Genomic DNA, 43,649 nt, shown 5'->3' on the forward strand with positions numbered 1-43,649 from the left:
CGGAAATCAGTCTGCACATCGTACCCGACTCGAGCTTGCTCGGGGAAAGCCATCGCATCGAGGTGACGCCTCACCGCATCCGCATCGAGTCGGTCGACGAGCCGGGACTGCTGCGAGGCTTGCAATGGCTGGAGCGGCAGATGGACGAGCGGGGCGGTCCGTTTGTGCGGCTGGGTCGGACAGAACGCCTTACGAAGATCGATCTGCGGTACATCTATTCTTTTTTCGCCGTTTACGGCGATCCGCTGATCGACCCGGAGCTCGACCCGTACCCGGACGATCTGCTCGAGAGGTTGTCGGACATCGGCGTGAACGGAATATGGCTGCAAAGCGTGCTGTACAATCTCATTCCGTGGGAAGAAGCTCCCGAGCTGTCGGACGGCTGGGAGAAGCGGCTGGAAGGACTGCGCAAGCTGACGGAGCGCGCGGCGGATTACGGGATCGGCGTTTACTTGTACTACAATGAACCGCGGGCGATGCCTTTGCCGTTCTACGATACGAGGCCGGACTGGAAAGGCCATACGCATATGGGCCTAATGGCGTCGCGCTGCACTTCGCGGCCGGAAGTGCAGCAGTATCTCTGGGAGAGCACGGCGCGGTTGTTCCGTGAGGTGCCCGGACTCGCCGGGTTGTTCACGATTACGATGTCGGAAAATTTGACGAACTGCTACTCCCATGCGCCCGGCGGCAAGACGGAATGCCCGCGCTGCAGCCAGCGGCCGAGGGCGGAGGTGATTGCGGAGGTGAACCGCTGCATCGCCGAAGGCGCCTTCAGCGCGAAGCCGGATGCCCGCATCGTTTGCTGGACGTGGGGCTGGACCTGGTCCGAAGAAGAAGTGGCCCATGCGATATCGCTACTGCCGGACGGCGTTCGTCTCATGAGCAACAGCGAGGACCGGATGCCGACGAATGTGGCGGGCGTGCCCGGCTCCGTATCCGACTATTCGATCTCGATCGTCGGACCCGGCGAGCGGGCGCGTCATAACTGGAGTGCAGCGGCCGCTAGAGGTTTGGCGACGGCAGCCAAAGTGCAGCTGAACAACACGTGGGAATGCTCGGCGGTCCCGTTCCTGCCGGTCTTTGACCTGGTCGAGGAGCATTTGTCGAATCTGGAGCAATCTGGCATTAGCGGTTTGATGCTGAGCTGGACGCTCGGCGGTTATCCGTCGCTAAGTCTGGAGCTGGCTTCCGAATATTACTGGGATACGACTTCGGAAACCGCTGACGGGCAGCAGACTGCTCTGGAAAGGGGAAAGGCGCCCCGGCTTCGGGCCAAATTCGGTGAACATGCGGGAGGCGCGATTGCGGAGGCGACCAGCTTGTTCAGCCAGGCGTTCCGGGAATTTCCGTTTCAGATCGGCGTTGCCTATACGGCGCCGCAAAATTTCGGGCCGTCCAACCTGCTCTATTTGGAGCCAACCGGCTACCAGGCCACGATGATCGGGTTTCCGTACGACGATTTGAAGCGGTGGCGTTCGATCTACCCGGAGAATAAGTTCGCCGCCCAGTTCAGGAAGCTATCGCTCGGCTGGAAGAAAGGTATTGTCAAGCTCGGCAAGGCGCGCCGCCATGTGCCAGCCGGAGCGGAGCGGGCGTTTGAGGACCTCATGAACGCGGCAGAAGGCGCGTATTACCATTTTCGCAGCACGTATTTGCAGATCGCTTTCGTGCGTTGCCGCGACCGGATGCTGAAGGCGAAAAGCGCCGCCGTACGCGACAAGGAACGCCGGAGCTTGCTGGCGATAGTGGAAGAGGAGCTGGCAATCGCCAAATCGCTATTCGCGCTTATTCGACGCGATTCGCGCATTGGCTTCGAGGCGAGCAATCATTACTTTTATACGGCGCAGCAATTGCAGGAAAAGGTATGGAACTGCCTGTACGTTCGCGATCAGTTGCAAGCGGAAACGGCCGAGCCTATGGCCGCCAGGTAGATTTGAGGACACGTTTTTGGCTTAGCCCCGTCATCATGACGGGGTTTTGCTTTTGCTAACGAATGGAACGATCCCGATTGGCAATTAGGACGAAAGCCCCTTATGGCCAATTGTAACCTTATGGTAAAATCCACTAGCGGATAGGAGGAGAAACATATGAAAAAACGTAACAAATGGCTGCAAACGGGGGCGGTTGCCGTTCTAGCCGCAAGCCTGCTCGTGCTGGCCGCATGCGGCCAGAAACCGGAAGGCAGCGGCGCTGCGCCTGTATCGTCGCCTGTCGGCACGGAAACGGCCGTCAAGGCACCGGAGACGGCCAAGCCGGCCGATCAGCCGAAGAAGGCGAACGCCTCGGATGTCATCCAGAAGACGATGGAAGCGGCGTCCAAGCTGGATAGCTTCACGACGAATATGAATATGAAGCAAACGATGGAGCAAGCGGGGAACAAAACGGATATGCAGTCCGTCATCGCAATGGATGTTGTGATGAAGCCGCAGATGTCGTTCAAGCAAACGATGTCGATGAATATGCTTGGGCAGGATATCAAGATGGAGTCGTACATGACGAAGGACGGCTTTTTCATGAAGGAGCCGACGACGGGGCAATGGATGAAGCTGCCGAAGGAGCAGTCGGATCTGATGCTGAGCGCGGTGTCCAGCGACCAGCTCGACCCGTCCAAGCAATTGGAGAAGCTGAAGCCATTCCTCAACGATTTCGTTCTGACCGAAAGCGGCGACGATTACACGGTAAAGCTGACGGCCGGCGGCGACAAGTTCAATGAGTTTATCAAAAACGAAATGAAAAGCTATATGAACAGCAATCCGAATATGGAAAAATTGCTTGAACAAAATATGTCCGCGATCAAAATCACGAGCGTCGACTACACTTTCACGGTCGACAAGAAAACGCAGTACCCGAAAAGCATGAAAGTTAACATGGATCTCGAGATGGACATCCAAGGACAAAAAATGCGACTCGTGCAAAATATAGACGGCACGTACAGCAACCATAACGGCATTAAGGAAATCGCGCTGCCGAAAGAAGCGCTCGAAGCGAAAGCGGTCGGAGCTGCGAATTAAGCTCCGTCTTCGCTTGTTCCCCCTCTATGGACAAAAACCCCGATTGGCCGCGAATGGCCGCTCGGGGTTTTTTGGGATGCTTAGCGCTTCGGCTGGGAGAAGCCGTATTTGGCGAACACGTCGAGTGCTTCTTTTGAATGAAGGTAGGTATAAAGCGCCTCGGCTTCCTTGGGATGTTTGGTAGCTTTGACGACACCGAATGGATACTCAATGGGACTATACGATTTGGCATCGACGGCGAAGGCGATCTTGACCTTCTTCGACGTTAACGCGTCGGTTCGGTACACGAATCCGGCATCGGCGTTTCCGGTTTCGACGTATTGCAGCACTTGCCTGACGTCCTTGCCTTGCACCGTCTTCGTTTGCAGCGTATCCCACAGCTTGGCTGCGAGGAGCGATTCCTTGGCGTAGCTGCCGGCAGGCACGCTTTCGGGTATGCCGACGGCAACGCGCTTCACTTCCGCTTTCGTCAAGTCGTTCAGACCGGCTAGCGGAAGGTTTCCGTCCGCCGGGACGACGACGACCAGCTCGTTGCCGAGCACCGTGCGCTGTTTATTTGTGTCCACCAACTGCTTCTCCACAAGCGCATTCATATTTTTCGGTGCGGCGGACAAGAACAGATCGGCAGGGGCTCCTTGCTCGATTTGCTGCTGGAGCGACCCGGAGGCTCCATAGTTAAAATTCAGCTTGACTGCGGGCTGCTTTGCTCCGTATACCTTCTGGATTTCATTCAGCGCATCCGTCAGACTGGCGGCGGCCGAGACGGTTAATTCGATCGTCTGCCGGGCCGATTCGGCGGCCTGATTTTTCGTACATCCCGTTGTCAGAATTAGTACCAGAACAACGAACATGCAGGTGAAGTTGCGATTAAAACGTACAGACACCGGATTCACCTCTGAAGTTGCAGGATGGAAGGTCATTTTATTAAACTTTCTTATCCATTATAGGATAGCCTGACCTTGGTAGAATAGAGAAGCTCGATTTATGGTCTATTTAAAGCGCTTTCCATTATCCGGGTAATCTGCCAAAATGATAGTATCCAAACCCCTCACACCTTCGCTTAGCCAGCACATCCAGCTTCCGCTCCATATGCCCGCCGATGGGGAATGGACAAGCCCGCACCCAGACAAGCATAGTAACGTACCACTACAACGTAAAGGAGGAGAGTAATAAGAACCCGACCGGTTACTTCTCCGCAGCGTCGTTCCGTTCGTTTACGTGGATACGGCGGCTCGGGAAGACCCTTACGGATGGAGCAGGGGAATCGAATAGAACAAAGTCAGCAAAGCGAAGAGAAACCATCTGACCAATCCACGGTAAGGGACTGATGGGATGAATCGGCTTGCGCTTGGGCGACGGATGCGATCCGTAGCCATACTGATGACGATGGTGCTTTGCTTTAGCAGTCTGTTCGGTTTTGCGCCGGGTACGGCGAGAGCGGCAGAAGTGGATACGGAAGGAGGTCCGTTGGCGGAACCGGCTGCTTTGCTGCTGGACGATAATCCGCAGCTGCCGAACGGAGGTTTCGAGGAAATAACGAGCGGCAGACCGAAAGACTGGAGCTATGTAAGCGGCGGGGTCGAATCCACGACCGCGTTAGTTCGCAGCGGTACGAGCAGCGTCAAATTAACCGATACGAGCAGCACGTCCTCGACCGCGCTGCGCAGCGTCAAAATCCCGGTCACGGCCGGGCAAACGTACAGCGTATCCGTTTATTCGTACAACGTGCAGGGCGTTTCCGATCTGTATTTGGAATACTGGGACGCGGTAGGAGGCTACACCAAAATTTACACGGGGCAAAATACGACCTCGTCCACATGGAGCAAAATTACGGTGACGGGCGTAGCCCCGGAGGGTACCGTATACGCCAGCATGCGCTTGTATTTGCATCTGGCCAATGTCGGCAGCGCGTACTTCGACGACGCCACGTTCGAGCGTGTATTAGCGGGACCGCAGCCGCAGCTTCTGAACGGGAATGTAGAGGAGCTCGTTAACGGCAGTCCCAAATATTGGACGATGGCCGCCACCTCGCAAGCATCGACCGAACAGGTTCATTCCGGCTCGTACAGCATCAAGATCAACGATCCTAGCAGTACCGCAGGGGTAACGGTGCGAAGCAACCAGATCGCGGTTACGCCGGGGGAAAAGTACGAATCCACCGTATGGTCTTACAATCTCCAGGGAGTTTCCCAGCTATATCTGGAGTTCTGGGATGCAGGGGGCAACTATACGACGATCCTGACCGGCACGAACGATTCGCTTAACACATGGAAGCAGATTCAGGTTAAGGGCGTAGCGCCGGAAAACTCGGCCTATGTCACGGTTCGCTTTTATTTGCACGCGGCGAACGTAGGTACGGCCTACTTTGACGACGCCACGTTCCGTGTTACCCCGCCGGACCCGATCACGAATATGAACAACGGCAGCTTCGAACAGAGCGAAGCAGGCAAGCCGCTTTACTGGAGCGGAACGGACGGGATCGCGCTGACGAACGAGAAGGCGTCGCATGGCGCCAGCAGTGTCAAAATTGCTCCGTCGGGCGGGACGTCTCCCGGATTGACCAGTTTTCCGATCGCGGTATCGCCGGGACTCGCGTATGAAGCATCCGTCAGCACCTCGACGTATACACCGGCAGCCACTGCCGCGATCTATATGGAATTTATGGATGCTGGCGGCAGCTTACTCGGCTTTTCTCCGGCACAGGTTAACGCATCCGGCCCGTGGAGCAGTCTTTCTGTCACTGGAACGGCTCCGGCGGGTGCAGTGTCCGCCAGAGTGAGAATCGCCGCTTTGAGCGGAACGGCTTATTTCGACGACGCTACATTCAAGCGATCCGCCGCGGCGGTCGGCAGCAAGACGCGATCCACCTATTATACGCCTGCCAAGGTGACGGCCGCCCGTCAGAACGTACTGTTATACGATTGGGCGAAAAGCTCCAAGGACAGCGTCGTAACCAAAGCGAACAAGTATTTGGCCAAGGGGCAGGACTTTATATGGGAACTGGTTCCGGGGCCGAACCTGCCGCGAAGCTATGGGGTCAATCAGGTGCTCGGCAGTCCGATTACGGGCAGAGCGATCGATCAGTACGGCAACTATCCGTACAAGGCGGACCCGCTGAACGATCCGTGGAAAATCGTCGATCCGAGCAGCGGCTACAAATTTCCGACGAACGACTTCGGCGCCTACTACCGGAGCGGTCTGGACGAGCACGGTATCTTCCAGCCGAAGCTGGCGGACCGGAGCCTGCTGGTCAACACGCTGTACCCGGAAAAAGGGCCGACTTGGGGCGTAGACGACGGCTTCGGCTGGATGAACGAAAACGGCGATCGTTACACGTTCGTCGCCTATTACACGCATTGGTTTCTTTGGTATAGTACAGGTATGATTCAGGATTCGCTGAATGCGTTCCGCGACGCTTATCTGTACACCGGGGACGTGAAGTATGCAAGAGCAGGGATGGTGCTGCTCGACCGGATTGCCGACGTGTACCCGGATATGGACACGATGCTCCACGACAAAACGATATACCTGAATTCGCACGGGGGCACCGGGCTTGGCAAAGTGGTCGGCTCGATCTGGGAGACAGGACTCGTCAAAGATTTCATCTCCGCTTACGACGCCTTTTATCCGGCGCTGGGCGATACGCTGCTGGCGCAGTTTCTGGATGCGAAGTCGGCCCAATACCGGCTGACGAATCCGAAGAACAGCGGGGGAGCGATCGCGAGAAATATCGAGGACGGCATTCTGAAGCAGGTATATCCCGGGGTTAAGGCGGCCCGGATTCGGGGCAATGACGGCATGCACCAGAGCGCGCTCGCGCTGGCCGCGGTTGTCTACGATACATTGCCGCAGACCAAGGAATGGCTCGATTTCACGTTCCAGACGGGGGGCAATACGTCCAACCCGCCGGGCGTAACCGGAGGAAACATCCTGAACACGCTCATCAGCGTCGTCGACCGCGACGGGCACGGTAACGAGGCGTCGCCGGGTTACAATTCGCTGTGGCTGACTACCGATCAGTTGACCGCTGACGTGCTGGACGGGTACGATCTGTATCCGGAAGCGGATCTGTACGCGAATGTGAAGTTCCGTAAAATGTTCTCGGCCTATTACCCGCTCGTTCTTAGCGAAAAGTATTTGGCGAATATCGGCGACACCGGCTCGACCGGCAACCCCGGCATATCGACGGTGAAGCTGGCGGACGTCGTCAAGGCGTTCGACAAGTTCGGCGATCCGGTCTACGCCCAGCTTGCCTATTTTCTAAACGGTAACCGTGCCGACGGTATCCATAAGGATGTATTCTCAGTTAATCCGAACGAAATCTCGCAGCGCATTCGCGACGCCGTGGCGCTTCACGGAACGCTCGACCTGGGCAGCGACAACAGGACGGGATACGGCTTCGCCGCGCTTCGCGACGGGAAGAACGTGACGGACAGCTTTGGTCTCTCTTACGGGTTTCCGTCGATGGATATCGCTTACCGCAATACGGAGGTGAAGCTGTTCGAAGCGTCGGGAACGATGCAGCTCGAGGCGACGGCTCCGGGGGCTATCATCACGTACAGCTTTGAGGTATCCCATACCGACGACTACGAAATCGATCTGCTGCCGTTTCTCGCGCCGTCGTATGGGATTTATCGGATTTCGATCGATGGGCAGCCAGTGCGCGACATGGACTTCTACGGGTCGAATACGAATTTGTACGAGGTGCTTGGCCGGATGACGCTCACGGCGGGTATGCACCGGATTAGCTTCGAAGGGCTTGGCAAACGAGCCGAATCGACGAACTACAAGATGGGAGTCCGAAACCTCAATCTGCTCGACGCAAATGCCCGCGCGGTGCGTGACAACGCCGGACCGCAAGGCAATACGCTGCGCGATTTCTGGATGTATTACGGACGCAACACCGGTCACGGCCATAAAGATACGCTCAATCTGGGCATGCATGCGTTCGGGCTCGATCTATCGCCCGACCTCGGCTATCCGGAATTTGCCGACAGCGTAGATATGCACCGTGCGCAATGGGTCGTAAATACGATCAGCCACAACACCGTTATGGTTGATAAAAAGATGCAGGGCAACCAGTGGGTCGCCGATCCTAAGCATTTCGACGACAGCGGAATGGTGCAGCTGATCGACGTCGAGGCGCCGGACGTGTATCCGCAAACGGAGCTGTACAAACGGACGACGGCGATGATCCGAATCGACGGCGCTAATTCGTACGCGGTGGACTTTTTCCGGGTCAAAGGCGGCACCGATCATCATTTCAGCTTCCACGGGGCGGAGGGTGTCGCTACAGTCGAAGGGCTGACCATGACCGCGCAGTCGACCGGCACGTACGCCGGGCCGGGCGTTGAATACGGGCAGCGGGTTGATGACGTTGCCGGCTCCGGGTATAAAGGAAGCGGGTTCCACTATCTGAAAAATGTGTCGAGGGATATGAATCCGCAAGCGGCGTTTAGCATCGACTGGAAAGCGGTCGATACGTGGAAGGTACTGTCATCGCCCGCCGATATTCATTTGCGGCTGACGATGCTTGGTCCCATTGACGACGTAGCGCTGGCCGACGGCGTACCGCCGCAGAACAAGCCGGGTAATCCGAAGACACTGCGATATTTCGTCGCCCATCGCAGCGGCACGAATCTGGATAGCTTGTTCACCTCGGTGCTGGAGCCGTACAAGGATAACCGGACGATCGCCTCGATTGAGCCTGCTGTCGTCAAAGCGGGCGGAACGGTGGTAAGCGGCAACGACGTCAAGGCGGTCAAAGTTACGCTCGCAAACGGCAGAGTCGACTATATCGTAAACGCTCTGAATACGGAAACGTTGTATACGATCGACGACAAGCTTCAGTTCAAAGGGTTTATGGGCGTTTACTCCGAGAAAGATGGAGAAAACGTGTACCGGTACGTGCATGACGGCTCGTTCATCGCGCCGATCGGCGAAACAGCCGGGACCGATGCAGGAGCGCTGCAAGGGACAATTGCCAGTTTTACCGGAATTCCGTCCGTCCAAAACGAAATCGTCGTTAACATGAACCTGGCCGGGGCAACTCTGGACGATGTCGTGGGCGCTACGATCGTTGTGGCGAACGACGGGGTCCGCAATGCGGCTTACCGGATTATCGGGGCGGCCGACCTCGGCTCGGGACGGTACCGGCTCGACATCGGCGAAAGTACGCTGATTCGTTCCTTTGTCGATCCGAACGATTTCAGCAAAGGGTATGTGTACGACATCGCGCAAGGTGCCGCATTCCGCATTCCGCTCACGCGGGAGGCGTTCTCGCTCCAGACGGTTGCGCTAGTAACCGGTGACCTGCATCAGGGCTGGTATACATCGGATGCGACCGTAACGCTGCAAGTTTATGGCCAGTCAGGTGCTGTAGCCTCGACCGAATATCAGCTTGAAGCAGGAGCCGGCTGGGTTCCGTACACGGGCCCGATTACGCTGTCCGATAGCGGAACGCACGTTGTGAAGTATCGTTCCAAGGATGTAGCCGGCAACGCCGAGCCGGAGCAAGCCATTACGGTGCGCATCGATAAGCAGTCTCCGGTTTCGCAGCTGCAAGCGAGCGGAACGCCGGGAGACGGTGGTTGGTACCGCTCTCCAGTCACGGTGACGCTACAAGTGTATGATGCGCACTCCGGGGTGGAGCGAACGGAATATGCAATTACGGTTACGGCCAGCGCGTACGGCCAGCAAAGTCATGGCTTCATCCCTTATACCGGGCCGTTTACGCTGGATGAGGGGAGTTACGGAATCCAGTTCCGATCCGTTGATACGGCCGGGAATGAAGAAGCGGTACAAACGGCGGAGCTGAAGGTGGACCGGACCACGCCAAGCGTTGCTGTATACGCGAACGGAGTCCCGGCGACACCGGTGATACAGGTGGAAGATAGCGAGACGACCGTGTTGACTCTGCAAGCGAGCGATGCGTTGTCGGGCGTGGCAGCCCGATCGATTACGGTGAACGGAGCCGTGTACGGAGAAGGCACCCCCATCTCGTGGGCCGGCAGGCCTGGCGATCATGCGGTTCGCGTCACCGTGAGCGATCATGCGGGCAATATGACAGAACAAACGTATACGTTTCGCGTCACGACAAGTCCATCGTCGATTTTGGCGCTGCTTGGCAGATTCGTGCAAGCGAACGTGCTGGGCCAGCCGGTAGAGGCGAAGCTGACGAACTCGATGAGACAGGCCGATCATCACTTCGGCAGCGGGAGAAGGAGTCAGGCGCTTCATTTCCTTGACAAGTTTCTGGAAACGATTCAAGAGGAGGGAGGCGGCATATCCGCTTCAGCAAGGCTGGTGCTGGAGTCGGACGCCATGGAGCTTCAGCGGCGCTGGAGCGTAGGTCTGTAGAAGATTGGAACAAACCCGTGCTGCGATCTACTGTGGCACGGGTCTTTTGCGCTGATCGTGCGGCAGCGAGTCTGCGGCCGCTGCTTGGTGGCGGTAGAGCGGAAGCGGAAGTGGAAGTTCCGCTATAGCTGGCGGAGCGCTGCAATCTGGGGCGATAAAGGAATCGAAAGTTCCGTTATGGCCGAGAATCGCCCTGTAAAATAGGGCATCCGGGCTAATAAAGGAAGTGGCGCTTCCTCTAAGCCAGCTAGCGAGGCCCGCTAAGCGGTAATAACGGAACTCGCGGTTCCGCTTAAGCTGTGAAGCGCCGAGAAACCATTTGACGACCATCATCCGGCATTTTCCGGGTGGCCTTTTTACGAATGGACAACACAAAGCCCGTTATCCAGGGATAACGGGCCTTAGGTAGAGGGGCGACTACTTTTTCGCGGCCCCTTTCGTTTCCTCGATCTTCTTGTTCGTTGCTTCCGCGGCTTCGCGCAAGGCGGTATTGATGTCAACGCCCTTCGTGGCGATATTCGTCAGAGCAGCATTCAAGTTCGATGCGGCAACAACCTGGAACTCGGTAATGTTGGACATCTTGGCATGTTTCGGGAACAAAGCGGCCACGTTCTGCCCGTTGTACTTCGGAAAGTCTTTGCCGTATTCCAAATACATTTTCGGATTGTTGAGCGCCGTTGCCAAGCCTCTCGCGTTAAGCGATGCCTGGAATTCGTCCGATATAATAAATTTCATCACCTCGAAGGCGGCTTCGCGATGCTTGCTGGTGGAGCTCATATACCAGTAGTTCGGGAATGTTTGCGGACCTACGCCGCGAATGTCCGGGAAGTCGGGAATTTTGATAACGCCCCAATTTTTCACGCCGTCGCCAGGTGTAAATCCGCAGCAGCCGGTGTAGTTGGTTGCCATCGCCACGATGCCCTTCGTATTGAAGTTGGCGACGGTCGCCTGGCTGACGTCGACGCCGGGAATCATCATGAACCTCGTAAGCGTTTGCACGATCTTTTTCCAGGCGTCGGTCTCGAAGCTCGCCTTAAACGTTTTCGGATCGACGAGATCGAGCGAGTACTGATTGACCTGCAAGTAACTGAGGTTGTCGTTGGCGAAGCCGTAATATTGCGTATCGCCGTCCTTGCGCGTCAGCTTGACGGCCAGATCGTACAATTCGTCCCAGGTGATGCCTTCTTTCGGATACGGTACGGCGAACTTGTCGAACAAATCCTTGTTGTAGTAAAGGCCCGACGTGCCGATGAACGCCGGTATGCCGTATATGCCTCCGTTGGCCATCTGTCGCTGGAGCTCGACGACAGTAGGTTCGATCCGGTTCAGATCGAATTTGTCATTTTTGATCAGGTCGGATATATCGTTCTGCAAGTTCAGGTTGAGCATGGAAGTATGGAAAGCCGTATAGGCTCCGAATGCGATATCGAGCTGGCCTTTGCTGCCGATATAGTCGGTAATGCTCGATTCGGAAGGAAAGTGGACCTTGAACGTAATATTCGGAAACTTGGGATACAGGTATTTGCCGTACGTGTTATCGAACCAATCGATATTTTGTCCGCTCAGGCTGTACAGGTGAAGCTCGATCGGCTCCTTCGACTTTTGCTGCTGGGCCGTTTCGCCCTGCTTTCCGTCGCCTTTCGCACCGCCGTCTGCGGCTCCGCCTCCGCCGCAAGCCGTTGTTGCCACTGTTATAAAAGCCAGCATCAGACTCAAACATCCGTATAGTCGACCTTTTCTCATTGCGATTCCTCCAAGTAAGTTATTTGGATTGTTTCACGATGATGTACGAGGCACATGTTGTCGCTTACGTATTCAAAACCGTAAACCGTTTTTCTTCCCCCTTGCGATAATCGGAGAGGACCTTGATGGAAACGCTTGTATACTCCGCCGTTCGGGATCGCCGGTCGGCACGGAAGAAACCGATAAAGCGTTTACATGAATGTGGTGACATGCTCTCTTCTGGCCTGTCGTTTGCGATTCACCTCCCGGATGACCCGATTCTGAAGCTTACTTCCTGGCAGTGATTGGTCGGAATACAGGGCTGGTTGCAACATAAGATGTTGACCTTAATTATATTGGATTGGCACATTTTTACAAGACATTTACCTGTATATATTCTGACTAAAACTTGTCTGAAAATCAATAGTCGTCTGTAACCTGTATTATAAAATTTATTTTAAAAAACAATTGCTTTATCTGCTTTATATCATATATAACAAGGATGAATGCAAAAAATGCCAGAATAAAAACATACAAGGGATACGAACAGCCGAGCCTGGTGCCCAAGTGATGCAGGATAGGACGGAAACTGCCGGGAAACCCGGCGCATATAAGGGAGGTGACGGTCGGCAGAGCGCGAGTAACGCAGCTACTGGCGGAGCGACTTGCGATTGAGCCGAACCGATCGGGGATGAGCCGTAAAACGAGAACAACGTACTATACTGCCGGAAAAGTAGCAGCCGCGAGACTTAACGTGCAAACATACGAATGGGCTAAGCGGCTCTGCGCTGCGGCCGTATCCAAGGCCGATTCCTATTTGGCGGCCGGGTACGATTATTTGTGGGAAGCCGTTCCGGCGCAAACGCTTCCTCGCAGCTACGGGGTGAATCAAATACTCGGCAGCGCGGTAACCGGCAAAGCGATCGACCAGTACGGCAACTACCCGTACCTGGCGGACCCGCTTAACGAGCCGTGGAAAATCGTTGATCCGAGCTGCGGGCTCAAATTCCCGACCAACGACTTCGCAGCTTATTACCGCAGCGGCTTGGACGAGCGGGGCATCTTCCGTACCGAACGGGCCGACCGCAGCTTGCTCGTTAATACGTTGTACCCCGAAAAGGGACCGGACTGGGGCGTCGACGACGGCTTCGGCTGGGTGGACGACAGCGGGAATACATACACCTTTATCGCCTATTACGTGCACTGGTATATCTGGTACGGAAGCTCCGCCTTGATCGAAGACGCGCTGCGTACCTTCCGCGACGCGTTCCTGTATACAGGCGATCGCAAATACGCGGTAGCGGGAGTCATCGTGCTAGACCGGGTGGCCGACGTTTACCCGGATATGGACATTTCCGCGTACAACCGCGACGTTTTTCTGAACTCCGACGGCCGCAAAAATACCGGCAAAATTATCGGCTCGATCTGGGAAACTAGCCTCGTCAAGACGTTTATTAGTGCGTACGACGCCTTTTTCCCGGCTATGGACGATCCCGAAATCATAAGCTATTTATCTGAAAAATCGCTAAAGGCGGGTCTTGCGAATCCGAAGCGTTCCGGGGCGGACATTCGCTGCAACATCGAAGACGGGATTATCAAGCAAATCTTCCCGGCAGTCCAGAAGGCGCAAATATGCGGCAACGACGGTATGCATCAGAGCGCCCTTGTCATGGCGGCCGTCGTCTACGATACGATGCCGGAGACGAAACTGTGGCTGGATTTCGTCTTTCAAACCGGCGGTCTGGCTCGGGAGCCGTTCCGCGTGACGGGTGGCAACGTACTGAACTCGCTCGTTTCCCATGTCGACCGGGATGGTCACGGGAATGAAGCGTCGCCCGGCTATAACGGGATATGGCTAGCGTACCACCGGCTGACGGCGGATATTTTGGACGGCTACGACCTGTATCCGGAAGCCGATCTGTACACGAATGCCAAGTTTCGCAAAATGTTTTCGGCGTTTTATCCGCTAATTTTGAGCGGCAAGTATACGGTCAATGTGGGAGATACGGCCGCGGCTGGCAATCCTTACATGCAGGTGAAGCTGGACGATATGGTAAAAGCGTTCGACGCTTTTGGCGAGCCGATTTATGCCCGGATGGCGTTTTTTCTGAATCATAACCGTGCGGAAGGATTGCATCTCGATGTATTTTCGAGTGATCCGGAGCGCATAGCCGATCGAATCGCCGGCGTTATTGCCGAATATGGTCCACTGGAGATGGAAAGCGGCCATCTGAGCGGCTACGGCTTCGCGGCGCTTCGCGACGGCCGGGCTTCCGAGAAAACGATGCGCGACTGCTGGCTTTATTACGGACGCAATACGGGCCACGGGCATCGCGATACGCTGAATATCGGTCTTCATGCATTCGGGCTCGATCTGACACCCGATCTCGGATATCCGGAGTATGCCGATATTTTTGACATGCACCGGGCTCATTGGGTAATTAACACGATCAGCCACAATACGGTTGTTGTCGACAAACGCATGCAGGAGCCTTCATGGGTTGCGCTGCCGAAGCATTTCGACGATAGCCGTCATGTCAAATGGATCGATGTAGAGGCCTCTGGCGTATACCCGCAAACCGAGAGCTACAGACGGAAAACGACGATGATCCGTGTGGACGATACCGATTCTTATGTCGTGGATATGTTCCGGGTCCGAGGCGGAAACGATCATCACTTCAGCTTTCACGGGGCGGAAGGAACGGTAACGACGGAAGGTTTGACCCCGACCGTGCAGCAGTCGGGAACATATGCGGGAACGGACATTGCCTATGGGCAGCGAGCGGACAACGGGAGCGGGGGCTACGAGAAGAGCGGGTTCCATTACTTGAAAAATATCGAGCGCCACACGGAGCCCGTAAGCCGGTTCAGCGTCGAATGGAGCGTACAAGATACTTGGAACATTTACGGGCAAGGGGCCGCAGCCGAAACGGATGTGCACTTGCGGCTGACCATGCTCACGGATGTAAGCGATGTTGCGATTGCGGATGGCATACCGCCGCAAAACAAGCCGGGCAATCCGAAAACGCTGCGGTACATGATCGCCCATCGCGAAGGAACGAATCTGGACAGCTTGTTCGTTTCCGTACTCGAGCCTTACAAGGGCCGCCGTTTTATTGCATCAATCGAACGCGTCGACATATGGCTAGGCAATACCCTTGTTGCCGATAACGAAGCGGCGGCCGTCAAAGTTTCGCTGATAAGCGGACGGGTGGATTACATCATTCATGCGGCAAATCCGGATCTTGCGTATACGATCGACGGCAAGCTTGAATTCCAGGGATATTTCGGCGTGTATTCGGAGCAGGACGGGGTACGACAGTTTGCGTACATGCATGATGCCACCCGCTTGGGCTGCAAGGGCTCGGATGAGGATACAGCAGCGATAGCAATGAAAGCCGAAGCGCTTACCGGGACGATCGAATCGTTTACACGCGACCTGTCGGTAAAAAATGAGCTGATCGTCAACATGGATGCCGGCGAATCCCAGCCGTCCGATTGGGTCGGGAAGACAATCTTCGTGGACAACGACGGGAAGCGGAATGCCGTCTACCCGATTCAAGGCGCCGAGCGGCTGAAGGACGGACGTTATCGTTTGGACATCGGAGATATGACGCTGATTCGCGGGTTCGCAGCAGAAGACGATTTCGACCAAGGCTATAGGTACGATATCGAGGTCGGGGCGACTTTCCGTATTCCGCTTACGCTGGTTTTGGAGTAGAAATCGAATCGCAATAGCACGAAGAGGCTGCAAAGTTGATTTGGACTTTGCAAGCCTCTATTTTTGTTGGTTACCACTTTTTGGCTGTGGTGGTATAATTGGAGGGTAGTTAGTTTCGGAATATACATTGGGAGATTCGTACGTTGGAAAAAAGGAGCCCAACCCATGAACAAACCCGTTATTCAACTATACGAATACAACATATGGGCAAACGATCGTGTCGTCGACCATCTGCAATCGCTCCCGGATGAAGTTTTCGGCCAAGAAGTGAATATGGGCTTCAAATCCATCGCGGCTGTGCTGCGTCACCTCGTTTCCGCCGACGAGGTGTGGTTCGAGCGGATGAAGGAGGGGGCAGGGGGGCTGGCTCCGGTTGCCGGCGATCCATATGCTTCTGCCGAGGAAGCGCGTCTCGCTATGAGCGCCCTGCAATCCCGGATTCGCAAGTTTTTAATAGCAGCAACGGATTTGGACAAAATAGTAACGTATAAAAACGCGGCGGGACAACAATTTCAAAATTCGATCGCGGAAATCGTACAGCAGACTGTAAATCATGGCACTTATCATAGAGGCAACATAACAACCATACTTAGACATCTGGGGCATTCGGGCGCCCAGACGGATTACATCATCTATCTTAGGAGATGAACGGAGGGAGGAGTTCCGCATGCAAGTGAAACGAATCGTGACGAACATTCAATCGCAGGATGTTCAGAAAGCTAAATCGTTCTACGAAGAGGTATTGGGGCTCAACCTCCTGATGGATCATGGCTGGATTGCCACTTACGGCTCGGACGTGACGATGTCGGTCCAGATTAGCATCGCCTCGGAGGGCGGCTCCGGAACGCCGACTCCGGATGTATCGATCGAGGTGGACGACGTTGATGCGGCCTACGAACGAATGAAGGAAGCGGGCTTTGCGATCGAATACGGACCGGCGGACGAGCCGTGGGGCGTACGACGCTTTTATGTGCGCGACCCATTCGGGAAGCTGGTTAACATCCTTTCCCACCGGTAATGAGCGGCCTACATATCGATTGAAGTAACGAGTCTTGCTCGGACGCCTATGCCGCAAGGCTCTTTTTTCTTTTCCGAGGAGGCATAAAAAAGGCGTTGACATTGACGTTCCGTAAAGGTGTAGAGTGAAGAAGTCAGGAGGTGATCAGATGGAATACACGGTGCTAAAGCTCGGGAGAATGGCGGGGGTCAGCACGAGAACGCTGCGGTATTACGATGAGATCGGGATTCTGAAGCCGGCCAGAATCAACTCGTCGGGGTACCGCCTATACGGCCAGCCGGAAGTCGACAGGCTGCAGCAAATTATGTTTTACCGGGAGCTGGGCGTAAGCTTGGAGAGCATCAAGACGATCGTGACGTCCCCTTCGTTTGACGGAGCCAAAGCGCTGAAGGAACATCGCGAGAAGCTCCTGGAGAGGCGCAGCCAGCTGGATACGTTAATTGCCAATGTGGAAAAAACGATTGCTTTAACCGAAGGGAGAAAAACCATGACCGATCAAGAAAAATTCGAAGGCTTTAAACAAAAGCTGATCGACGATAATGAAAGCAAATACGGTATCGAAATACGCCAAAAATACGGCAGCGATGCCGTCGACAAGTCGAATGCGAAGGTGAAAAACATGACGCAGGAGCAGCATGAACAGGTGACGAAGCTCGCCGCCGATGTGCTAGCCGCTCTTGCGGAAGCTTACAAAACCGGCGATCCTGCAGGTGAGCTGGCCCAGAAGACCGCCGACCTGCACCGGCAATGGCTGACGTTCTACTGGAGCGAATACAGTAAGGAAGCCCATGCAGGACTCGCCCAAATGTATGTCGACGACGAACGGTTCAAGGCGTATTACGACGCGAACGAACCGGGATCGGCGGAATTTTTGCGGGATGCGATTCAGATCTACACCGGTATGAAGTCGTAAACCCGGCAAGCTTGCTGCCGTTGCCGCTCGCAGGAACCGGACTCCCTGTACAAGACCTCAGCCTTCGCTGACAAGCGGAGAATGAGGTCTTTTTGAGTTGAACGATACGACCAATCGTGCGAACGAAATGACAAATCGGAGGACAAAAAAAACGGTCGACTGCATAAAGCTTTCCCGTCGCGATCCCGTTATGATTACGTCGAAAGCGATTTCAGATGAAGGAGCGTTTTATGACGAAGGAGAGGAAGGATAACGGCGATCACAAGCAACAACCGATCAGCAGAAGGAAGCTGCTGACGTCCATCGGTGTCGCGGGAGCTGCGGCGGTACTTGGGGCTGCGGCGATAACGGTCAATCAAAGGGCGAATCATGGCGTTACGGCGGATGGGAAAAAGGGGAGCGCCCTAGGGGACGGGCTCGGCGTTGTTACAACGATAGAAGGGCTTAAAGCGATACCTTCGCCTAATCCTGCGCACGTTTATTATGTCACGGACCGCGGCAAGGAAGGACATTTCCGCTATGATCCCGATGACCTTCTATCCAGGGATAATACGGGAACGGCCGTCGCAGCCGCATCGGGAGCGCGGTTCAAGCGGGTTATGGAAACCGAGTATACGAGCGTAACGTGGTTCGGCGCCCAAGGAGATGGGAAATCCGACGACTTCGCCGCCATTCAAAGTGCGATCGACGCCGTTTCGGCAGCGGGCGGCGGTACGGTTTTTTTCCCAGCTGGCACGTATATCGTATCTCCTTCCTTGAACAAGTGGATCAGGCTGAGAAACAAGGTGAATGTGCTGGGCGAAGGAGCAAGCTCCGTCATTAAAGTGAGGGACAACGCCGGCGACTACTTTGCGATCTTCTACGGCAGCACCTCCGAACCGCTGCGCGACGTACGTATCAGCAATCTGAAGTTCGACCAAAATCCGCAAAACAATGCGACGTGCAACATCGATCTCGAACGGAAGGACACGAGCTATTATTACCAGTTTTGCATCATCTCCTACCGGTACGATAACGTTGTGGTCGACAACGTGCAATTTGATCCGACATGCGGCGTGAACTCGATTTCGCTCAACAGCGATACGGGCTCGATGGCGGCGGTTACGAATTGTTATTTCAACTTCGTGATGGCCAAAGGCAGCGGCACCTACGACAACTCCGCGGTTTATTTGAACGGCCGCAATCATCTGGTGGCAAACAATGTATTCTTCGCGGCTCCCGGACAGAAAGCAAGAGGAGCGATCGAGACGCACCTGGGCCAAAGCGTCGTTGCAAACAACGTCGTCGACGGTTACTACACCGGCGTTAATCTGCAGGCGGGCAGCGGCGAGGGCGACCGATGCGATATGACGATCACCGGCAATACGATCAGTAACGCCAACCAGGGCATCCAGATCGGTCCGTACAAAACGTTTCCGGTGCAAAACGTGACGATCACCGGCAATTCGATCAGTTTGGCGAACACGCTGCATAAACGGTACTTGACGACTGGCATCACGAATGCCGGATGGACGAACGATCCGACGTTTTTCGAGAACATCACCGTAACCGGGAATACGATCGTCTTTCAGGAAGAGCCCGAGTATCGCAGCGAGATGCCAAGTACCGCATGCGGGATCGGCTTTACGCACAATTCGGATCTGCATAACGTCGTGATCGGCGGCAATACAATCGTCAATCCGCCGATGACCGGCATTCATATCGGCAGCCTGCAGAAGGAACGGGCCGTAACGAATGTGCAGATCGTCGATAACATCATCGTCAATCCAGGTCATTATCCGTCGCCTTCGGAATCGCTTCGCGCCGGCATCCTTCTCCGTTCGGACGTGACCGGCGTCCGGATCGCCGGCAATCTGATCTCGGACCGGTACGACGCCGCCCGAGGCGTTCACTCGATTCGCGCAAGCGATGCCGACGGTACGTTCGCAGATGTCGAGGTAACCGGCAATCTGGTGCAGGTCAAGCAGGGAGGGCTGTGGATGCTGCTTAGTTCGTCGATACGAACGGACGAGGAGCAGAGCCGGACGAAGTACATCCCCCGCTTTCCGCCGGCCGAGGGCACGTTCGGCAAAGGCGACATCGTATGGGTGACCGGCGAGGGCGGCGAAGACGGAAAGCTGCCGGCGGGTTATAAAGTGACGGCGGCGGGTACGGCCGGCAAGTTAAGCGGCGTACAGGCAACCTTCGCTGCGGACACGTTCGTGCTGAGCGTAAACGACGCTTCGTCGCTGCGAACGGGACAGTGGATACGAACCGCTGCGGGCAACCAGATCCGTCAAATCGTGCGAATATCCGGCCAGGACGTTCGAGTAGCCGAAGCGCTGACCGCCGCAGCCTCCGAGCCTAGTCCGGTTACGTTTGTAGCCCCGCAGTGGAAGCCGTTCGGGCGGCTGGGCAGCCTCGGAGCGCTGGGCGATACGAGCGGCGCCACCCTGTCCGAGCTTGAGGGGGAGGTGAACCGGCTCAAGGAGGCGCTGCGCGAGTACGGCATCGTGAGCCGATAACGGCCTGCGTGGTAAGTCCGGTATCGTTTTTCAACTTTTTATTCATTCACATTCAAGGGGGAAAAGCAAAATGTTTAAAAAACGCACTGCGACTGTGCTCTCGCTATCGCTGCTGGCTGCCGTAACGGCAGGCTGCGGGGCGAAAGCAAACGACGGGGAAGGGAACGGAGCGGCTGCGGCCAAGCCGAGCGAGCCGGTCGAAATCGTATTTTACTCCTCGAACGGAGATCCGACGGAAAGCTTCGATTACCGGTTCGGCAATTCCATTCGCAAGAAGTTTCCGAACTACACGATCAAATATATTCAAAGCGCCAAGGGCAGCACGATGCCGGAGCTGCTGACGGCCGGTACGAAGTTCGACATCTTTTTCATCTCGACGGGCAATTACGAATCGATGATGTTCGAGAACGGACTGGAGATCGATATGGACGAGCTGGTGAAGAAGCATAAGGTTGATCTCAGCAAGCTGGAGCCGACGGTCGTCGAAGGCATCCGCCAGTCTTCGGGCGGCAAGCTGACCGGCATCCCGATTCATACGAACAATATGGTGCTGTACTTCAACAAAACGCTGTTTGACAAATTCGGCGTATCGTATCCGAAGGACGGCATGACGTGGGATCAGATGCTGGACATCGCCAAGAAAATGACGCGCAATGAGGGCGGGACGCAATATTTCGGCTTTACGACGTCGCCGAACCATATTATGCGGATGAATCCGTATTCGATTCCGAACATTGATCTGAAGACGCAAACGCCGACGATAGCTTCTAACGACAAATGGAAATCGTTCTTCCAAAACGTGTTCCTCGATCCTTTCACCGATGCCGGATACAAACAGTATTTGGATAAAGCGAATAAAGTGCCGGATATCAACTCATTCCTGAAAGACCAGAACGTCGCCATGTACGCCTATTTGTCCAGTCTCGTGTATGTCCTGCCGGACGACCTTCAGAAGGTGAATTGGGATATGGTGTCGCTGCCGACCTTCAAGGACCTGCCCGGCGTGGGTTCGCAGTCGTATCCGTTTTACTTCGGCATTACGAAGCTAAGCAAGCATCCGGACGAATCGATGGAAGTGCTGAAATATATGCTGTCGGACGACTTCCAGATGGAGCTGTCCCGCAAAGGGATCATGCCCGTCGTCAAAAACGAAGCGGTGCAAAACGCGCTCGGCCAAGATTCGCCGTTCAAAGATAAAAACTTCAAATCGGTGTTCTTCAACAAATTCGCGCCGATTCCGGCGAAAGCTCCGTACGATGCGAATATCGTCACCAACTATGCGAAATACGCGGATCAGGTTATCAAGCAAAAGCTCGATATCAATACGGCGTTCCGCCAGTCGGAGGAAGAAGCGGTCAAGTTCATAGCGGATTACAAGAAAAAATAGCGGTAAGGTTCGCGCAAGCGGCCGTTTTCGCCAGTCGGTTCGGCCGGAGTCCCCCATGCGGGATTCCGGCTTTTAGCTTTATCCGCTGCGGCTTCATACGCGCTTAAACAAATTTTTGTTCAAAATTTTCGAGTATTCGGACGGCGAGGCGCCCGTTATTTTTTTGAAATGTTTGGAGAAGTAATGCAGGCTGTTGTAACCCAGCAGCTCGGCGATTTCCGTTAAATTGTACACGTCCTCGCGAATGTACGCCTTCGCCTTGGCGATTTTCAGCTGACTGATATATTCGATGACGCTGCAGCCCGTCTTTTTTTTGAACAAAATGCTGAGCTGCGTTTTGCCGATTCCGAACGAATGGCAGATTTGCTCCAGCGTAATATCCTGGTTCAGATTCGCCTCCAGATAAGCGATGATTAGATCGGCGATATCGGAATCGGATTTATCTCCCGTAGAAGTGGGGAGCTTGGCCTTTACTTTCGTTTCCGTTTCGAGGCGAACGAGCCGGATCAGCAGCATCTCCAGCGTAAGAACGAACAGCTGCTCGCCGCCGACGGGAGCATCCTGCTTGCGTACGAGCCGTTTGCGCGGCGGTACGGAGTAGTCCGGGCCGAACGCGTTCTCGCCTTCCTCCATCAAAACGGCCAGCAGCTCGCGTTCCCGTTCTTCCAAACGGTACCAGAAGTGCTCCTTGAAAAACTGCATGCGGGGAGAGCGGCATTCGAACGAAACGATAAAAATGTTCGGGGCAATCGTGCCGTTGGCGCGGGTGGCGTGAAACAGATCGGGCTCCAAAAAGAGCAGCTCGCCTTGCCGGAGCAGGCGGCTTTCGCGGCCGGTCTCCACGATGAACTCGCCCTTGTCGACATAGAGGAATTCCCAGAAATCGTGGGATTCCCCGGCGAAGGCGTAGTTTTTGGCCAGCTCGAAATAATAACACGTAATCAGCTTATGGATGACGAACTCTTGCTTGATCCGGAATCGGGGGAATCTCATTTTCGTCCAATCCTTTCCAGAGTCGGGTGACAGCCGTGTTTGACCGTTATTGTGTTCTGCGCGGACCGGGTAAAATCCTTCGTCTTCCCGGGCAGGTTCAAAGCGCAGTGCCTCCGTCTCAGGTCGCGTTCAACGGATGGACCGCTTATGATATGATAGCTTGGGCGCGATGTCCCGCGAAATCGGCGGACACTTGCGCCGGACACTTGGAGATCAGACAAACAAAGGAGAGAAGGCCGCATGAGGCGCCTGTTATATATCGAAGACGATCGCGAGATCGGTTCCTGGGTCGCGCGCGATCTGGAGCAGCGGGGATTTGACGTGTTGTGGCTCCGGTCGGGAGATGATGCGCTGCTGTATGTGAAGGAGGCAGATCTGGTCGTGCTCGACGTTATGCTTCCTGGGCTGGACGGTTTTACGATCGGGCAAAGGCTGAAGAAGGAGCAGCCGGACGTTCCGATTCTGATGCTGTCGGCGCGCACGTCCGTCGACGACAAACTGCAAGGTTTGCAATTCGCCGACGACTATTTGACCAAGCCGTTCCATCCGGATGAGCTGGCCGCCCGCATTGAGGTGCTGCTTCGCCGGTTCGACCGGGCGGGAGCCGCGGAAATCGTGCTTGGCCATCTGACGGTTCAGCCGGAGACGAACCGGATCGTCGACAGCCGGACCGGGGAGGAGCTGCTGCTGACCGGGAAGCAGCATCAAATTTTTATGTATTTGCTCCGGCACCCGAACCGGATCATGACGAAGGAGCAAATATACGAGTCGGTATGGGGAGAGCCTTACATGGAAGGCGACAAGACGGTAATGGTCCATATCCGCTACCTGAGGGAGAAAATCGAGCTCGATCCTAGCTCGCCGGCCATCGTCGAGACGATTCGCGGCCTCGGGTACAGGGTGAAGCTGTGAGACTGAGGCATTCGCTGCTGTCTAAATATGTGCTCATCATCCTGCTCGCCATTGTGATCCTGCCGCTGTCGATGCCGGTCGTTTGGATGATCGTGGCTATTGCAATGCCTCCGGGCGATCGGGGCGCGGATTCCAAACCGAGCAGCAGCCAGCTGGAGCAGGCATGGCAGGAGGAGGCGAAGCGGCTCGCGGTTGCCTCCGGCGACCAGATCGAACAAGCGTTGACCGCTTTTCACGCGAAGTATGGCGATGTTTCGCTGTTTTGGGTGAACGCTTCGGGCAGCACCGTTTTCCGTCTCCCGGATCATCAGCAGCTTCCGCCGATCTGGACCTCGACCGAGGTGGTCCGGTTCATGAAAAGCAGCTATGGCGGGGACCCGTTCACAGTCGTGGCGTTTCTCGGCGAGAGTGAGGATAACGGCTTTATCGTGATGCAGATGCCGCGCGCGTCGATCGGGCCGGCCAGCGAGCAGCGGGGGCTTCGGTATACGTATTTCATCCTCGTTTTGACGTTTTTGATCGTTGGCCTGTTTGTTTTTATTTCGTATATCTTTTTTTACAAAATCCGCAAGCGACTGCTCCGGCTGCAGCAGGCGATGACGACCCCGGGAGAGAACGGCATTCCCGCCCCGATACGCGCCTTAAATGAGGACGAGGTCGGCCGGCTGGAGCTGGCGTTTAACGCGATGATCGGCCAATTGCAGGAAGGCAGGCTTCGCGAGGCGGAGGAGGAAGGGCTGAGAAGGCAGCTGATCGCGAGTTTGTCGCACGATTTGCGAACGCCGCTGACTACGATTCGCGGTCATGCGTTCAGCTTGAGACAGCAGGCGCTGGACGACAAGGGACGGGAATCGATCGATCTGATCGATCAGAAGATCGAGTATTTGGCCGCGCTGATCGATAACCTGCTGTCGTACACGCTGCTCACCTCCGGCAAATACCCGTACCGGCCGGTGCAAACCGATATCGTCCGCCTTGTACGGGCATGCTGTGCGCACTGGTACCCGGCGTTCGAGAAGGAAGGTTTTACGGCCGAGTTCGATTTGCCGCAGCATCCGGTCTACTGGACGCTTGATCCGCAATGGTTCGAGCGTGTGCTCGACAACTATTTCCAGAACATGCTTCGCCACGCGTCCGCTGGTAAATATGCCGCCGTTCGCATCGAGACAAGCGGCTCCGACGCGGCCGTTCTCATCCAGGATCGCGGGCCGGGCATGGGCGGAACGTCGCCCGGCGCGGGGGCGGGGATCGGACTTTCCATCGCCGGTCTGATGCTGAAAGAGATGAAACTGAAATCGGTCGTAGAAAGCGACAGCACCGGTACATGCATTAGAATTGTGCCGGACCAGACGAACCGTTAACGCGGTTCTTTTTTCTTTTTCGGTGCTCCCCGCATTTCATTTTTAAACCAAATTTAAACTTCGCCCGGCATTCGTTTTAACCTGACCCGTTTAAGATGAATAACGAGGTGATGTTCGATGAATTCACATATTTTGCAGACGGACCGGCTGACGAAAGAAATCGGCAAGCGAAGGGTCGTAAGCGATGTCCGTCTCCAGCTCAGACAAGGCGACATTTACGGATTTCTCGGTCCGAACGGAGCGGGGAAAACGACGACGATCAAAATGCTGCTCGGTCTCGTCAAACCGACGGCAGGCACGATCCGTTTGTTCGGAAAAGACCTCCGCAAGGAGAAGATGGCCGTGCTCCGCAAGATCGGATCGCTGGTCGAATATCCGTCGTACTACGGCCATCTGAATGCGATCGAAAATTTGGAGACGGTACGGCGCATTCTGGACGTGCCCCGCTCGCGGATCGCCGAGGTGCTGTCGATTGTCCGCTTGACCGCGGAGGCGAATCGGGCGGTTAAAGGCTACTCGCTCGGCATGAAACAGCGGCTCGGCATCGCTACGGCATTGCTCGGCAACCCGGAGCTGCTGATTTTGGACGAGCCGACAAACGGGCTTGATCCGTCAGGAATCCTTGAGATCCGCGAGCTGATCAAGAAAATGCCGAAGGAGCATGGCATTACGCTCCTCGTCTCCAGCCATCTGTTATCCGAAATCGATCAGATGGCGACGGAGGTAGGCATTATTACGAAGGGGCAGCTCATTTTTCAGGATTCAATAACGGCGCTCCGGCAAAAGTCGAAAAGCACGATCCGGATCGCCGTAAACGAACCGGAAAAAGCTTGCAGCTGGCTGCTCGCTAACGGCTGTCAGGCGAGCTTGAAGGAGTCGCAGCTCGAAGTCGCTCACGCCCCGAATGATCGCATCGCGGAGATCGTATCGCAACTCGTCGGAGACGGTTTCTCCGTATACCGGGTGGAGGAGAAGGGCAGATCGCTCGAGGATATTTTTCTGGAGCTTACCGGGGGGGCGACGAGTCTGTGATCTGGCGCGTACTCGGCGCGGATTTTGCCAAAATCCGCAAAAAAATGATCTGGTTTCTCATCTTTCTCGGCCCGCTCGGCGTGGTGGCGCTGCAAGGGCTGAACTTCGCGCTCCGCTACGATTATTTAACCAAGCTGTATGCGGACGATCTGTGGGGCGGAGTGCTGTACAATACGCGTTTGCTTGCGGTTCCGACGCTGCTGATGGGGCTGGCGATCGTCATCTCGATGATCGCGACGGTCGAGCATCAGACCAACGCCTGGAAACAGGTGCTTGCCCTGCCGGTTTCCCGCCTGTCCGTCTATACGGCGAAGCTCCTGCTCGCCTGCACGCTGCTGGCCGCTTCCAGCACCATGCTCGGGGCGGGTACAATCGTACTGGGTCTTGCGCTCGGCTACGGTGCGGATATCCCGTTCGGGACGATTCTCAGGATGATCTATTACCCGTTTCTCGCTGCGATGCCGCTCGTGGCGCTGCAAACCTGGCTTTCCGTCATCGTCAAAAATCAGGCGATCCCGCTCACGGTTGGCATTACTTGCGCCATCACGTCCATGTTTGCAGCCTGGTACCCGGACTGGATGCCGCTGAAATGGCCCTATGTCGCGGATACGTGGGAGAAGCCGCTTCTGTTTGTTGCCGCAGGCGTGGCGGTAGGACTCGCCGTTTATGCGGCCGGAGCGGCGAATTTCGCAAGAAAGGATGTGCAGTAAACGGATGATACGTCTATTTCGCTCGGAGCTGCTCAAGCTGAGAAAATCGCCGATCGCCCCGCTTGTATGCGTCAGCCCCGTTATCGCGGCGGTTATCGGCCTGCTAAGTTCGCAGTCGGGTACGGTGAATCCGTGGACGGAAACACTGACCTATATGGCTACGCTGCATGCGCTGCTGTTCCTGCCTCTGCTCGCAGGCGTGTTCTCGGCCTTCGTCTGCAGGTACGAGCATGCGGGAGGCGGATGGAAGCAACTGCTCGCGCTACCCGTTTCACGATCCTCCGTATTTGTCGTCAAATTCGCGATCGTGCTCGGTCTGCTTGCGTTCACGCAGTTGCTGCTAGTGGCGGGCCTGCTTGCGGTAGGTACGCTCAAAGGATTTGCTGAGCCGGTTCCGTGGGGGATCGTGGCGAAAAGTGCGCTGGGCGGCTTGCTCGCCTGCATGCCGCTGGCCGCTTTGCAGCTTGCCGTTTCCGTTGCCTGGTCGAGCTTCGCCGCGCCGCTAGCCGTCAACGTCGTTTTCACACTGCCGAACATACTGGTAGCCAACTCGGAAACGTACGGCCCTTATTATCCTTGGGCCCAGCCCCTGCTGGCTATGCTTCCTCCCTCGGGCGAAAGCTTCGGCGCGTTTCTGGTGCCGGCCGGAACGCTGTTTACCGTTATTTTCGTTTGCTTCGCCGTTTTTTTCATAACTGGACTCGGCTATTTCCGGCATAAATCGATTTGAGGCGTCCCTTGTACGATAGTGCAAAAAAAGCGAACTACATCATAAACGAGATCACAAAAAAAACGATTAATTGAATAAAGCTTTCGACCTCTCCTCACGGTATGATATGGATGAAAACGATTTCGTCCTAAGAAGAGAGGGGTATTACCATGAAAGCACTTCACATGAATAAACTGGGCCCGGCACTTGCCCTTATGGCAGTAGCGGCTCTGGCCGGCTGCGGCGGTAGCGCTCAGACAGACGCGAAGCAAGGAACGGCACCCGAGCAAAAGACCGAGACGGCCAAGCCGCCGGAGCCGGTAAAAGTAACGATGTACAACCATTTCAACAATATCTCGGATGACCGCCTGCAGCAGTTCATCATCGGGCCGCTGAAGCAAAAGCTTCCCCATGTTACGTTCGAAGTGGTCAAGCATGACAAAGGCACAACGATCGAAGAGCTGGTTGCCGCCAAATCGTTTACCGATTTTTATTATGGCAGTAACGTCGGCTTTCCGACTTACATGAACTTGCAGCTCCAGCAAGATATGAACGATGTGATTAAGAAGAACGGACTCGATCTCAGCCGGTTCGATGCACCTTATGTGGATGCGATCAAGTCGTTCGGCGAGAAGGGTGAAATGTACGGGGTTCCGTTCTCCGCCAATATGGGCGTCATGCTGTACAACAAGGCGATTTTCGACAAGTTCGCCGTTCCGTACCCGAAGGACGGCATGACCTGGGACGAAGTGATCGAGCTCGGCAAAAAAGTGACGCGTCCGGATGGCGGCGTGAACTACATCGGCTTCGATCCGGGTCCGATCTCCAACGTCGCGTCGTCGCTGTCACTACCGTACGCCGATGTGAAGACGGGGAAAGCGCTGATCAACAACAATGAGAGCTGGCGCAAAATTTACGACATGTTCAAGGCCGCCTACGAAATTCCGGGATTCGTCAACGCCGGCAAGTACGACTACGGCGCCAACGGATTTTTCAAGGACAAGAACGTCGCCATGCTGCCGGTTTGGGCGCTGCAAGTCGTCAACAACAAGGCGGAGCTGGCCAAGATGGAATGGGACATGGTATCGCTGCCCAACTTCAAGGAGCAATTGGGCAAGGGGCGTTCGGTCGATATCCACATGCTCGCGATCTCGAACGTCAGCAAAAACCGGGACGTAGGCGTAGAAGTGCTCAAGGTCATTACGTCGGACGAAGTGCAGAAGATGATGAGCGAATTCGGCACGCCAAGCGTACTCAAAAACGAAGATATCAAGAAAGCGTATGGCTCCAAGCTCCCGGAATTCCAAGGTAAAAACGTACAGGCTATCTTCAAAACGAAGCCGGTCCAGCCGGCCATTACGAAATACGACGGCACCGTAGGTTTCTATGTAGAAGCGGCAAGAAAAGACATCGCTACCGGAGCTATGGACGTAAATACGGCTCTGCGCACGGTACAAGAGAAGTCCGATGCGAAGCTCGCCGAGCTGCAAGGCAAGTAAAACGGTATACATTCGGCACCCGCCGCGCCTGTTTTCAGGCGCGGTTTTTCGTTTTTATGGCCTGGACTCGGTTAGCGCGGCTGGTGCGGAGCTTGGAAAACATCAAACAACGAATGGGAAGGAATAGCTACACCTGGCTGTCGGTCAGCCAGTCGCCGACGATCGAGGCGATTTCCCATTTGTTATCGTCGCGGCCCATCAATGTAATCGAGCTGCCGGGCACCGCGCAGGCAATAACGGATTTTGCGCCGTCCGGAGTAAGGATGTCTCCAGGCGAACGGGCTTGCAGCGCAAGGCGGTGCGCCGCATCGACGACAAAGGTAAACGCCATCGCAGGTTTCGGTACCGGCAGCGTCAGAACAGCGGGAGCTGTAGCTGTTTTGTTGGTCATTTTCGAGCCGATGCGGTCATACGGAATCGTCATCGACGCTGCAACCGGGTAGATCAATTGCGGCTGATTGACAGCGGAAATATGCTCGGCGACCGAATCGATCAAATACGTATTTTGGTTGCCGCCAATCGTCGTACAGTTGAAGTAGCGGACATTGGCAATTTTTTGCGCGGTCCGCTTTTTCAGCGCGAAGCCATGCTTGATCAGCGGGGTTTGGCGATTATCGATCGACTGGCAATCGATATATTCCGCATTGCCGACGACCGTCCGCACTTGCGAATCGGCGCAGGTGATGACAAAGGAAGAGCTGAACCCGTAAATGCTGTCCGGCTGCATCGTCGTATTACAGTTGATCGCCCGGCAGCGGATATAAGAGCGGCGCACGCTTTCCGCCGAGTTCGAAATGTCCCAGAAACCGGAGGCATTCGCTTCCTCCGCAATACAGTCGATATAGCGCACTTCTCCGCGTTCTGCGTTGACTCCTTCGCCGCCGAGGTTGATTTCATAGCCGTAGCGGTTTCCTTTGGTGCGGCAGCTTTGGAACGTAATATCGATAATCGGGGTTTTGCTCGTCGTTTTCATCAAGCAGGTAATAAAGCCATCGCCGGCATTGTTTTCCGACACGCAGTTAATAAACCGGATGTTGCGCAAATATTCGCTTTGCCCGTTCGGCTCTATATCCACACCGGCTTCCGGCGCGGTTCCTTTTGTATTCGTGAAACGGCAATGGTCCACCAGCAGATCTTCCACGGAAATAACGGACAATCCTTGCCGGCGATTGTTGTCTGCGCTGCAGTCGCGTAGCACAATGTTTTTGCAGGGGCCGACCCCGGAGACGACCTCGTAGTTGCCAATGTAAAAACCGTCGCCGCCGCTATCGTTGCAGTTTAACTGCTCAATCACAACGTTGCGCGAGCCGCTTATGTCGATGCAGTGCGCCTGTTCGCCGCTTGTAAACGCCGTTTTGTTCATGCGCAGCGTTGCCCCGTTTCCTTGAATGCGGACGTTTTCCACCATTTTGATCCGCAGCAGCCGCTCGTACGGAGCCACACGGCTTAATGTGTCGATGGCCTGGATAATCGTTCCCGACTCCAGGACGATCGTTGTATGGCTCGAAACAAACAATTGGCCGGTTAAATAGTACGGACCGGTTTGCTTTGGAATGTATAGCGTTTTCCCTTGAGAGGCTTGTAAAGCGGCCTGCAAAGCGGCAGTATCCGCTGTAACGCCGTCCGATTTGGTGCCAAACCACGATGCGACGATACAATCGGTCACATGTCGCTTGAACCGCTTGCCGTTTGTTGAGACGAGCACCGTACCGGTGTTATCCGGCGTCCCCGTATCGGCGGGATCGTATTGAAAAAAGCCTTCTTGCCCGGGATTGGTCACATAGTAGGCAAACGCCGCATCCGGTTCCGTTAACGCCCGCAGCTCTGCGACCGTGACCGCGATGCAGTAGTGCATAAGGCCAAGATATAGCAAGTCTTTCCAATGCGTCTTCCCGTACGTGTCGTCCGTGGCGGCAAATACCGATGTTGGATCGTTTCCGTTCCACAGTACAGTTGACGCTGCTGCGATACCGGTTGCCCCGAGTGCGGCCAGCACCTTACGCCGGCTTATCGGGTGAGGGGAGGGGGCGGAATGGTCTTGTTGCTGCGAAGTTTCAGGATTCGATTGGATGCGGTCGGTCATAGCGGATTCCTCCTAGGGATTTGGTTGACGGCTGATGTACAATCAAATCTTAATAACGCTGCGTGTTGTTGCTGGTTCGTAATCGCTTACAACATCATAATAAGTGGTAATTTGCTTTATTATCTAGTTTAAAAGTGGTTTAAAAATGAAAATTTTGCTCGAAATTAAGTTGAAATAAAGTAAGAATTCCATTTTCATCTTGGTTTGGCAGTTGAAAAGAAGGCGAAATAGATTTAAACTGATTGTAATTATCGGCTAGAATCGCCTTCAATAACGGCTGACCATTCAGCGGGGACGAGTGAACGTATATGCAAAAGAGAAAAGCAGTAACGCTGCAGGATATTGCTGCCAAAACGGGCTTGTCTATTCAGACGATCTCCAAAGCGCTGCGCGGGATGCCCGGGATGTCGGAACAGTCGCGGCATCACATCTTCCAACTTGCGAAGGAGATGGGCTACCGAAGTAAGGAACAGGAGCAGGCGCATACGATCGAGCATATCCCGCTGCGCAGCAGCAAGACCTACCGGTTTAAATTGATCGTCTCTGCGCGCACCGATTCGTATGATATGAATCCGCTCATTTTGGATGGCTTGCAGAAAAAGATGATCGAGTATGGCCATACGGTGGAGCAAATTGCGCTGGCGTCCGATGACAGCCTATCCATCCAGCAATGGGTCAAGCTGCATCAGTTGGAATACTGCGACGGATTGTTTCTGACCCCGACGCTGCCTACGGACCAAATCGATTATTTGCTCACATGCGCCATTCCGCGTGTGCTGATTCATTTCCCTACGCCGCGTTGGAAAGTGGACAGCGTCATTTGGGATGCGGGAACGGCCGTGTATCAGTCTGTTCAGTATTTGCTGGCGCAGGGGCATCGGCGCGTGTTGTATGTAGGTGAACTGGATACGGCGATACGCGGATTCGTGATGCGCTGGGATGCGTTTCGGATGGCGATGGCTGAGCATGGCATCGAAGCGCGCGAAGAAGAGCATCTGATACATATTCGGGGTCTCGAGCGGGACATGAAAATACAGCATCTGCTGGATCAAGTGCGCGAACGTCAGGCGACAGCGGTCTTATGCGGCGTCAGCTACCATTTGCCGTGGGTTTACCAGGCGTGTACGATGTCCGGTCTTCGCATTCCGGAGGATGTATCGCTCATCAGTCTGGAAGATACAGTCAACGCGTATATTCCCGAGCTGTCCCGCCCGCTGCTCCTGATTCGGGAATCGGGAGCCCGTGCAGCGGAACGCATGCTGTGGCGTATCGCCAATCCGAACGCGCCGTATGAGCATACGATGCTGCAGGGCGATTTTTACAAAGGGGCGACCGTTGTGTCGTGCGTATAAACAATAATAATATAGTAAAAAACAACATTAATTTATTCCAAAACGATAAATCATATGCTAAAATCAGGTTGTCATGAAAAAAGCGGGGTGTTTTAATGAATGTTAAACGGGATTCAACCACTTTCTTAAAGGTAATTATTGTTCTGGCTGGAATTGCAGTCCTTGCATTGTGTATATGTTTGGTGCCCCATCTAGCGAATTTCGCAGCAAAGTTGTATCCCCATTTTGCCCCAATGAAATATCTCGTTTCCATCGTGATGTATGGAGCGGCTGTGCCTTTTTACTTTGCGCTCTATCAGGCTTTCAATCTTTTACGTTACATGGACAAGAACACTGCGTTTTCGGAATCATCAGTACAGGCGTTAAAGAACATAAAGCGCTGTGCGATTACAATCTGTGGTTTGTATGTATTAGGTCAGCCGATCTTTTATTTTATAGCGAGGAAAGTCGACCCTCCTATAGGATTCATCGGTCTCATCATCATTTTTGCTTCGTTGGTTATCGCCGTTTTTGCCGCTATTCTCCAGCGGCTCCTACAAGAAGCGATTACCATACAATCAGAAAATGATTTGACAGTATGAGGCGAGGATATGACCATTACCAACACTAGAAGCTGACATAGCATAAAATAAACAGGCCCGACGCCAAAAAAGCGATGTCGGGCCTTTCATTTTAATGCTTATGTTCGTCCTGCGGAGCCCGCGCTGCCTGAAAAAGCAATTCAGAACCAGCTCGCCGTGCCAATAGGCTGCCGCTTGATATCTTGCGCCGATATCGTCGATATTAGTTCCCCGTTCCCTTGTACTCACGAGGAATCATGTCTATCCTATAAGAAATCGTTATATATGAAAATGTGGCGATGGAGCAAAGCAGCGCGGGAGGATCGGTATGTTAAACGAAATCTACCAGACGGAAACGTTGGAACAATTGAGTGCGTTTATACAGGAAGCGTCATCGCAAGATAGGCTGCGTCAGGCGTTGTTTGCAGAGTTTGACCGTTATGCGGCCTATGCGAATATACAAGAGTGGAACAGGCTCGTGCGTTTATGCGAAGCGCTGCGTATAACGGGTTGGGGGGAGCGCGAGCCTGTGGAGGCGATTGCCGAGAAATGGATCAACGGTTCCTATTATTCCGGTCTGCGTACCCGTACTTTTGACGTCGTGGAAGGATCGTCCAGGGGATGGAGCAAGCAGGGCAATACGTTTGTACTTGACGATCGACGCGATCCCACGGACTATGGGATCCCGGCAATAGCTACCCAGCGCAATCCGCTGCCGAAAAACCCGGTTCGGCTGGTCGGTTCCGGCAATTACCAGCAATCCGCGCAGCCGTTTGTGGACAGTCTGGAGGAGCTCAGAGCGAAGCTGGATCGCGACATGCGGCAGGAGGTATACGGAGAGAGCTTTGGTTACCTGGGCGTCTGTTGTTGGTTTAGTCACCATGACGACCCTTCGCCAAGTGTTCGGTATGAGTACTTTCATTCCGAGGAGGACGTTCCGGCAGGCTTCGCCGGCGAGTTTTATATTCGTCCCCGGCTGGAGTTCGGCAAGCTGGCGAAGCGCGGCGGGCTGCTCAAGCTGGAGGTGACCAGGCACTTTACCCGACAGGAGGGAGAACTTCCGCTAGAGAAGCAGAAGGAATTGTTTAAAAGAGAGCTGTTGGAGATTGTCGCGGTGCTGGACGGCAAGCTGAGGAAAAAGAAGCTTCCGTACCGGACGGATTTGTTGCGGGAAGATTTGACGGCTGTGCTGGCTGGCTGGTGAACGCCGAACCATAATGGGAAGGCGTATCCGGGTCGGCGGACCCATTTTCTTAGACGGGGTGTGCGTAGCATGATTAAGCTCAAGGATATCGGGAATTTCGAAACATTACCAGACATGGCGATGCTGCTGTATGAGGGGAATGTGACGGCGCTGCGCGATGCGCTTGCAAGCGGCTGGGATGTGAACGGCCCCATGACACTAAGCCGGTACACGGATGTGTATCCGCTGGAACTGGCGATTATGATGAACCGGCTGGAAGTGGTGGAGCTGCTGGTGGAGCATGGCGCCGAGTTGAACCGGAAGGACGACCCGTCGTTTTTGACGGCTGTCCGGTACGGCGGGGAACGGGTGATCCGCTATTTGGTAGAGCGAGGAGCCAAGCTGCATCTGCTCAATCAGGTGAAATCGAATGCGTACGATCAAGCGTACTACGGCAAAAAAGAAAATATCCCGCTCATCCGGGAGCTGGGGCTGGACATACGGAAATACGGCGGTTCGGTGCTGCGCAAAGCCGTATCGGACCGAAATCGGAACATGGTCGCCTATTTGCTCGATCAGGGCGTGGACATCAACTTCAACAAGCCGGATATGGTGTACCCGTATCAAGCGACGCCGCTCACGGTTGCCGTACGTGCCGGCGACTTGGCGATGGTGCAATATTTAATGGAACGCGGAGCCGATGTAACGATCGCCGAACGAGGCGGCGAACGTGCCTATACGATCGCAGTGAGCGGACAGCATGAGCAGCATGAACAGATTGCCGTCTATCTGAAGGCTGCCGAGCCGCCATTATTCCACGATCTGGAAAACAAAAAATATGAACTGAAGCCGTTCAAGCTGTCTGAGCCGCTGGTGGAGTTTTTAACCGGAGAGGCGCTTCGTCTCGAGCTGCGGGCCAATGAGTACGGCATCGCGTATGTACAGTTTCTATCCTTGACCGATACGGTTCCGATGAAGGCTGGACGCCAGAAGCTGCTGCGTCTGTCTGCAAACGTGGACAACTACTCCCATCTTGTTCTCGCATGGAATCCGAAAACGAAACGGATCGGCTGCTACGACGAAGAGCATCAGGAGTATGCGGATTTAGGCGATTTTATGGCGTTCGTCGCCGAAGCGGACAAGCTGTTGATCGCCTTTATGGAAGGGGAGCTATAGTCCGGGCTTCCTCGCAAATGGATTACATAGAGTAGAAGAGGAGTGGCATGATGACCAAAGAAATGTTGGATAAGCTGGCAAACTGGTATGAGGAAGACCGGCACGACCAAATTGCGGAAGCAATCGAACAGCTGCCGGAGACCGAGCGGGATGATGAAATAGTGGGCCATTACGGCCGTGCGCTTAATAATTTAGGCCGTTATACCGAAGCGTTGCAGCAGTTGCTGAAGGTAAAGCGACGAGATTCGGTTTGGTTTTATCGCGTGGGGTATGCTTACTTTTTCATGCAGCAATGGGAAGAGGCTTTGTCGGCATTCGAGCAGGCCGAGGAGCTAGAGCCCGGCGATGAAAGAGTACGGGAGTATATAACGGATTGCCGCAATATACTGGCGCGGCAAGCGGAACTGATCAGAGAGCTGGACAGGGTGCCCTTTCGCGAGCGCGATTTCAGCCAGTTCTGGGAGCGGAGTGATTATGCTGATGAGTCTTATGTCGAGGCTTCGCCTACTGATGAGCTGATCGCTTCCATCGAGGAGGAGCTTGGGTACAAGCTGCCTGCGGATTATATTTGGCTCATGCAGCAGCAAAATGGCGGCATACCGGCGAACACTTGTTTTCCGACTGCGGTACCTACTTCCTGGGCTGAGGATCATGTGGCCATTACGGGCATTATGGGGATCGGGCGCGAGAAGCCATACAGCCTATGCGGCAGCCTAGGTAGCCGCTTTATGCTGGAGGATTGGGGTTACCCGGACATCGGGGTCGTCATCTGCGATTGTCCGTCAGCGGGTCATGATGTGATTATGCTGGATTATCGCGTATGCGGCCGGGACGGCGAGCCCGCTGTCGTACATGTGGATCAGGAAGCCGATTACCGGATTACGGCACTCGCTCCCAGCTTTGCGGCTTTTATTGCAGGGCTGGTCGGCGAGGAGGTGTTCGATACCTCGGAGCAAGATAAGCTTGATGCGCTGCATAAGGTGAAGCATGCGCCATTTTCGCCGTTATTGCAGTCGCTATGCGAGAAGGCCGATGCGTCCAAGCGGATGGAAGCGGTCATCCGCGGCATTTGCACCCGGATTGTTGAGGAAAAAGGCTTTTTTGCTCTGCATGCGGATGAGCTTTCCATGCTGATGTACGATATTCAGTTCGGGCTGTATGCCGCGTCCAATCCTGAGGTAACTCGGGAGTCGTATTTGGCGGATTATGTAAATATGATCGCCTTTGCGAAAGGATTCGGCACCGGAGGGTATGCGCCGGGCTTTATTGAAAGCTGGCTGGATGAACGGATCAAGCAGGGGGAGATCGTAACCGATAAAGGGGGATTACGCCTTGCGGAAGGCGCAGCCGAGCGGCTGGCGGATAAGCTGGCGGCTATCGAAACCGGTCTGCCTCTCCGCTCGGGAGAGAATGTAGCGGAGCAGTAGAGGAGAGCTGCCCGAGCCGGATACCAACTTTTTGTCGAACGAAAAAAAGGCTCACCTCTTAGTCCATGCTGTATAAACTAAATTGGTGCATAGAGCATGTTCAAGGGAGAGAAGCCAGCAATGAAGTTCATTTATCCGCCAACGATACAATGGGAAGGCGCGGAAGTGTTTCAGCGCCCGCAGCAGCTTATGAAGGCATTCGCAGCTGCCGGGCACGAGGCCGTCTTTATGGAGCGGGGCCGCGCAGACGGCAGCATTCAGCTAAGAGAAGGAGTTCAGGTGACAGGCAACGGCTACAGGAATGAGAAGTCCCAAACGCCGACTATATTATGGGTCACGCATCCCCCGCATTTTCGTATGAAGCCAATGCTGCAGGCCGATTACATTGTTTTTGATTATATCGACGAATGTACGGAAGAATTCGGGATGTGGCATAACGCCGATTTGAGAGCTGCCATGGAAGCGGCCGACATCATCACGGTCGTCAGCCAGCGTTTACTAGAAATCGTTATGGCGGAATTTCCGGGCAAGCCGGTATTGCTCGTTCCTAACGGAGTGGATTCCGCTCACTATGCCGATGCGGCAGCGCTCCCTGCTCCAATGGATATGGCCTCTTTACCGCGGCCGATTCTGGGCTTTATGGGCTCTATCTCTACGTGGATTGACGGCGACATACTTCGCCGGGTCGCGGAGCTAAGACCTGATTGGACATTGCTTTTGATCGGTCCGGACTATATTACACTGAAATTAACTTTATCGGATTTGCCTAACGTCGTATTTCCCGGCCGGAAGCTGTACGGCGAGCTGCCTGCTTATGTCGGACATTTCGATGTCGGGCTGATTCCGTTCCAGGTGAGGAATATGACGAACAGCAGCTCTCCGCTCAAAATGTACGAGTATATGGCGGCGGGCGTCCCCGTTGTCTCGACTCCGATCCGGGAAGCCGTCAACAGCGAGCCGGTTTTAACCGGACAGACGGCTGAGGAATGGGTAAGTCTTATCGAAGGCATCATGGAGAAACCGACCGATCGGGATGAGTTGATCCGCTATGCCCAAAGCCAAGAGTGGAAGGTGAGAATCGCTCCCGTTGTCGTCCATCTCATGATGCTCGGGCATTTCCGGAGTATTGCGCAGGCCGATAACCGGATCAACAGCCGGAATTATTGGAATACACGGTTTCAGAACAACTGGGAACAGTGGAGGGGACGGGATCAGACCTCGTTTTTCGCCAGGCTGATGCTGGAGCATTTGCCAGATTGGCTGGTAGAAGACATTCGTATGCACAAACTTGGCATTACGGATCTTGGTTGTGCGGAGGGCGACGGCGTTCAGGTGCTGTCGGAGGCGTTTCCAGAAGTTCGCCTGACAGGTGTCGACTTCTCCGAAGTGGCTATCATGAAGGCAACCCGCCATTACCCGCAGCTTTTGTTCCGGGTGGGAGATATCACTGCGATTAAGGAAGAGGATAGCGACGACGTATTGCTTACTTCGAACACGCTCGAGCATCTTCGAGATCCGATCGCGGTTATTCGCCGATTGGCCCGCATCACGCGACGTTACCTGATCGTGCTCGTTCCGTACCGGGAATCGGAGCCGCTTAGTGACGAACATCAATATCGGTTTGACGATGGCGATTTCCCGGAATGGATCGAAGGCTGTCGAAGCATGTTCCGTAAAGTCATAGATTGCCGGCGTATCCCTGGCACGAAGTGGGACGGAGATCAATTGCTGGCCGTTTATTCCATCGCAGACCGTAACGAGTAAGGCAAGACCATACGACCGAGAAGCCGAATGTCACCAAGGAATAAAACAAGGGAGCGCCCCGAGGCGCTCCCTTTCGTGCAGCTATTGTTTTTGCAGCTTGGACGGGTTGTTGATTTTGTACGGTACGGGATGCTTGGTCAATTTTTTGGCAATGATTTTCGCTTCGAACGTAATGACGTCGCCTACGTTTAGCTCCAGCTTTTTGAGGGTGGCGCTGTTGCTGGACCACGCCGTGCCGATCTCGAGCTCCGGCTCCTGGATGGAAACGGCCTCGTAGATGATGACCTCATCGTCGTTGTCGGAGAAATTGTTCGGGACGGTCGTAAACTCCTGCACCGTCGCGACCATCTTGACTTTATCCTCGGGAAGTTCCAGCTTTGCGGCCTTCCCTTTTTTCGCTTTGCCTGGTGGTTTGGCCGTTTCCTCGGTGTCTTCCTGCTGCTCGGCCGCGGGCGTTTCTTCTTCGGCCGGGAGCGCGATCGCGGCATCCGGAGCTTCTTCCTCTGTCGGAGGGGGGGCAGGCTCTTCGGCGGCGGTCGGCTCCGTTTCTTCCGCGGACGAAGTGAGTCTCCGCGCGAAGCTGGAAGCTTGCATTTCTTTCAAATACGCCGGGTGGATGCAATGCCGCTGGCCGCCTTCCAGCTCGATCACGGCGGTAATTTTATCGACATAGCCTACGATTTGGCAGGCGATGTTCGTGCCATATCCTTTGTAAGCATACGTCTTCGCTTTCGCCGCCTTATCCGACAGCAAGCCCCATTCCTTGCACTGCCGAATTTGCTCGTCCTCGCTTTCGAAAGCCGTAAACGCGAGAGGCTCGATGATGAACGCGTATTCCATGGGCACACCGCCTTATTGTCTTATACGAGTATTGTAGCATTCCTGGCGGGGAAGACGCTATCTTTGGATAGAAGCCGCAGGGAATGGCGGACTTCGGCACGGCCGCGTTATTTTTTGCGGATACGGCAGGAGCCGCGTGCCGAAGGGCGAAATAAGTAGATGTCTTGTTTACCATGGTGTGGGACTGAGGAGGAATCGCGGATGAATGCTTTAACGGAGCAGGAAGTAAAGGCAGGATACCGGCTGCTGTTCGACGGCCGATCGCTTGAGGGCTGGGCGGCGACGCGTCATCCGGAAGGATGGCTTGTCCAGGACGGGCATTTGGTATGCAAGGGCGTTACCGGCGGGTACCTGTTTACGCTTGAGCAGTTCGACCATTTCGAGCTGCGGCTGGAATACCAAACGGCTCCCGGCGTCAACAGCGGCATTTTCTTTCGCTGGACGGATCTGAACGACCCTGTACATACTGGGCTCGAGATGCAGATTTTGGATACGTATGCCAAGGAGACGATGGACAAGCACAGCTCTGGAGCGTTATACGATCTGGAGGCGCCTTCTTCCAATGCGGTGCGTCCGGCAGGCGAATGGAATCAAGTCCGTATCCGCTGCGATCAAAACCTGATTCGTCTCGAGCTGAATGGTACGGTTGTCGTCGACGCCGATATAAACCGTTGGAGCGTGCCCGGCCAAAATCCGGACGGAACCGCTAACAAATTCAAGTACGCATGGAAGGACCGCCCGCGCCGAGGCCATATCGGCTTACAGGACCATGGCGGCTATGTCGAATTCCGCAACATCAGCATTTTGCCGCTTTAGCTCGGCTAATTCCATATGGCAAGAACGTTTGAACCGCTCCCCGGAGCGGTTTTTTTCTTCTTGCCGCGCGATCAGGTGGCAATTGACGGCCAAACAAATATCGAGTATATTATATATAATATATATTATTTAAAACTACGGGGGTGGAACTTGACGGTTTCAGGTACTGAATGAAAGATCAAGCGCAAGACTCGGATTGAAAACTAAAAACAGTGATGACCCAAATGGGGAGGTTATTTCTTTGATCGACTCGAAATATTTATTAAGCGATGATCAGATTGCGCAGTTTATCGCTCATGGGTACGTACAGCTGCAGACCGACTTCTCCGAGCAGTTTCATCAGACCGTAATCCGCAAAATGAACGAAGTGTACGCCCAGGAAGGCAACCCGGGCAACAATCTCGTGCCGCGCATCCCGGAAGTCGGGCAGCTGTTCGAGAATCCGGTCGTCAAGGGTGCGCTGACAAGCGTACTGGGCCCGGACTACTTGATGCATGCCCACAGACACGGACATTTCAACCGTCCGGGAACGAGCGACGGGGGATGGCATAAGGACAATTACTGGGGGAACGAGAAGACGCGCAACCATGTTCCGTGGTCGGCGATGATCTTTTATTATCCACAAGACGTGACGCCCGATATGGGACCAACCGATATTATCCCGGGCTCGCAAAACCGCTATAACATCGATACGCACTCCGAAATGCGCATTCCGGTAACCGGCAAAGCCGGTACTTTCGCTCTAATCTCTTACGATATATGGCACCGGGCGACCGCGAATACTTCGCTTAACGACCGGTATATGCTGAAATTTTTGTTTTTCCGCACAGAAGCGCCAAAGCAGCCATCTTGGAACAATCGCCGCACCGAGTGGCAGCCGCCGGAGCAGATGCATCCCGTTAAGGACAACGGGCTTTTATGGGAGCATGTGTGGAATTGGATGTCCGGTAAAGCCCATGAGGCAGGCCGTTCGGACATGGAGCAGACCGCAGCAGGAACCGGTAGCACGGATGAATTGGAAAAAGTGCTGCTCGGCGAAGATGAGAACGAGGCGCTGAATGCCGCCTATACGCTTGCGGCTATGGGCGAGGAAGCGATCCCCGTCTTGCTGAGAGGGCTCAAGCATTCCGCTGAGGGCGTTGTCCATCCCTTAAAGTACTCCATTCCCCGTCTATGTGCGCACGCTTTGGCGGCTATGGGTCCGAAAGCCGTTCCTGCGCTTATGCTCGCCCTGGACGATACGTACGCCGAACGGGATGTGCTCGGTCAAGTTGCTTTTGCGCTCGGCGAGATGCGGGAGCACGCGTCCGCAGCGGTTCCGAGATTGATCGAGCTGCTTCAGGAGGAATCGCCTTTTATTCGCCAGCATGTGGTCGAAGCGCTCGGCATGATCGGGCAGCCTGCCTCTTTGATCGTGCCCGCCCTGAGCGAGGCGCTCGCCGATTCCGACCAGTACGTCCGCTTTTTAAGCGGCTTGGCGCTGGCTCGTCTCGGTCCGGCGGCGGCGGATGCGGTGCCTGCGCTCGCCAAAGCGCTGAACGATGACAGCTTCGCGTTGTCGATGCTTGCAGCGTCCAAAGCCGATCAGGGGGGGCGGTATGTCTCTGCGATTGCAGCGTCCGCCTTGCAGCGTATCCGTACGAATGAGGCGTTGGATGCTTTGCTTTCCTATTTGCAAGCGGCCAGATGGTGTCCGGTTACGACCAAAGCTTCAACGTTTTAAGGTTAGGCGGAGGGACGGCCTGCATACAGCTGACGCAGCCGGTTGTCCGGGGCGTCCCTCCGGAACCGATTATGGGATTGGCAGCGGGATAGACAGAAGCTTTAGCGAATATAAGGAACGGGGTGTCCGATATGTTCAAAAAGACAAAGGTTCAAGCGATTGCCGCGATGCTTCCCATTATTTTTGTAAGCGCTTGCGGAGGTGGAGGTTCCACTGTGGCGCCATCCGATTCCACGAAGCCGGCCGATGCGGCGAAGGCGGCGGTGAACAACCAGCCGGTTACGGTGAAAATTGCAGTCCACAGCGGTATCGTTAACGATAACGACCTGAAGCGTTTTTTTATCGATCCGGTTAAGCAAAAGTATCCGCATATTACGATCGAACGCATCAACGTAGCCGATAAAGGAATGAGTCTGAACGAGCTGGTGGCCGCTGGTTCCATTCCGGATATGGTCATCAACTACCCGTACAATTTGACCGATTTGACGAAACTTGGCATCGACTACAACATGGATGAGCTGATCAAGAAAAACGGCATCGACTTGAACCGGATCAGTCCGGAATATTTGGAATCGATCAAAACTGTGACCGGTTTCAACTATTATACCGGCTTGCCGATGACGAACAATACGTTCGCCCTGTTTTACAATAAAGATATTTTTGACAGGTTCGGCGTCCCTTATCCGAAGGACGGCATGACCTGGGACGATGCCCGCGAGATCGCGGTCAAATTAACCCGCAACGATAAAGGAACCCAGTATTACGGGCTGTTCCCCGACAACGTATACCGCGGAGCGTACCAGGCGAGCCTGCCGTTCGTTGACCTGAAAAACAACAAGTCCGTGTTCCAAACCGACGAGTGGAAAAACCTGTTCCAGCTCTGGTACAGTTTGTACAAAATGCCGGGCGCGGACATTATGCCGAAGGAAATGAATACGGTCAACGGCTTCAAAACCGGGCAAATCGCTATGTTCTCCGGCTATTCCGGGCAAATTCCCGATCTGCTGGCGATGAAGGATCTGAAGTGGGATATCGTCACGTACCCGACCAACAAGGTGGCGCCCGGCGTCGGCCAGCGCGTCGATTCGCCAATGATGTCGGTCACGAATGCCAGCAAGGTCAAAGATGCGGCCATGCAAGTGATCTCGGTGCTGTTGTCGGATGAGATACAAACCGAAATGACTAAAAATCTGCAATCGTCCGTGCTCAAAGATCCAAAAATCAACGCTCAGTTCGGCAAGGCCACTCCCGAGCTCTCCTCTAAAAACGTAGCCGCTTTTACGAAGCTGAAGGTAGCCGTACTCAAGCCGTTCGGTTTCGTGCCGGTCGGAAGCGCCGCCGGTATTCCGATCAACGCTTTTACGGAAATGCTGTATAATAACAAAGACGTAAACACCGCCCTGCGCGAAGCCGACGAGAAAATGACGCAGGTCATTAACGAAGAGCTGCAAAAATTGAAAAAGTAACCGCTTCCAGTGTGTTGCCCGGGGCTGCCGATCGTCAAGATCGGCGGCCTTTTTTGCGCTCAGCGGGGCGTTTTCTGAAATGGTCTAGACACACATGTCGCTGGGGGCGTTCTCCCGATTACGGTCTGGCATAACGGAAGAGAAGTTTCCGCTATTGTACTGTGAAGGGGTGAAATCGGCTCGATAGCGGAAGCGCAAGTTCCGTTAATCCGGTCAAAAGCACCCGGATCCTCTTTAGCCCCCTAATTGAATTGGAGAGTACCATAGGAAATCAGGTACAATATATTCAAGAGGTGAAGGGCCGTGAAAAAGAGGAATCATGTATATGAAGAAGTCCGAAATAAGGTAGCGCAAGAGGCGCTATCCGGGATTCGTACGGGCGTGCTTGCCCGGAAATACGAAGTCAGC

General features: G+C 54.6%; 30 protein-coding genes (1 of these 30 only partly in view). 24 read left to right on the forward strand and 6 right to left on the reverse strand.

The window, feature by feature from the left end; genetic code table 11:
• Together D7M11_RS14905 and D7M11_RS14910 are read left to right on the forward strand one after the other, a co-directional pair.
• Positions 1-1,931, forward strand: the 3' portion of a protein-coding gene (locus D7M11_RS14905; RefSeq protein WP_158606611.1) for a glycoside hydrolase family 20 zincin-like fold domain-containing protein. 718 nt of this gene lie to the left of the window's left edge; only the last 1,931 of its 2,649 coding nucleotides appear in the window; the start codon falls outside the window, past its left edge; the stop codon is at positions 1,929-1,931.
• 156 nt (positions 1,932-2,087) lie between these two features.
• Positions 2,088-3,011 carry a DUF6612 family protein gene (locus D7M11_RS14910; protein WP_120748023.1) on the forward strand — a complete coding sequence of 308 codons (924 nt, stop codon included), beginning with the start codon at positions 2,088-2,090 and terminating at the stop codon, positions 3,009-3,011.
• 80 nt (positions 3,012-3,091) lie between these two features.
• Here D7M11_RS14910 and modA read toward each other — a convergent pair whose 3' ends face one another.
• Positions 3,092-3,862, reverse strand: a complete 771-nt coding sequence (gene modA / locus D7M11_RS14915; RefSeq protein ID WP_240041118.1) for a molybdate ABC transporter substrate-binding protein — start codon at positions 3,860-3,862, stop codon at positions 3,092-3,094.
• A gap of 481 nt (positions 3,863-4,343) precedes the next feature.
• On the opposite strand from modA, the gene D7M11_RS14920 reads away from it, so the two are divergent.
• The gene (locus D7M11_RS14920) at positions 4,344-10,370 is read left to right on the forward strand and encodes an OmpL47-type beta-barrel domain-containing protein (RefSeq protein ID WP_120748025.1); all 6,027 of its coding nucleotides are present in this window, start codon (positions 4,344-4,346) and stop codon (positions 10,368-10,370) included.
• A gap of 27 nt (positions 10,371-10,397) precedes the next feature.
• Here D7M11_RS14920 and D7M11_RS14925 read toward each other — a convergent pair whose 3' ends face one another.
• Complete coding sequence (locus D7M11_RS14925) at positions 10,398-10,703, reverse strand: hypothetical protein (RefSeq protein WP_120748026.1); 306 nt, start codon at positions 10,701-10,703, stop codon at positions 10,398-10,400.
• A gap of 84 nt (positions 10,704-10,787) precedes the next feature.
• Complete coding sequence (locus D7M11_RS14930; protein ID WP_120748027.1) at positions 10,788-12,113, reverse strand: extracellular solute-binding protein; 1,326 nt, start codon at positions 12,111-12,113, stop codon at positions 10,788-10,790.
• A gap of 598 nt (positions 12,114-12,711) precedes the next feature.
• On the opposite strand from D7M11_RS14930, the gene D7M11_RS14935 reads away from it, so the two are divergent.
• The 6 genes from D7M11_RS14935 (at position 12,712) to D7M11_RS14960 (ending at position 21,635) form a co-directional block, all read left to right on the forward strand.
• Positions 12,712-15,813: a heparinase II/III domain-containing protein gene (locus D7M11_RS14935; protein WP_120748028.1), complete on the forward strand. Its 3,102-nt coding sequence runs from the start codon at positions 12,712-12,714 to the stop codon at positions 15,811-15,813.
• A gap of 165 nt (positions 15,814-15,978) precedes the next feature.
• Positions 15,979-16,461 carry a DinB family protein gene (locus D7M11_RS14940; RefSeq protein WP_120748029.1) on the forward strand — a complete coding sequence of 161 codons (483 nt, stop codon included), beginning with the start codon at positions 15,979-15,981 and terminating at the stop codon, positions 16,459-16,461.
• Positions 16,462-16,480: 19 nt separating this feature from the next.
• Complete coding sequence (locus D7M11_RS14945; RefSeq protein ID WP_120748030.1) at positions 16,481-16,831, forward strand: VOC family protein; 351 nt, start codon at positions 16,481-16,483, stop codon at positions 16,829-16,831.
• A 148-nt stretch (positions 16,832-16,979) separates the two neighbouring features.
• Positions 16,980-17,744 (forward strand): MerR family transcriptional regulator, encoded by a 765-nt coding sequence (locus D7M11_RS14950; protein ID WP_120748031.1) that lies wholly within the window; start codon positions 16,980-16,982, stop codon positions 17,742-17,744.
• Between the two features lie 215 nt (positions 17,745-17,959).
• The gene (locus D7M11_RS14955; protein ID WP_120748032.1) at positions 17,960-20,248 is read left to right on the forward strand and encodes a glycosyl hydrolase family 28-related protein; all 2,289 of its coding nucleotides are present in this window, start codon (positions 17,960-17,962) and stop codon (positions 20,246-20,248) included.
• Between the two features lie 70 nt (positions 20,249-20,318).
• A complete protein-coding gene (locus D7M11_RS14960; protein WP_120748033.1) occupies positions 20,319-21,635 on the forward strand; it encodes an ABC transporter substrate-binding protein in 1,317 nt (438 codons plus the stop codon).
• Between the two features lie 93 nt (positions 21,636-21,728).
• On the opposite strand, the gene D7M11_RS14965 is transcribed toward D7M11_RS14960, so the two are convergent.
• Positions 21,729-22,628 carry a helix-turn-helix transcriptional regulator gene (locus D7M11_RS14965; protein WP_120748034.1) on the reverse strand — a complete coding sequence of 300 codons (900 nt, stop codon included), beginning with the start codon at positions 22,626-22,628 and terminating at the stop codon, positions 21,729-21,731.
• Positions 22,629-22,868: 240 nt separating this feature from the next.
• Between D7M11_RS14965 and D7M11_RS14970 the strand changes: the two genes are divergently transcribed.
• The 6 genes from D7M11_RS14970 (at position 22,869) to D7M11_RS14995 (ending at position 28,851) form a co-directional block, all read left to right on the forward strand.
• Positions 22,869-23,540, forward strand: coding sequence for a response regulator transcription factor (locus tag D7M11_RS14970; RefSeq protein ID WP_120748035.1), 672 nt, complete (start codon positions 22,869-22,871; stop codon positions 23,538-23,540).
• Positions 23,537-24,901, forward strand: a complete 1,365-nt coding sequence (locus tag D7M11_RS14975) for a HAMP domain-containing sensor histidine kinase (RefSeq protein ID WP_240041119.1) — start codon at positions 23,537-23,539, stop codon at positions 24,899-24,901. Before D7M11_RS14970 ends, D7M11_RS14975 begins: the two co-directional genes overlap by 4 nt.
• Before the next feature lie 117 nt (positions 24,902-25,018).
• A complete protein-coding gene (locus D7M11_RS14980; protein ID WP_120748036.1) occupies positions 25,019-25,933 on the forward strand; it encodes an ABC transporter ATP-binding protein in 915 nt (304 codons plus the stop codon).
• Positions 25,930-26,643, forward strand: a complete 714-nt coding sequence (locus D7M11_RS14985; RefSeq protein ID WP_120748037.1) for an ABC transporter permease — start codon at positions 25,930-25,932, stop codon at positions 26,641-26,643. The genes D7M11_RS14980 and D7M11_RS14985 overlap by 4 nt, the downstream gene beginning before the upstream one ends.
• 4 nt (positions 26,644-26,647) lie before the next feature.
• Entirely contained in the window at positions 26,648-27,373 is a 726-nt protein-coding gene (locus D7M11_RS14990) for an ABC transporter permease (RefSeq protein ID WP_120748038.1), read from the forward strand.
• 149 nt (positions 27,374-27,522) lie between these two features.
• A complete protein-coding gene (locus D7M11_RS14995; RefSeq protein ID WP_120748039.1) occupies positions 27,523-28,851 on the forward strand; it encodes an ABC transporter substrate-binding protein in 1,329 nt (442 codons plus the stop codon).
• A 127-nt stretch (positions 28,852-28,978) separates the two neighbouring features.
• Here the strand turns inward: D7M11_RS14995 and D7M11_RS15000 are convergent, their stop codons facing one another.
• Complete coding sequence (locus D7M11_RS15000) at positions 28,979-30,934, reverse strand: right-handed parallel beta-helix repeat-containing protein (protein WP_120748040.1); 1,956 nt, start codon at positions 30,932-30,934, stop codon at positions 28,979-28,981.
• Between the two features lie 308 nt (positions 30,935-31,242).
• Between D7M11_RS15000 and D7M11_RS15005 the strand changes: the two genes are divergently transcribed.
• The 6 genes from D7M11_RS15005 to D7M11_RS15030 all read left to right on the forward strand — a co-directional run bounded on the left by D7M11_RS15005 (position 31,243) and on the right by D7M11_RS15030 (position 38,396).
• A complete protein-coding gene (locus tag D7M11_RS15005; RefSeq protein ID WP_120748041.1) occupies positions 31,243-32,286 on the forward strand; it encodes a LacI family DNA-binding transcriptional regulator in 1,044 nt (347 codons plus the stop codon).
• 95 nt (positions 32,287-32,381) lie between these two features.
• On the forward strand, positions 32,382-32,867 hold the full coding sequence (locus D7M11_RS15010) for a DUF2975 domain-containing protein (protein ID WP_120748042.1): 486 nt from the start codon (positions 32,382-32,384) through the stop codon (positions 32,865-32,867).
• Between the two features lie 307 nt (positions 32,868-33,174).
• Positions 33,175-34,050 carry a hypothetical protein gene (locus D7M11_RS15015; protein WP_120748043.1) on the forward strand — a complete coding sequence of 292 codons (876 nt, stop codon included), beginning with the start codon at positions 33,175-33,177 and terminating at the stop codon, positions 34,048-34,050.
• A gap of 69 nt (positions 34,051-34,119) precedes the next feature.
• Complete coding sequence (locus D7M11_RS15020; protein WP_120748044.1) at positions 34,120-35,205, forward strand: ankyrin repeat domain-containing protein; 1,086 nt, start codon at positions 34,120-34,122, stop codon at positions 35,203-35,205.
• A 50-nt stretch (positions 35,206-35,255) separates the two neighbouring features.
• The gene (locus D7M11_RS15025; protein ID WP_120748065.1) at positions 35,256-36,632 is read left to right on the forward strand and encodes an SMI1/KNR4 family protein; all 1,377 of its coding nucleotides are present in this window, start codon (positions 35,256-35,258) and stop codon (positions 36,630-36,632) included.
• A 120-nt stretch (positions 36,633-36,752) separates the two neighbouring features.
• Entirely contained in the window at positions 36,753-38,396 is a 1,644-nt protein-coding gene (locus D7M11_RS15030) for a glycosyltransferase (protein WP_158606613.1), read from the forward strand.
• A gap of 81 nt (positions 38,397-38,477) precedes the next feature.
• Here D7M11_RS15030 and D7M11_RS15035 read toward each other — a convergent pair whose 3' ends face one another.
• Positions 38,478-39,236 carry a hypothetical protein gene (locus D7M11_RS15035; RefSeq protein ID WP_120748046.1) on the reverse strand — a complete coding sequence of 253 codons (759 nt, stop codon included), beginning with the start codon at positions 39,234-39,236 and terminating at the stop codon, positions 38,478-38,480.
• 201 nt (positions 39,237-39,437) lie between these two features.
• Between D7M11_RS15035 and D7M11_RS15040 the strand changes: the two genes are divergently transcribed.
• The 3 genes from D7M11_RS15040 (at position 39,438) to D7M11_RS15050 (ending at position 43,241) form a co-directional block, all read left to right on the forward strand.
• Entirely contained in the window at positions 39,438-40,052 is a 615-nt protein-coding gene (locus D7M11_RS15040; protein ID WP_158606614.1) for a 3-keto-disaccharide hydrolase, read from the forward strand.
• 241 nt (positions 40,053-40,293) lie between these two features.
• The gene (locus D7M11_RS15045) at positions 40,294-41,775 is read left to right on the forward strand and encodes a HEAT repeat domain-containing protein (protein WP_240041121.1); all 1,482 of its coding nucleotides are present in this window, start codon (positions 40,294-40,296) and stop codon (positions 41,773-41,775) included.
• Positions 41,776-41,990: 215 nt separating this feature from the next.
• Positions 41,991-43,241 (forward strand): extracellular solute-binding protein, encoded by a 1,251-nt coding sequence (locus D7M11_RS15050; RefSeq protein ID WP_158606615.1) that lies wholly within the window; start codon positions 41,991-41,993, stop codon positions 43,239-43,241.
• Positions 43,242-43,649 lie beyond the last annotated feature (408 nt).

This window comes from Paenibacillus ginsengarvi, assembly GCF_003626695.1.
GTDB lineage: Bacteria > Bacillota > Bacilli > Paenibacillales > NBRC-103111 > Paenibacillus_AB > Paenibacillus_AB ginsengarvi.

What these genes read in the sequence shown, in the direction of transcription:
- D7M11_RS14910 (WP_120748023.1), top strand. Translation starts at nt 2,088, where the DNA reads ATGAAAAAACGTAACAAATGGCTGCAAACGGGGGCGGTTGCCGTTCTA.
- modA (WP_240041118.1), bottom strand. Translation starts at nt 3,862, where the DNA reads ATGTTCGTTGTTCTGGTACTAATTCTGACAACGGGATGTACGAAAAAT.
- D7M11_RS14920 (WP_120748025.1), top strand. Translation starts at nt 4,344, where the DNA reads ATGAATCGGCTTGCGCTTGGGCGACGGATGCGATCCGTAGCCATACTG.
- D7M11_RS14925 (WP_120748026.1), bottom strand. Translation starts at nt 10,703, where the DNA reads ATGATGGTCGTCAAATGGTTTCTCGGCGCTTCACAGCTTAAGCGGAAC.
- D7M11_RS14930 (WP_120748027.1), bottom strand. Translation starts at nt 12,113, where the DNA reads ATGAGAAAAGGTCGACTATACGGATGTTTGAGTCTGATGCTGGCTTTT.
- D7M11_RS14940 (WP_120748029.1), top strand. Translation starts at nt 15,979, where the DNA reads ATGAACAAACCCGTTATTCAACTATACGAATACAACATATGGGCAAAC.
- D7M11_RS14945 (WP_120748030.1), top strand. Translation starts at nt 16,481, where the DNA reads ATGCAAGTGAAACGAATCGTGACGAACATTCAATCGCAGGATGTTCAG.
- D7M11_RS14950 (WP_120748031.1), top strand. Translation starts at nt 16,980, where the DNA reads ATGGAATACACGGTGCTAAAGCTCGGGAGAATGGCGGGGGTCAGCACG.
- D7M11_RS14955 (WP_120748032.1), top strand. Translation starts at nt 17,960, where the DNA reads ATGAAGGAGCGTTTTATGACGAAGGAGAGGAAGGATAACGGCGATCAC.
- D7M11_RS14960 (WP_120748033.1), top strand. Translation starts at nt 20,319, where the DNA reads ATGTTTAAAAAACGCACTGCGACTGTGCTCTCGCTATCGCTGCTGGCT.
- D7M11_RS14965 (WP_120748034.1), bottom strand. Translation starts at nt 22,628, where the DNA reads ATGAGATTCCCCCGATTCCGGATCAAGCAAGAGTTCGTCATCCATAAG.
- D7M11_RS14970 (WP_120748035.1), top strand. Translation starts at nt 22,869, where the DNA reads ATGAGGCGCCTGTTATATATCGAAGACGATCGCGAGATCGGTTCCTGG.
- D7M11_RS14980 (WP_120748036.1), top strand. Translation starts at nt 25,019, where the DNA reads ATGAATTCACATATTTTGCAGACGGACCGGCTGACGAAAGAAATCGGC.
- D7M11_RS14990 (WP_120748038.1), top strand. Translation starts at nt 26,648, where the DNA reads ATGATACGTCTATTTCGCTCGGAGCTGCTCAAGCTGAGAAAATCGCCG.
- D7M11_RS14995 (WP_120748039.1), top strand. Translation starts at nt 27,523, where the DNA reads ATGAAAGCACTTCACATGAATAAACTGGGCCCGGCACTTGCCCTTATG.
- D7M11_RS15000 (WP_120748040.1), bottom strand. Translation starts at nt 30,934, where the DNA reads ATGACCGACCGCATCCAATCGAATCCTGAAACTTCGCAGCAACAAGAC.
- D7M11_RS15005 (WP_120748041.1), top strand. Translation starts at nt 31,243, where the DNA reads ATGCAAAAGAGAAAAGCAGTAACGCTGCAGGATATTGCTGCCAAAACG.
- D7M11_RS15010 (WP_120748042.1), top strand. Translation starts at nt 32,382, where the DNA reads ATGAATGTTAAACGGGATTCAACCACTTTCTTAAAGGTAATTATTGTT.
- D7M11_RS15015 (WP_120748043.1), top strand. Translation starts at nt 33,175, where the DNA reads ATGTTAAACGAAATCTACCAGACGGAAACGTTGGAACAATTGAGTGCG.
- D7M11_RS15020 (WP_120748044.1), top strand. Translation starts at nt 34,120, where the DNA reads ATGATTAAGCTCAAGGATATCGGGAATTTCGAAACATTACCAGACATG.
- D7M11_RS15025 (WP_120748065.1), top strand. Translation starts at nt 35,256, where the DNA reads ATGACCAAAGAAATGTTGGATAAGCTGGCAAACTGGTATGAGGAAGAC.
- D7M11_RS15030 (WP_158606613.1), top strand. Translation starts at nt 36,753, where the DNA reads ATGAAGTTCATTTATCCGCCAACGATACAATGGGAAGGCGCGGAAGTG.
- D7M11_RS15035 (WP_120748046.1), bottom strand. Translation starts at nt 39,236, where the DNA reads ATGGAATACGCGTTCATCATCGAGCCTCTCGCGTTTACGGCTTTCGAA.
- D7M11_RS15040 (WP_158606614.1), top strand. Translation starts at nt 39,438, where the DNA reads ATGAATGCTTTAACGGAGCAGGAAGTAAAGGCAGGATACCGGCTGCTG.